The sequence below is a fragment of the Salinicola socius genome, from assembly GCF_001937195.1.
In the GTDB taxonomy this organism is placed as follows: domain Bacteria; phylum Pseudomonadota; class Gammaproteobacteria; order Pseudomonadales; family Halomonadaceae; genus Salinicola; species Salinicola socius.
This window is the reverse complement of the sequence record NZ_MSDO01000004.1, coordinates 1-51,057: the sequence shown is the minus strand read 5'-3', so window position 1 is coordinate 51,057 and position 51,057 is coordinate 1. Positions and strand designations below refer to the sequence as shown.

Annotated in this window: 72 protein-coding genes and 1 tRNA gene (1 of these 73 only partly in view); 25 read left to right on the top strand and 48 right to left on the bottom strand. The window is 61.3% G+C overall.

All coding sequences use genetic code 11. The features are described 5' to 3' along the window. The 23 genes from BTW07_RS04485 to BTW07_RS20255 form a co-directional block, all read right to left on the bottom strand. A protein-coding gene (locus tag BTW07_RS04485; RefSeq protein WP_075568976.1) for a phage tail tip protein J-related protein crosses the window boundary here: on the bottom strand, positions 1-1,064 show its 5' portion. The gene continues 2,224 nt to the left of window position 1, outside the view; only the first 1,064 of its 3,288 coding nucleotides appear in the window; it begins with the start codon at positions 1,062-1,064; the stop codon falls past the left edge of the window. 3 nt (positions 1,065-1,067) lie between these two features. After that, entirely contained in the window at positions 1,068-1,493 is a 426-nt protein-coding gene (locus BTW07_RS04480; RefSeq protein ID WP_075568975.1) for a DUF6950 family protein, read from the bottom strand. A gap of 5 nt (positions 1,494-1,498) precedes the next feature. After that, positions 1,499-2,095 (bottom strand): hypothetical protein, encoded by a 597-nt coding sequence (locus tag BTW07_RS04475; protein WP_075568974.1) that lies wholly within the window; start codon positions 2,093-2,095, stop codon positions 1,499-1,501. Then, on the bottom strand, positions 2,095-2,676 hold the full coding sequence (locus tag BTW07_RS04470) for a hypothetical protein (RefSeq protein ID WP_075568973.1): 582 nt from the start codon (positions 2,674-2,676) through the stop codon (positions 2,095-2,097). Before BTW07_RS04470 ends, BTW07_RS04475 begins: the two co-directional genes overlap by 1 nt. 10 nt (positions 2,677-2,686) lie before the next feature. Then, positions 2,687-6,010 (bottom strand): tape measure protein, encoded by a 3,324-nt coding sequence (locus BTW07_RS04465; protein ID WP_075568972.1) that lies wholly within the window; start codon positions 6,008-6,010, stop codon positions 2,687-2,689. A 59-nt stretch (positions 6,011-6,069) separates the two neighbouring features. After that, positions 6,070-6,525, bottom strand: a complete 456-nt coding sequence (locus tag BTW07_RS04460; protein WP_075568971.1) for a hypothetical protein — start codon at positions 6,523-6,525, stop codon at positions 6,070-6,072. A gap of 180 nt (positions 6,526-6,705) precedes the next feature. Continuing rightward, positions 6,706-7,686, bottom strand: coding sequence for a BRO-N domain-containing protein (locus BTW07_RS04455; protein WP_075568970.1), 981 nt, complete (start codon positions 7,684-7,686; stop codon positions 6,706-6,708). Positions 7,687-8,008: 322 nt separating this feature from the next. Further along, the gene (locus BTW07_RS04450) at positions 8,009-8,590 is read right to left on the bottom strand and encodes a hypothetical protein (protein ID WP_075568969.1); all 582 of its coding nucleotides are present in this window, start codon (positions 8,588-8,590) and stop codon (positions 8,009-8,011) included. A gap of 74 nt (positions 8,591-8,664) precedes the next feature. Continuing rightward, positions 8,665-8,892 carry a phage tail assembly protein T gene (locus BTW07_RS04445; protein WP_425272021.1) on the bottom strand — a complete coding sequence of 76 codons (228 nt, stop codon included), beginning with the start codon at positions 8,890-8,892 and terminating at the stop codon, positions 8,665-8,667. A 77-nt stretch (positions 8,893-8,969) separates the two neighbouring features. Continuing rightward, entirely contained in the window at positions 8,970-9,389 is a 420-nt protein-coding gene (locus BTW07_RS04440) for a phage tail assembly chaperone (protein WP_075568967.1), read from the bottom strand. Between the two features lie 3 nt (positions 9,390-9,392). Continuing rightward, the gene (locus BTW07_RS04435; RefSeq protein ID WP_075568966.1) at positions 9,393-9,875 is read right to left on the bottom strand and encodes a phage tail protein; all 483 of its coding nucleotides are present in this window, start codon (positions 9,873-9,875) and stop codon (positions 9,393-9,395) included. A gap of 46 nt (positions 9,876-9,921) precedes the next feature. Continuing rightward, positions 9,922-10,251 carry a tail completion protein gp17 gene (gene gp17, locus BTW07_RS04430; RefSeq protein ID WP_075568965.1) on the bottom strand — a complete coding sequence of 110 codons (330 nt, stop codon included), beginning with the start codon at positions 10,249-10,251 and terminating at the stop codon, positions 9,922-9,924. Next, positions 10,248-10,667, bottom strand: coding sequence for an HK97-gp10 family putative phage morphogenesis protein (locus tag BTW07_RS04425; RefSeq protein WP_075568964.1), 420 nt, complete (start codon positions 10,665-10,667; stop codon positions 10,248-10,250). The genes gp17 and BTW07_RS04425 overlap by 4 nt, the downstream gene beginning before the upstream one ends. Next, complete coding sequence (locus BTW07_RS04420) at positions 10,664-11,005, bottom strand: phage head closure protein (RefSeq protein WP_075568963.1); 342 nt, start codon at positions 11,003-11,005, stop codon at positions 10,664-10,666. The genes BTW07_RS04425 and BTW07_RS04420 overlap by 4 nt, the downstream gene beginning before the upstream one ends. A gap of 3 nt (positions 11,006-11,008) precedes the next feature. Next, positions 11,009-11,551 (bottom strand): head-tail connector protein, encoded by a 543-nt coding sequence (locus tag BTW07_RS04415; protein ID WP_075568962.1) that lies wholly within the window; start codon positions 11,549-11,551, stop codon positions 11,009-11,011. 54 nt (positions 11,552-11,605) lie between these two features. Continuing rightward, entirely contained in the window at positions 11,606-12,025 is a 420-nt protein-coding gene (locus tag BTW07_RS04410) for a hypothetical protein (RefSeq protein WP_075568961.1), read from the bottom strand. Between the two features lie 71 nt (positions 12,026-12,096). Continuing rightward, positions 12,097-13,401, bottom strand: a complete 1,305-nt coding sequence (locus BTW07_RS04405; protein WP_075568960.1) for a phage major capsid protein — start codon at positions 13,399-13,401, stop codon at positions 12,097-12,099. A gap of 75 nt (positions 13,402-13,476) precedes the next feature. Then, positions 13,477-14,403, bottom strand: coding sequence for a S49 family peptidase (locus tag BTW07_RS04400; protein WP_075568959.1), 927 nt, complete (start codon positions 14,401-14,403; stop codon positions 13,477-13,479). Further along, positions 14,391-15,662 (bottom strand): phage portal protein, encoded by a 1,272-nt coding sequence (locus tag BTW07_RS04395; protein WP_075568958.1) that lies wholly within the window; start codon positions 15,660-15,662, stop codon positions 14,391-14,393. Before BTW07_RS04395 ends, BTW07_RS04400 begins: the two co-directional genes overlap by 13 nt. Continuing rightward, the gene (locus BTW07_RS04390) at positions 15,662-15,847 is read right to left on the bottom strand and encodes a hypothetical protein (RefSeq protein ID WP_075568957.1); all 186 of its coding nucleotides are present in this window, start codon (positions 15,845-15,847) and stop codon (positions 15,662-15,664) included. The genes BTW07_RS04395 and BTW07_RS04390 overlap by 1 nt, the downstream gene beginning before the upstream one ends. Next, positions 15,841-17,556 carry a terminase large subunit gene (locus BTW07_RS04385; RefSeq protein WP_075568956.1) on the bottom strand — a complete coding sequence of 572 codons (1,716 nt, stop codon included), beginning with the start codon at positions 17,554-17,556 and terminating at the stop codon, positions 15,841-15,843. Before BTW07_RS04385 ends, BTW07_RS04390 begins: the two co-directional genes overlap by 7 nt. 6 nt (positions 17,557-17,562) lie before the next feature. After that, positions 17,563-18,036, bottom strand: coding sequence for a phage terminase small subunit P27 family (locus BTW07_RS04380; protein WP_075568955.1), 474 nt, complete (start codon positions 18,034-18,036; stop codon positions 17,563-17,565). A 147-nt stretch (positions 18,037-18,183) separates the two neighbouring features. Further along, complete coding sequence (locus tag BTW07_RS20255; protein WP_075568954.1) at positions 18,184-18,540, bottom strand: HNH endonuclease; 357 nt, start codon at positions 18,538-18,540, stop codon at positions 18,184-18,186. Between the two features lie 637 nt (positions 18,541-19,177). Here BTW07_RS20255 and BTW07_RS04370 point away from each other — a divergent pair. Further along, positions 19,178-19,399, top strand: a complete 222-nt coding sequence (locus BTW07_RS04370; RefSeq protein WP_144076820.1) for a hypothetical protein — start codon at positions 19,178-19,180, stop codon at positions 19,397-19,399. Here the strand turns inward: BTW07_RS04370 and BTW07_RS19790 are convergent, their stop codons facing one another. The 16 genes from BTW07_RS19790 to BTW07_RS04300 form a co-directional block, all read right to left on the bottom strand. Next, positions 19,400-19,561: a hypothetical protein gene (locus BTW07_RS19790; protein WP_158025855.1), complete on the bottom strand. Its 162-nt coding sequence runs from the start codon at positions 19,559-19,561 to the stop codon at positions 19,400-19,402. Positions 19,562-19,568: 7 nt separating this feature from the next. Beyond that, complete coding sequence (locus BTW07_RS04365) at positions 19,569-19,880, bottom strand: hypothetical protein (RefSeq protein WP_075568952.1); 312 nt, start codon at positions 19,878-19,880, stop codon at positions 19,569-19,571. After that, entirely contained in the window at positions 19,877-20,104 is a 228-nt protein-coding gene (locus BTW07_RS04360) for a DUF7940 domain-containing protein (RefSeq protein ID WP_075568951.1), read from the bottom strand. The genes BTW07_RS04365 and BTW07_RS04360 overlap by 4 nt, the downstream gene beginning before the upstream one ends. A gap of 316 nt (positions 20,105-20,420) precedes the next feature. After that, positions 20,421-20,660 carry a hypothetical protein gene (locus BTW07_RS04355; RefSeq protein ID WP_075568950.1) on the bottom strand — a complete coding sequence of 80 codons (240 nt, stop codon included), beginning with the start codon at positions 20,658-20,660 and terminating at the stop codon, positions 20,421-20,423. A 3-nt stretch (positions 20,661-20,663) separates the two neighbouring features. Beyond that, positions 20,664-21,017 (bottom strand): hypothetical protein, encoded by a 354-nt coding sequence (locus tag BTW07_RS04350; RefSeq protein ID WP_075568949.1) that lies wholly within the window; start codon positions 21,015-21,017, stop codon positions 20,664-20,666. Beyond that, complete coding sequence (locus tag BTW07_RS04345) at positions 21,014-21,346, bottom strand: phage holin family protein (RefSeq protein ID WP_075568948.1); 333 nt, start codon at positions 21,344-21,346, stop codon at positions 21,014-21,016. Before BTW07_RS04345 ends, BTW07_RS04350 begins: the two co-directional genes overlap by 4 nt. Positions 21,347-21,371: 25 nt before the next feature. Continuing rightward, the gene (locus tag BTW07_RS04340) at positions 21,372-21,647 is read right to left on the bottom strand and encodes a hypothetical protein (protein WP_075568947.1); all 276 of its coding nucleotides are present in this window, start codon (positions 21,645-21,647) and stop codon (positions 21,372-21,374) included. Further along, complete coding sequence (locus BTW07_RS04335) at positions 21,644-22,231, bottom strand: N-formylglutamate amidohydrolase (protein ID WP_208605366.1); 588 nt, start codon at positions 22,229-22,231, stop codon at positions 21,644-21,646. The genes BTW07_RS04340 and BTW07_RS04335 overlap by 4 nt, the downstream gene beginning before the upstream one ends. A 506-nt stretch (positions 22,232-22,737) precedes the next feature. Further along, on the bottom strand, positions 22,738-23,334 hold the full coding sequence (locus tag BTW07_RS04330) for a hypothetical protein (RefSeq protein WP_075568946.1): 597 nt from the start codon (positions 23,332-23,334) through the stop codon (positions 22,738-22,740). Beyond that, positions 23,334-23,810 carry a VRR-NUC domain-containing protein gene (locus tag BTW07_RS04325; protein ID WP_075568945.1) on the bottom strand — a complete coding sequence of 159 codons (477 nt, stop codon included), beginning with the start codon at positions 23,808-23,810 and terminating at the stop codon, positions 23,334-23,336. Before BTW07_RS04325 ends, BTW07_RS04330 begins: the two co-directional genes overlap by 1 nt. Further along, positions 23,810-24,094: a hypothetical protein gene (locus tag BTW07_RS04320; RefSeq protein ID WP_075568944.1), complete on the bottom strand. Its 285-nt coding sequence runs from the start codon at positions 24,092-24,094 to the stop codon at positions 23,810-23,812. Before BTW07_RS04320 ends, BTW07_RS04325 begins: the two co-directional genes overlap by 1 nt. Before the next feature lie 297 nt (positions 24,095-24,391). Continuing rightward, the gene (locus tag BTW07_RS19565) at positions 24,392-24,748 is read right to left on the bottom strand and encodes a hypothetical protein (RefSeq protein WP_144076818.1); all 357 of its coding nucleotides are present in this window, start codon (positions 24,746-24,748) and stop codon (positions 24,392-24,394) included. Then, complete coding sequence (locus BTW07_RS04315) at positions 24,745-25,527, bottom strand: Rha family transcriptional regulator (protein WP_075568943.1); 783 nt, start codon at positions 25,525-25,527, stop codon at positions 24,745-24,747. Before BTW07_RS04315 ends, BTW07_RS19565 begins: the two co-directional genes overlap by 4 nt. A gap of 2 nt (positions 25,528-25,529) precedes the next feature. Beyond that, positions 25,530-26,192 carry a replication protein P gene (locus BTW07_RS04310; RefSeq protein ID WP_075568942.1) on the bottom strand — a complete coding sequence of 221 codons (663 nt, stop codon included), beginning with the start codon at positions 26,190-26,192 and terminating at the stop codon, positions 25,530-25,532. Continuing rightward, positions 26,173-27,039, bottom strand: coding sequence for a helix-turn-helix domain-containing protein (locus BTW07_RS04305; RefSeq protein ID WP_075568941.1), 867 nt, complete (start codon positions 27,037-27,039; stop codon positions 26,173-26,175). Before BTW07_RS04305 ends, BTW07_RS04310 begins: the two co-directional genes overlap by 20 nt. Then, entirely contained in the window at positions 27,036-27,371 is a 336-nt protein-coding gene (locus BTW07_RS04300; protein ID WP_075568940.1) for a hypothetical protein, read from the bottom strand. Before BTW07_RS04300 ends, BTW07_RS04305 begins: the two co-directional genes overlap by 4 nt. A gap of 119 nt (positions 27,372-27,490) precedes the next feature. Here BTW07_RS04300 and BTW07_RS04295 point away from each other — a divergent pair, with 119 nt between their 5' ends. After that, on the top strand, positions 27,491-27,721 hold the full coding sequence (locus BTW07_RS04295; protein WP_075568939.1) for a hypothetical protein: 231 nt from the start codon (positions 27,491-27,493) through the stop codon (positions 27,719-27,721). Here the strand turns inward: BTW07_RS04295 and BTW07_RS04290 are convergent. Continuing rightward, the gene (locus tag BTW07_RS04290) at positions 27,718-28,011 is read right to left on the bottom strand and encodes a hypothetical protein (RefSeq protein ID WP_075568938.1); all 294 of its coding nucleotides are present in this window, start codon (positions 28,009-28,011) and stop codon (positions 27,718-27,720) included. The two genes, BTW07_RS04295 and BTW07_RS04290, sit on opposite strands and share 4 nt — an antisense overlap. A gap of 118 nt (positions 28,012-28,129) precedes the next feature. Between BTW07_RS04290 and BTW07_RS04285 the strand changes: the two genes are divergently transcribed. Beyond that, positions 28,130-28,360 (top strand): hypothetical protein, encoded by a 231-nt coding sequence (locus BTW07_RS04285; protein ID WP_144076815.1) that lies wholly within the window; start codon positions 28,130-28,132, stop codon positions 28,358-28,360. Positions 28,361-28,418: 58 nt separating this feature from the next. Here BTW07_RS04285 and BTW07_RS04280 read toward each other — a convergent pair whose 3' ends face one another. Further along, a complete protein-coding gene (locus BTW07_RS04280; protein ID WP_075568936.1) occupies positions 28,419-28,664 on the bottom strand; it encodes a transcriptional regulator in 246 nt (81 codons plus the stop codon). A 104-nt stretch (positions 28,665-28,768) separates the two neighbouring features. On the opposite strand from BTW07_RS04280, the gene BTW07_RS04275 reads away from it, so the two are divergent. From BTW07_RS04275 to BTW07_RS04255, 5 genes are all read left to right on the top strand, one after another. Then, entirely contained in the window at positions 28,769-29,539 is a 771-nt protein-coding gene (locus BTW07_RS04275) for an XRE family transcriptional regulator (RefSeq protein WP_158025854.1), read from the top strand. Positions 29,540-29,984: 445 nt separating this feature from the next. Then, positions 29,985-30,485: a hypothetical protein gene (locus BTW07_RS19560; RefSeq protein WP_144076813.1), complete on the top strand. Its 501-nt coding sequence runs from the start codon at positions 29,985-29,987 to the stop codon at positions 30,483-30,485. Between the two features lie 136 nt (positions 30,486-30,621). Continuing rightward, positions 30,622-31,035, top strand: coding sequence for a helix-turn-helix domain-containing protein (locus BTW07_RS04265; protein WP_075568934.1), 414 nt, complete (start codon positions 30,622-30,624; stop codon positions 31,033-31,035). After that, positions 31,032-31,337 (top strand): hypothetical protein, encoded by a 306-nt coding sequence (locus BTW07_RS04260; protein ID WP_075568933.1) that lies wholly within the window; start codon positions 31,032-31,034, stop codon positions 31,335-31,337. The genes BTW07_RS04265 and BTW07_RS04260 overlap by 4 nt, the downstream gene beginning before the upstream one ends. Next, positions 31,325-31,609, top strand: coding sequence for a hypothetical protein (locus BTW07_RS04255; protein ID WP_075568932.1), 285 nt, complete (start codon positions 31,325-31,327; stop codon positions 31,607-31,609). The genes BTW07_RS04260 and BTW07_RS04255 overlap by 13 nt, the downstream gene beginning before the upstream one ends. Before the next feature lie 295 nt (positions 31,610-31,904). Here BTW07_RS04255 and BTW07_RS04250 read toward each other — a convergent pair whose 3' ends face one another. Both BTW07_RS04250 and BTW07_RS04240 read right to left on the bottom strand, forming a co-directional pair. Next, the gene (locus BTW07_RS04250) at positions 31,905-32,399 is read right to left on the bottom strand and encodes a hypothetical protein (RefSeq protein WP_144076812.1); all 495 of its coding nucleotides are present in this window, start codon (positions 32,397-32,399) and stop codon (positions 31,905-31,907) included. Positions 32,400-33,150: 751 nt separating this feature from the next. After that, positions 33,151-33,321, bottom strand: a complete 171-nt coding sequence (locus BTW07_RS04240; protein ID WP_158025853.1) for a hypothetical protein — start codon at positions 33,319-33,321, stop codon at positions 33,151-33,153. A gap of 440 nt (positions 33,322-33,761) precedes the next feature. Between BTW07_RS04240 and BTW07_RS04235 the strand changes: the two genes are divergently transcribed. Genes BTW07_RS04235 through BTW07_RS04225 form a run of 3 tightly spaced genes read left to right on the top strand, consistent with a single transcriptional unit; the run spans position 33,762 to position 35,758 of the window. Next, entirely contained in the window at positions 33,762-34,061 is a 300-nt protein-coding gene (locus BTW07_RS04235; RefSeq protein ID WP_075568928.1) for a hypothetical protein, read from the top strand. Positions 34,062-34,079: 18 nt separating this feature from the next. After that, positions 34,080-34,829: a DUF2786 domain-containing protein gene (locus BTW07_RS04230; RefSeq protein WP_075568927.1), complete on the top strand. Its 750-nt coding sequence runs from the start codon at positions 34,080-34,082 to the stop codon at positions 34,827-34,829. A gap of 2 nt (positions 34,830-34,831) precedes the next feature. Continuing rightward, the gene (locus BTW07_RS04225) at positions 34,832-35,758 is read left to right on the top strand and encodes a recombination-associated protein RdgC (RefSeq protein WP_075568926.1); all 927 of its coding nucleotides are present in this window, start codon (positions 34,832-34,834) and stop codon (positions 35,756-35,758) included. Here BTW07_RS04225 and BTW07_RS04220 read toward each other — a convergent pair. After that, positions 35,739-36,122 (bottom strand): hypothetical protein, encoded by a 384-nt coding sequence (locus BTW07_RS04220; RefSeq protein ID WP_075568925.1) that lies wholly within the window; start codon positions 36,120-36,122, stop codon positions 35,739-35,741. The genes BTW07_RS04225 and BTW07_RS04220 overlap by 20 nt on opposite strands. A 102-nt stretch (positions 36,123-36,224) precedes the next feature. On the opposite strand from BTW07_RS04220, the gene BTW07_RS04215 reads away from it, so the two are divergent. Genes BTW07_RS04215 through BTW07_RS04190 form a run of 6 tightly spaced genes read left to right on the top strand, consistent with a single transcriptional unit; the run spans position 36,225 to position 39,381 of the window. Further along, positions 36,225-36,467, top strand: a complete 243-nt coding sequence (locus BTW07_RS04215; protein WP_075568924.1) for a thioredoxin domain-containing protein — start codon at positions 36,225-36,227, stop codon at positions 36,465-36,467. Next, complete coding sequence (locus BTW07_RS04210; RefSeq protein WP_075568923.1) at positions 36,464-36,760, top strand: hypothetical protein; 297 nt, start codon at positions 36,464-36,466, stop codon at positions 36,758-36,760. The genes BTW07_RS04215 and BTW07_RS04210 overlap by 4 nt, the downstream gene beginning before the upstream one ends. Next, positions 36,757-37,137: a hypothetical protein gene (locus BTW07_RS19785; RefSeq protein WP_075568922.1), complete on the top strand. Its 381-nt coding sequence runs from the start codon at positions 36,757-36,759 to the stop codon at positions 37,135-37,137. Before BTW07_RS04210 ends, BTW07_RS19785 begins: the two co-directional genes overlap by 4 nt. Then, positions 37,134-38,789, top strand: a complete 1,656-nt coding sequence (locus BTW07_RS04200; protein WP_075568921.1) for an SNF2-related protein — start codon at positions 37,134-37,136, stop codon at positions 38,787-38,789. Before BTW07_RS19785 ends, BTW07_RS04200 begins: the two co-directional genes overlap by 4 nt. Positions 38,790-38,798: 9 nt before the next feature. Then, positions 38,799-39,149 (top strand): hypothetical protein, encoded by a 351-nt coding sequence (locus BTW07_RS04195; protein ID WP_075568920.1) that lies wholly within the window; start codon positions 38,799-38,801, stop codon positions 39,147-39,149. Position 39,150: 1 nt separating this feature from the next. Then, positions 39,151-39,381 (top strand): helix-turn-helix transcriptional regulator, encoded by a 231-nt coding sequence (locus BTW07_RS04190; protein ID WP_075568919.1) that lies wholly within the window; start codon positions 39,151-39,153, stop codon positions 39,379-39,381. 4 nt (positions 39,382-39,385) lie between these two features. Here BTW07_RS04190 and BTW07_RS04185 read toward each other — a convergent pair whose 3' ends face one another. The 3 genes from BTW07_RS04185 to BTW07_RS04175 form a co-directional block, all read right to left on the bottom strand. Then, positions 39,386-40,630: a tyrosine-type recombinase/integrase gene (locus BTW07_RS04185; protein WP_075568918.1), complete on the bottom strand. Its 1,245-nt coding sequence runs from the start codon at positions 40,628-40,630 to the stop codon at positions 39,386-39,388. Positions 40,631-40,793: 163 nt separating this feature from the next. Continuing rightward, positions 40,794-40,867, bottom strand: a tRNA-Gly gene (locus BTW07_RS04180). 865 nt (positions 40,868-41,732) lie between these two features. Then, positions 41,733-42,416, bottom strand: a complete 684-nt coding sequence (locus BTW07_RS04175; RefSeq protein ID WP_075568917.1) for a GntR family transcriptional regulator — start codon at positions 42,414-42,416, stop codon at positions 41,733-41,735. Positions 42,417-42,641: 225 nt separating this feature from the next. Between BTW07_RS04175 and BTW07_RS04170 the strand changes: the two genes are divergently transcribed. From BTW07_RS04170 to BTW07_RS04135, 8 genes are all read left to right on the top strand, one after another. Beyond that, positions 42,642-43,685 carry a 4-hydroxythreonine-4-phosphate dehydrogenase PdxA gene (locus BTW07_RS04170; protein ID WP_075568916.1) on the top strand — a complete coding sequence of 348 codons (1,044 nt, stop codon included), beginning with the start codon at positions 42,642-42,644 and terminating at the stop codon, positions 43,683-43,685. A gap of 118 nt (positions 43,686-43,803) precedes the next feature. After that, entirely contained in the window at positions 43,804-44,817 is a 1,014-nt protein-coding gene (locus BTW07_RS04165; RefSeq protein WP_075568915.1) for a Bug family tripartite tricarboxylate transporter substrate binding protein, read from the top strand. A gap of 96 nt (positions 44,818-44,913) precedes the next feature. Continuing rightward, complete coding sequence (locus BTW07_RS04160) at positions 44,914-45,405, top strand: tripartite tricarboxylate transporter TctB family protein (protein WP_075568914.1); 492 nt, start codon at positions 44,914-44,916, stop codon at positions 45,403-45,405. A gap of 25 nt (positions 45,406-45,430) precedes the next feature. Beyond that, positions 45,431-46,984 (top strand): tripartite tricarboxylate transporter permease, encoded by a 1,554-nt coding sequence (locus BTW07_RS04155; protein ID WP_075568913.1) that lies wholly within the window; start codon positions 45,431-45,433, stop codon positions 46,982-46,984. A gap of 34 nt (positions 46,985-47,018) precedes the next feature. After that, positions 47,019-48,500 carry an NAD(P)H-dependent oxidoreductase gene (locus BTW07_RS04150; protein WP_075568912.1) on the top strand — a complete coding sequence of 494 codons (1,482 nt, stop codon included), beginning with the start codon at positions 47,019-47,021 and terminating at the stop codon, positions 48,498-48,500. After that, positions 48,497-49,474, top strand: a complete 978-nt coding sequence (locus tag BTW07_RS04145; protein ID WP_075568911.1) for a sugar phosphate isomerase/epimerase family protein — start codon at positions 48,497-48,499, stop codon at positions 49,472-49,474. The genes BTW07_RS04150 and BTW07_RS04145 overlap by 4 nt, the downstream gene beginning before the upstream one ends. Before the next feature lie 61 nt (positions 49,475-49,535). After that, positions 49,536-49,862, top strand: coding sequence for a hypothetical protein (locus BTW07_RS04140; RefSeq protein WP_075568910.1), 327 nt, complete (start codon positions 49,536-49,538; stop codon positions 49,860-49,862). A 22-nt stretch (positions 49,863-49,884) separates the two neighbouring features. Continuing rightward, a complete protein-coding gene (locus tag BTW07_RS04135; RefSeq protein ID WP_075568909.1) occupies positions 49,885-50,109 on the top strand; it encodes a DUF4236 domain-containing protein in 225 nt (74 codons plus the stop codon). A 110-nt stretch (positions 50,110-50,219) separates the two neighbouring features. Here BTW07_RS04135 and BTW07_RS04130 read toward each other — a convergent pair whose 3' ends face one another. Then, positions 50,220-50,945 (bottom strand): aspartate/glutamate racemase family protein, encoded by a 726-nt coding sequence (locus BTW07_RS04130; RefSeq protein ID WP_075568908.1) that lies wholly within the window; start codon positions 50,943-50,945, stop codon positions 50,220-50,222. Between the last annotated feature and the right edge of the window lie 112 nt (positions 50,946-51,057).

The window sequence follows — 51,057 nt, the reverse complement described above, 5'->3', positions numbered from 1 at the left end:
AGCGAATCCTCGATCGGGCCGCCGTCGGCTTCAATCCACTCCGCCACGCTTACCGCCGGATAATCGGTTTCGCTCCAGCGCTGGTCCGGATCGATGAATTTGCCGGTCATGGTGTTGACCGCGTCGGCCTGGGCGACCTCGGTCTGGCCACTGACGGCGCCGATGACCATGTCTTCGTCGATGGTCAGCTCGTAGGGCCCGTAGTAGGCGCCGGCCATCAGCCCGAACTTGCCGCCGATACGCACCACCTGTCCGCCGCCGGCGGCCTCCATGTCGGCCAGCACACGATCCTTGCGCGCGTCGGCCTTGAACCCGCCGCCGATGGTGTAGCGGCGCTCAGTCCCACCATCCGGCGTGGTGACGGTCTCGTCGCTGACGTTGGCTGCCGAGATGAACATCTCCCAGATGATCTCGTCATCGGGCACTCCGAGCCGCGTGCGCAGATACCAGAGGATCACCAGCGCCCAGTTATCGCTGTAGCCGGTGGTCTCGGTGCGAGGGTCGTAGATTTCCCGATTGCCACGCATCACGAACAGCGGTGTGGGGATGCCCGACGCCCAGTAGTCGCGGTCGTACTTGAGCGACAGGCGCACGTAGCTCAGGCCCTTGCCGATCTGGCTGTCGCGCCAGTCCGGGGAGTTGTCGAGCAGGTACTGGTTGGCCGCGCTGGGGCTACGGATCAGCGCGTAGTCGACGAGATCCTCGGCGTCGGCGGCCGGTTCCTGGTTGAGATAGAGCTCGTCGAGGGATTCGATATCGCCCTCGCTCAGCACGTAGACCAGGTGCAGCCACTCTTTGGTCTGGTCGCCCTCTTCTTCCTGCGCCCATGCCAGCAGGCCGCCGACCGCGCAGCGGCCGAACTGGTAGTGGGCCGGCTCCTTACTCGAGCGGATGACCTGTTTGAGTTCGGTCTGAGTCGATGCGCCGATGTTCGCTTCCGGCGTCAGCGACGACGAGGCGAACATCGCCCCGCCGGCGAGCACGCCGAGATAAGGATTCCCGGTGGCGAACCCGACGGCCACACCAACCGCGACCGCTGCGACTGCCTTGACCGCCTTACCCATCCGTTACTCCTCGCTCGATTCGTCTCGGGCCTCGACCCGCCAGGCGATCAGCGGCTCGGCTTTCGCCCGGGCCGCGCCTTCTTCCGTCACACACCAAATCCCGCCAGACCAGACGACGCCGATGCATCGCCCCAGCGGCGCATCGAACAGCACCACGTCACCCCGCATTGCCTGGGCGACTGGCACGCGCTCGAAGCACGCATCCCACGCCGCCTCGAGGCTGCCGTGGGTATTGGCCAGTACCCGCTTGGCACCGACCGCAGTGTGATAGCGGCCGCGATAATCCGCCGCGGGATCGACGCCGCAGATGGCTTTGCAGCAATCGGCGGCGAACAGGCAGCAGTCGTTTTCGCCCCACAAAAAAGCCGCCTCGCGGGCGGCTTGTAGGGTTTGCTGTAGCTGGCGTGGCCAGTTGGGGTATCGGTTCATATGCGCTACTTGGGATAGGTGAACGACGGTGCATCCTTACGGGCGCCCCAGTAGATTGGCCAATCGGCGAGCTGGGCCACTGCGAAGAAGAACCGGTCGCCAGGGTGACGCTGCCGGTGGTTCTCATCGGTCCAGCGCTCAGTGCCCTTGCGTTGCCAGTCGGCCATCCGGTCGGTGATCGTGACGCTGATGGCGTTGTCGTCTTCACTGCCGGCGTAGCTGAACTGGGGTGCATCCATCTTGCCGCTGAACAGAATATCGGCGGCATAGCTGCCGTCGTCATCGATCGCCACCAAGAGCAGGCGGCCGAATCGGCCACGGCAGCGCTCGACCTGAGTGCCGGCGATCAGCTCGGCATCCAGTCCGGAGAGCGTCAACGTCACGCTGGCCGGCGATCCGCTGTCCAACTTCTCTTTCGTCGACGAGATATCCCCGAACGTGCCGACACCGTCGAACGTCTCGCCCTTGATGATCAGCGGGCCGGTACCGGTATGCGCCCGCACCATGCCGCTCAGGAAATCCAGCTCGCAGGCGTAGGCTAGCTTCACGTTGGGCCGGCTCAGCAGCTCGACCACGGGGTCCGAAAACGGGAATGCCGACATCAGAACGCCTCCCGGCAGTCGAGCGTGCCGCCGGCGATCAGTGGCTCGATGGACATGCCCTGTTCATCGCTGGTCAGCCGCATGACGGCATAGGGTTTGGTGTAGTTGATCTCGGTACCGTCGGACGGCGGCAACCGCAGCCAGGGCGAGACGTTGATCGTCGCGTTGCCCTGGGTGTTGCTGATCACATCCTTCAACACCTCGAGGAGCTGGTCGTTGATCGTGATGTAATCGCCGGCGGCAAGCACCTTGGTGCTGGGCTTCCAACCCCGGCTGGGGACGGTACCAGCGGCGTTGCCGTTGCCATTGACGCGGGCGGTACCGGCGGCTGCTGCACGGGATCGGCGCCAGGGGTAGAGCTTGAACGTGCCGGCCATGCCCTGCAGCTCACCGATGAACGTGGTCAGTCGACGCTCGTCGGCTTCGAACAGGTTGCGAAACTGCAGCGAGCACTGGAAGTAAGCGCCCGGGTAGGTACGAATCTGCTGCGACTTCGTGAACGTGGAGGTGAAGCCGCGGTTATTGAACACCCGGCCCCAGTCCATCTTGTACGGCGTGAGGCCTTCGGGCCATTCGATCATGCGGATCTCCTCATACCCCTAGCTTTCGCCGGATAGGCCCATTTTCTTTGGCATCTTCAAAGACACGCCGATAACCCATCTCGGCTCCTTGCTCGGCGGCGCGACGGATGGCGGCTGGGTCGGTGGCACCACGGGCGTCGACGTTGACGATAGGGGGGGATAAAGAAGAGGATCTGGCGCTGTCCGATGCAGCGGTTACTTTTGGCCCGCTCGCCGGCGTGACGAGACCACCTGAGGCATACCCCCGAGCGTTGAGCTGGTCGAGGTAGTCACGCATGCCTGGCTGATTCACGACCTCCTGCCGCAGCACGTACTCGCCAGCGTGGACAACACCCGCAGGGTCATACTTTCCACCGTCCCCGGTGTAACCACCCTTGGAAAACCCGGCTATAGCCGTTCCAGCTATGACGCCCGCTGAAGCGTAACCGAGGCCGCGAATCACAGCGGATGCCGGTATGCCGAGGATCGGGCCGAGCTCAAGCGCCTTATTCGCGGCCACCTCGGTGCTGATGATCGCTTGCGCGACTGCAGCTGCCTTGCTGGCGAGGAACATCGTCTTGTAGGCCGCCGATGATTCTTCGCCCAACCCTTTCAGGAGATCGGCGGCGGAGCTGGTCATCTCACTGAATACGCCGATCTGAGCGTAGGCTGTGGCTTTGGAAATCTGATCAGACTGCGCGGCGTATTCCGCCTCGATTTTCTGCTTCTTGGTCAGGTAGTCCTCCACCCCACCCAGCTTTGCTTCGTTCAGCGACTCCAGCATTTCGAGTTGTTCGTCATGCCACTCTTGAAGCTGTTTGCGCTGGTCCTCGACTCGATAGAGATCACTGCTGGCCCCGCCGACTTCCGGGCTAAGGCCGGAGAATTTCGGCGCTTCCGTGAATGCCGCGTTGAACGCTCGAGTTGAGGTGCCCCCGAACTCCTGATCACTGATCGCGCCGGAATCACGCCATTTCTGCAGTTGCTCGAATCGCTTCTGGGTCTGGTCGAACTGCTTTTCCTGATCGGTATAAAGCGAGACGACCATGTCCCGATAGCCTTTCTCGGCCTCTCGCTTCTGCTCGATCATGTCGAGCTCGCCAGCCAGATCCACCAAGCGACGTTTTTGTGCATCGCTCAGTTCTTGAAGGCTGCCCTGCTGCGTTTCGTAGAGCATCGCCGCTGCACGGCTGGTATCGCCGTAGAGAGCGATTTCTCGCTCGAGACCTGCCTGCTGCTGGGCATAAGCCTGTGACACGCGCTGTGCGTTGCGGATCGCCTCATCGGCTACGCGCTTGGCCTCGGCAGCCGCTTCCTTGCGAGCATCCTGCTGTTGCCGGAGCGCATCGAGCTGAGAAGCTTGAAAGAGCGTGTATCCACGCAGTACCGAGTCATCGATACCGAGACTGTCGAGTTCTCGCGATGCCCCGCCGATCTCGGACGAGTCACGAAGCGCGGCCATCTGGTCGCGCAGTCGCTCGTTGAACGTGCGCCACTTTCCAAGAACCTTATCGCTCGGGCCTTCGTTGGCGGTATCGTTGAGGCCTGCCAGCGCGCGCGATGCACGAATAGCGGTTTCACTGACCTGCACCAGGGCGCCACTCAGGGCGTCTTGGCGCCGCGCGGCTTTCTTGGCTGCCTCATCGGCATCAGCAATGTTGCCCGCCAGGATCAGCCAGGACTCGGTCTGCTCGTCACTGAGGCCGTAACGCTCCTGAATACGCGATACGACATCCGATAACGACTCTCCGCTAGCTCTCGCCGCGTCAAACTCGCTTGCCACCCGCTGACCAAATTGGCCGCTGAACGTTTCCGCGATCGACTCACGAAGTTCGTCGTAGGCCTGTTGTGCTTTTTCGCTTTCCTCGCGCTGCCTCTGCCCCCACGCGACCAACTCGGCACGCTGCTGGTCATCGTTGAGTGCGCGGAATTTAGTGCGGAGATCATCCAGCGTCGCCGACATATCGACGTTGGCGCCGGCCGCTTCCTGCGTGTTGTCTCGGTACAGCAGCCATCCGGCGGCCACCGAGGCGACGATACCAACGAGGCCGGCGGGGCCACCGAGAATGCCAAGCAGTCCCGATCCAACGCGTCGAGCTACTGAGGTGACAGTGTTAAGCCGGCTTGTCGCAGTTGCCAAAGCAGTCGTATTCGCGGCTTCAAGCCTCAACGCTTCAGACAATACCGAGCTGTTCACAGAGAGTTGTTGGCGAATCCGTACTCGTTGCTGCTCGGTTTGGGCTAATTTCAGCTGAGACAGCAGCGACTGCTGGGCCGCCAGCGCGTTAGCTTTCTCTGCCTGCACATTTTGCAACGTACTGGCTGCGGCCTCGCGCTGCGCGGATGCCATAGCTACTTGCGCTCTGGCCCCCTTGAGGACGTCAACAGTCGCACCGCCAACGGAACGACTGACCTTGGTGAAGTAAGCAGCCAGCCCACCAGCGCCAACGGCTACCGCCGCATTGGCGATCGTATCGAGGTTGTCTGAAAGGCCGAGAATCGCGGTCGACATGACCTGAGTGGCACCGGTGGCCGCATCCTGACGACCGACGTAGGCGGTCCACTGGTTGTTCAGCACCTGAATACTGGATCCGACGGTATCGGGAAGCGTGGACGCTTCTTTGCGCAGCGTGCCCAGCTGACTGGTCATGGCCTGCAGAACGCGGCCCGTCGTCAGCTGTCCGGCTTCCGCCATCGCGCGGAGCTCACCACGGGCTACGCCGAGACCATCCGCGAGTGCTTGCGCAGCGCGTCCGCCAGACTCGTTGATGGCGTTGAACTCTTCACCCCGCAGCACACCGGAGGCTAGCGCCTGCGAGAGCTGAGTGATGACCGAGCTGGATTCCTCTGCTGTCGCACCCGAGAGGCGCAGGCCCAGCGCGATTGATTCGGTCAGGCCGAGCGCGTCTTCCACCGAGCCGCCGTAATCCCGCACCGACTGGGCTGAACGGGCGAACAGGTTGGCGTTGGCCTCAAAAGACGTGCGGGTCTGATTCGATAGCTCGAGCAAACCCGTCTGGGCCTGGGTGAACTCTCGTTGATCCTGCGTCGCCAACTTGATACGGGCGCTGGTGTTCTTCCACGCGTCGGCCTGGCGCACGATGCCGCGAGCACTCTCGATACCGGCATAGGCCGCGAAGAACGCGACCGCCTGTTGCCGCGCAGCGCCCATGGACGCACGCACCGCCTCGAGCTGCTGTTGATTACGACGCATCGCGGCATCGGCACGGCGAGCGCCACCTTCGATGCTCTTGTAATAGTCACTGCCCATGCGAGAGGCACGGCTCATCTCACGCTGGTACTGGCTCGAGTCCGCACTGATGCGGACGATCAGCTCACGAAGTGAAGATGCCATGCAGTTTCTCCGGGCATAAAAAAACCCGCCGAAGCGGGTCGTGAATTATTTTCTACCAACTATTCAAAAGCACCTAAGCGCTCGGCCTTTATGGTTTTGCTATAAGCGAGCATTATCGTTGCCATATCTCCACATATATCACCAAGCTCATCGTCTTGGGCGCAAAACTGCGGAATACCGCCCTCATAGCTTTCATTCGAGAAATCTACTGCAGGCTTCACCGTTGCATAGAATTCGAAGAAAGACTTCATGAATGGCAGACAACGACGCTCGGCCAAATTGAACAGACCGTCATCCAAAGTATCACTGCAGTTCCGGGCCATGTTCGCCAAGATCCCAATATCTTCCTTGTTACTCTTGAAAAGAGCTATTGCTTGGTCGTTGTCAAGATCATCTGCGAGTGCGAAACATGGAAATAAGGCGGCCAATAATAGTGTTTTTAACTTCATCATGAGTTCCCTGATCACGCTTTTTATGGTCAATACGCCTACCAGCGTGATCCAACTCAACCACATCACCGCAGCCTTCGCAAAGCTCCCAAACGGTTTCGCCCGGCTTGCATAAGCGAGCCAGGTCTTGGTGATCGCGCCCGTGAACCTTGATCGAGCACGTTTGGCAGTAGTCGGCCATGTTTTCCCCAGCCAGTGTTTCCTATTCAGGCTATCGGCTGGCTGGGAGTACGCCTTGAGCGAACATTAGGCAGACAAGGAACTGCCTTGCCGTAAGTAGCGCGCCAGCACGCCAATGTGTTCTCGCATGTCGCCGTAGAGTTTTGAGTCCAGCAGCTTGAGCGCTGGCCCAACACGCTGAACGAAGGCGCACTCCAGCGCGTTGGCTTTGCCTGCTAGCAATTGCCGGTTTCTGGGTGACAAGCCCCCTTCGGCGATTTCCAGGAAGTGGCGAAGCGCCAGCATCTCCTCGAGCGGCCCTTCAACATTCTCGACGCGAAGTGTATTGCCGTTCCTGGCGGCGTGGCGAAGTTCGGCCATCAACAGACTCAGATCATTCTTCCAGGCTTCGTTGCCATAGAGCCCGGTAGGTGTGAAATCCAACGCCTGCTGGCGCTTGGGGAAGTTGATCACCATTGTCTCTCCCGGCGGCCGGGCTCGCTCCAGGTATTCGCCTTCGATGGCCCACTGGCCGACGAAGTTGGCAGCAGCGTCGAAGTCATTGGCTGCGATCATCTCGGCCTTGGGCACGTTGAAGCGGGTGTGTAGCAAATTCCAGAGCCGGTGTTGGGCGCTGTTGCGGGCGCTGTGCGGCAACACGCGCACCTTCTTGCCGATCAGTTCCCGCAGGATCTTGAGGCCATCGGTGCCAATGGTCTCGCCGCCGATCGTCTCGGCCTGGTAGCCGCCAGTCTTGCGAATGGTCGGAAGCACCTCGGCGGTCACCCACTTCTTGAAGCGCTTAGCCTCAGCTTTTCGGCTCCGAAGGATCGCGGAGTAAAGGCCTGACTCGTTGATCAGCGTTGCGCCCCGATTCCCGAAACCGACGATTTGTCGGTTTTGAATTTCATCCTCTTCGAGTTTTCGCGTCATCGCCTGTGAATCTGAATACAGCAACACGGCAGCGACATCCATGGCAACAAACCATGGCTGATCGTCAATCAACAGAGTGCGAACTTCGAGGGCTTCGAACTGGAACGGAATTACTGCAGCGGCCTGCGTAGCCATGGTGATTCTCCTTTGTGCTTGGAGTCCACCACCAACTGCTAAATTGGGAGGCGGACCGTACGCGGGTTAGCAGACCGGACACAAAGGAACCCGGCAGGCCGAAGCCTCCCACGCACGACCCGCCATAACTGACGGGCACAAAAAAAGCGCTGACAGCGCTTTGGTGCGCCTTCGTGTGATCGGGCTGCTAATCCCGGCCGCTGATTTTGCAGCGACAAGGAGATAGTGGCTCAGGCAGACGTAGTCGTCAATAGATCAGAACAGGGTCAGGATACCAAAACGGCTGCGCGAGGCAGCCGTCTGGGTGGGGGTGTATGAATGCTCAGTCTTCGGCGAGCTCCTCGTAGGGTTCGCTGTCGATTCGGTCACTCAGCTTCAAACGCTCCATGACGATATCGTGCATGGCATCCGTCAAGATCGTTCGACCCTCATCATCCCATGCAAAGGCAAAGCTCTTCACGGGGCGGTTTTTGTCGAAATTCAGACCACCTTTCCCAGCCTTCCCGTCGTAGATCGACACGAAATGGGTGTCCTGCGACTTCTCAAGCGAGAAAGTCATATCCAGAGACCCGCGATAACTTGGATTGTTGGGCGCTTCAAGCCAAAGACGAATGACAAACGTCAGCGCCTCATCTTCACCTGGGAAGCCAGCGCCGATAGGCACTCTCTCGAATTCGGGATCATAGGCATCACTCCACCGACCGATATCCACATACGGAGTGTGCTCGCCTTCGCTGCGATTGACCCACGCAGCTCGCTTGTCTAGGCCAAGAAACGCTTCGAACTCTGAACGGATCGAAAACGCCATCTTATCGAGATCTCCCCAGTAGGATTCTCGCTTTGATTCTCGAATCTGAAAGCGGCGCTGCAGATCCTGGTAACGTGTTTTGTTCACTTCGGCCATCGTTGCCCCCTACGCAGTTGTGTCGCCTTCATCATGCAACCTATGAATCCGAGATTCCAGAAAGGGGGCGACAATCACCCCGCCAGCCCCGCGAAAAGTGATTCAAAGGCATCGTCATCGTTGCCGGCGTCTTCCTCGCCAGCAGCACCCCACTGCAGCACCAGGTCGCTCAGCTTCACCTCGGCGCCCAGCGCCTGACAGATGGAGGCTGCAGTGTTGGCCTGCTGAATGTCGCCGCGACGATCACCGATGGGCGACTGTTTATCGAAAGCGGTCCAGAGCATGAGCTCCCGGGCCGTCATTTGCTGGCCCAGCTCCTCGAGAGTTCGTCCGAGTCGAAGTGCCAGCGTCATGAGGAAGAATAGCCCGGGGCTCTCGGTCAGTTTTTTTCCTCTTGCTCCAGGGGCGCATCGGTCAGACCGCCAATCTCCATGGAGCGGCGCAACAGCCGGTCATGTACCGGACCATAGATGGCGGCAAGCTGGGCCACGTCCTTGTCTTCGAACACGCGCTGGCCTTTGTCGTCGTAGAGGACGCGGACCAGCAACGTGGCATCGAGCGTGCGATCGGTGCCGTCGACGCTATCGGCGAGCGACTGGACGTTATCCGGCGTGACATCCTCGCCGGTCAGCTCTGCCAACTTGGCCTGCCAGGCCGTCCAGTCGCCGGCAGAGGGTTCGCGAAGAGTGACTGTGGCGCCCTTCCACTCCTCGACCGGCGCCGTGTCATGCCGATAGCCGGCCAATGGAGAAAGCGCCAGCGCTCGCAGGTCGAGTTGGGGGGATTGGGATTTCGCCATTGGTTACTCTCCCGTCCCGGTGCCCGAATCCTGAGCCGGAGCGGGGTCATACTTCGGTTTTCCCTTCACCCGCAGCGTGAAGCCGCCGGTGGCGACACCATTGGCCGACACGCCCCACGTTTCCTGGCGCACCTGCACGAGCATGGTCGCCTTGGCCCCGCTCTTGAAGGTCAACACCAGGCCTCGGATGGAGTTGTCGGCATCGGCAGCTCGCAGTGACGTTTGGCCGGTGTCACTCGGCAGCCAGTTGCCGGAAAGAGAAAGCTCGCCTGGGGCCTCCAGTCCGTTGTCCATCTCCTGCTCTTCGCTCAGCAAGACCGTGACGTCGATGTCCTGCTTTTGGCCGCCGGTGTAGCTGACCTCTTTCTGAGTCGTACCAATCTCGAGCATGGTGGCGCTGGCCACCTCTTCGATGGTCGCAACGGCCGATTCGGTGATCCCGATGCTGGTACCGGCGGTGAGTTGAAACTTCGCTTTTCCTGCCATGTCGTGCCTCCTGGGCATGAAAAACCCGCCGGCGGCGGGATAGGGGTTACAGCCAGATTTGAGTTTCTATCGTCTGCCGATAGAGCCCGGTGTCCTCTTCGTATCCGGGCGTGCGCTCGATGTCGCCCGGCTCGAGTGGCAGTAATGCTTCGACGATCTCGTCACCGGCCTGACTCGCCGATATCAGGGTGTCGGCGTAGGCATCCACCTGAACGGTGACCTGCTGCGCGCCGAAGCCCTGGAGCATCTTCTCGGTGATGTCACTGGGGAGCATGTAGACCAGATAGGGCCGCGCCGTGCCTTGCGGGGCGATCAGCGGGAACACGCGGCCGCCCTGCAGTTCCTTGAGCACGGCATAGATCTTCGACTCGATCATCGCGTCAGCACCTTGTCGATGGCCTGGTTGCACTTCACGAACACGGCGCGCGCTGCCTCTTCCTGCTTGGTCTCGAATGCGGGGCGAATGAACGGCGCCGCGGGGATCGTCGAGGTGCCGTATTCGATGAACTTCCAGTAGAAGGCGTTGCGCGGGTTGCTGGCTTTGCCTTCCTCGCGAACCCTAACGCCGGCCGTCGCTCGCGTGCGGCTGTCGACCTTGGCGGTGTCGCTGATGATGTTCTTAGCCAGCTTGCCGGTGCGCTTCTTCACCCGCCGGCGAGCCTCATCTCGGAACACACCGGCACCGGCCCGGGCGCCCTGTCGGAGCACGCGCTCGCTTTCGGCCTTCTCGAGCAGGCGCAACTCGGCCTCGAGGTCCGGCAACGTCGACCAGTCCAGGTGGGTGGTATTCATGAGCGCCTCACGGACTTGCACATCAGGGTCAACTGCCGACGCCGTGCGTCCGGCAGCGCGGAGATGATCTCGTAGGTCTCGCCGCCACCGGTCGGCGGCGGATGAATAACCTGCATGGTCTCGTCGATGCCAGCCCGGTACCGCATCAGGATCTGCATGGAGACCTCGCTCTGCTCTCCACCGGACGCGATGTACTCACGGCCGGTTAGGCCAGTGACCTCCGCCCAGACAGTGGCCACGTCTTCCCAGCCTTCGACCGGCTGGCCCACCTCGTCCTTACCCTCGCCCTGGCGCTGGCGCTGGATCGTCACGCGGTGTCGTAGGCGTCCGGCTCTCATCTCTCACCCCACAGCATGTCGGCAGTAATCGAACAGCAACATCTCGACGCCCATCGGCACTTCGGCGGTGATGGTGCCGATGACCACGCTCTCCCGGTTCTCGTACCAATGGCCGATGAGGAGCAGGAGCGCGAGTTCGATGTCCTCGGGCGTCTTCTCGTAGCCGACGGTGGCGGTGATGGTGACGCTCTCGGGTTCGGCGATGGTGGCGGGCCACCGATCACCCCAGCGCGGATAGAGCCGATGCGGGTCATCGCGGGTGTCGAGACGCAGTGCGGTTTCGTCCAGCGGATGGCTGTCACCGCTGGGCGTGATGAATTCAAGGGCGTCGATGCTTTGCACCGGGTACCACGGCAGATCGATCGCGCGATCCACCGGTGGGAAGCCATCGATAACCACCGTTTTGGATCGGGGCCGGATGGCGGTTTGCGTGTGCGCCTCGGCGTGCCGATAGGCCGCATCGATAAACCGCTGCAGCAGCGCGTCCTCAGTGGTGTCATCTTCGTCGATCCGGCGCTGCAGTTTGACGTCGGCCAGGGTCAGCATCGGGCAATCTCGAATTCAGGAATGGGGCCGGCGGCGCGAACCGCCGGCGGTCGGTCAGAGGCTCTCGGCAATGCCGCGCTTGACCAGCTCGGCCGCTGTCTTCGGGTCGAAGCCAGCGCGGTCGCCGGGCGCGTAGCGCTGCCATGGGTGCAGGAACTTCACGCGGGTCAACTGATTGCTCTTGAGGTTGTGCAACGCCGACTCGGGGCGCACCGCCTCGTTGGCCTTCTGCGCCTGGGACTGCGCGCCAGGAGACGCCGGCGGCGGTGTCGAGTCGGGCTGAGGATGCGTCTTGGCCTGCCCGGCCTTCTGCATCTCGTTGAGATCCTGCTTTTCGTCGGTGATCTTGTCTGCGGTTGAGCCGGAGACGGCCGTGCTAGTGCTCTCGCCACTCTGGGGCTGGACGTTGTCCTGCGGGCTGGCAGTAGCCGCCGGCGTGGGGGTGCTGGACTGCGTGGAGTTGGAACGGGCCATGGTGGCCTCCCTGATTGACGGGGTTGTCAGTTACCCGGGCCGACTGGCCCGGGTCTCTCGGGTGGACGCGATTACCAGGTGACACCGGTACCGAGCACCAGGCCTTCCGGATGACGGAACCCGATGTCGTGCTCGGTAACGACACGAATCAGCGACTGGTTGCGCGCGAATGCGGAGACCAGTTGGCCGTTGCCGTCCTTGTAGGTGGCCTCGCGGCTGAAATCGACGATCATGCCGCCGGGCTCGCCGATCACGACGTCGTTCCAGTCGGCGAAGTAGATCTCGGACTCGTTGTTGTTCCCGGCGCCGCTGGTGTCGAGGTTGGCCGGGATGTTGGTGGTGTGGCGGATCGGGTAGCCCTTGAGCTGGCCGTTGGCCAGTTCCGGATACACCTTGTTGCCGTTGCCATCGCGCAGGCCGAACAGCTTCATGTAGGTGCGCGGCGAGAGGCCCCAGCCCGGCTCGGCGAGCAGGCTGTTGCTGTTCATCAGCGCCAGCATGAGCGAGTCGAGGTAGGCGTCGATTTCCTGCAGCGTGGCAGTGCCGGTCCAGGCGAGCGTGCGGCTGGCCTGGCGTGCCGTCTCGGCAAAGCCTTTCGGTGTGTCGCCGGCGCCGGTGTCACGCAGGAACGCCTTGTCCTCGCGGCTCGCCATGGAGTTGAGCATGTCGTTCAGGAACAGCTGCTCGGTGGCGAAGCCAGCGCGGCCGATCATCTGGTTGGAGATCGGGACCAGGGTGATCATGGTCTTGGCGTTGAGCTTCACGTCATCCAGCGTGGCATCGGAGGCCAGCACGTCCGTGCCTTCACCCACGTAGCTGGACGAGGCACCGGAGCTCATGCGCGGGATCGACACATTGCCGTTGGGCAGCGGAATCACTCGGGCGCCCAGCGCACGAACGATGGTCTTCGGCCGCAGCAGTTCGATCACCTCGTCGTAAAGGTTCTGCGGGATCAGCGCGCCGCCGGAACCGCTACTGGTCTCGATCGCCATGGCGACGTCGTTATCACCGATTTCGTCGCGGGCGAACTTGGTGGCCATGTTGATATCGCCCTTCGACGCGGCGATCGACATGGCCATGCGTGCAGCCTTAGCGCCGGGGTACTGCTTCAGCTCGGCCTTGGTGTGGACGGCGGCGGATTTCACGCCCTGGCTGATGGGTGAAGGCACGGGCTCGGCCGAGGCGGCGTTCATGCGCTCGGTCGCCTCTAGGCGATTGATCTGGGTGGTGAGCTTGTCGAAGTCGGTGGAGAGCTGGTCAAACTCCTCCAGCTGCTCGGCCGACAGTTCGCCGGCGTCGTTTTCCGCATTCGCGAGCGCCTGCACTTTGGCATTGACGTCGGCGCGTTGGCGGCGGAGTTCTTCGATCTTAGACATGACGTTCCTCTGGGTTTCGTCGGGGCAAAGAAAAGGCGGCCTCTTGGCCGCCTGGGGTACCGCTCCGCCGCGTGGCTAGAGCGTGTTCTGGAGTTCCATGGCGCCGGCTCGCGCGGAGACGCGGGCACGGCGCGGTGCGTTCTGGCCGCTGTAGCGCGAGGCAATACTGTCGAGCGCCTCCTGGGCCGGGGCGATCTCATCGATCAGACCCACGGCCAGCGCATCCTCGCCGTTGTAGATCCGCGCCTCGGTACCGGTGACGACGGAGAGATCGAGGCCGCGATAGCTGGCCACCGATTCGGTGAACGTCGAGTAGGCGCTATCCAGCCGCCGGTCGATCTCCGCGACCGCTTGGTCGGTGATCGCCTCGTGGGGTGAGCAGTCGTTTTTGTGGGCGCCGCGGTAGTAGGTGTTGAATTTGATGCCGAAGGCTTCTTCGGCCTTGCTGACTTCGTAGGTCTCGATGATCACGCCGATCGAGCCGACCATGGCCGTCGGGCTGCAGACGATCCGCGAACACGCGGCCGCAAGGAAGTAGCAAGCCGAGAACGAGGCAAAGTTGACCAGCGCCGTGATGGGCTTGATAGCGGTACTCGCCTGGATGAAGTCCGCCAGCTCCTTGCAGCCCATGGCCGAGCCGCCGCCGGACTGCATGTCGAGGACGATCTCCTCGACCAGCTCGTGACGTAGCGCCGCGTTGATCTGCGTGCGCAGCTTTTCGTAGCTCAGCACTTCCTGGCACAGCGCGTCGATCTGCCCGGCGCGCGCCGTCAGAATGCCGTGAACCGGAATGATCGCCAGCCGGCCAACGACGCGTAGACCCTGCATCTCGCGCGACTCCGGATCACCGCTAGCCTCGAGTCGCTCGGGAAGATCATTGAGGCGGCCGAGCAGGCGCGGCTCGAGTACCGAGCGAACGGATTGCACCAGATCCGGGGTGGCATAGAGCGGCGTGTTGAACGCCAGCGATGCCAGGTGCGGGTAGTTAATCAGGTGCGACATAGGATTCCCTCGATGTCTCGCATTTGGTCGGGCGTGGCGTTCAGCGAACGTTGCGTCTGCTGCGAGTCGTTCATGTTGAGCGGCGTGAGGTAGCGGTTGCCCCCGTCGATGGGCGGCATGTTTTCGAGCCGGCGAATGTCGTTGACCGAGAGCCAGCCCCACTGGCGCCCGATCGCGTAGGCCTCGTAGCGGGACTTTTGGTCGCCACGCAGCAGGCCCGACACGTTGAACTCGATGTAGAGGTCGCGCCGTTCCGATGGCAGCAGCAGGTCGCGGCGCATCGCCGCTTCCCAGCGTTTGAGCCAGGGCAGCAGCGTGTAGATCACGTAGCCGAGCGACATCGATTCGATGCCCGATCCCCACGACGTCGATTTGTCGTTGAGCTGCACCATGTGGAGCGGGATCTTGTAGAGCCGGCAGATCTCCTCGACCGAGAATCGCCGACTCTCCAGGAGCTGGGCTTTCTCGTTGTCCATCGAGAGCTGCTTGTAGCTCATGCCCTCTTGCAGCAGCGCAACGGAGAAGGCATTGCGGAGACCGCCGTGGCGCTCGGCAAACTTGTCGAGCAGCCGATCAACGGCGGCCTGATCCTTGATAGCCGGCGTATCGCTAGGCCGTTCGATCACGCCCGACATCGTGGCCCCACGCTCGAATACCGCAGCGGCGTGCTCCTCAGTGGACATCGCCAGGCCGATGGAGTCGGCGTTGCTGGCGATCGGCGAGACGCCCACAAACCCATCGAGCGAAAACGACTTCACGTGATGCATCTGGCGCATCGAGACGACTTCGTTGATCTCGGTCAGGTGGTAATACGGCAACCCGTCCTGACCTTTCAGCACCTGCACTTTCTTCGGGTTGATTGGAATCAGTTCGATCGGGTAGCCACCGCCGTCGCGCTCGATCAGCGAGTAGTGATTGCCCTCAAGCCCCAGTGCGCCCTGGCCCTGCTCGAAGTACTCGAACGATGAGTCCTTCTGGTTGGGCTGGGAGTGCAGCAGGTCGTAGACCGGGTGGCCGCTGGCCCGCTCACGCCCGCCATCATCCGTGCGACGGTAGAGCTCGCAGGGAAGTTGCGCGACCGATTCGGCCAGCAGCGTGACGCAGGCGCGAAGTGCGCCAACGCGTAACGCGGTGTCACTGGTCACCCCGGCACCGGCTGAAGTGCGGGTATTTCTCATGCCTCCTGCCCAGTTCGTCCAATTGCCGGGTTCTTTCTGGGGCCGCTTGGGCGTGCTCTGAAACATGCCGGGTAGAAACATCAGCCACCCTCCCCGACCGGCTCAGACTGCCGTCGGGCGCTGGTCCGCGCGGCCAGCCACGACCAGGCAAGACAGAGCACGCCGGCAACGATGTACCCGGCCGGCGCCGCGATCAGCCAAGCGCCGAACGACACCAGCCCGGCACCGATGAGGCCGATCAGAAAAATCAGAATGGATGTCAGCATGTCACGTCCGAGGTGTCGTAGATGGATTCGTCGGGCTCGTCGTTTTCGGTGAGCACCGCGCGTCCCAGCGCCATCAGGATGGCGATCGGGCCGTCGATCTTGTTCTCCGGCTTTTCCTTGCGCGGGTAGATGTTGTCCTTGGCGTCCGCCTTGGCGACCACGTTGGAGGCCATCCACGTGAGCACAGGATCGCAGCTATGGCGCCAGCGCCCGCCGGTGATCGCCGCTTCCATTTCGCGCATCGCCGGGCTCATGTTCTGTACGGTGTTGCGGTACTCCACGATGTCGGCTCCGTCGCTCATGAGCTGGTGCGCGAGCTGCGTTGCCCGCCACGGGTCGTAGGCGATCTCGTTGATCTGGAAGCGCCCGGCAAGATCCTTGATGTCTTCGCGGATGACATCGAAGTCCAGCTCCTCGCCATCGGTGATGATGAGGTCGCCGGAGTTCACCCAGCTTTCATAGGCGGCGCGGTTGTTGCTGGCGCGCTCGATGGCACCCTCGGGCAGATAGCTGCGCACGAACACCGTCCAGCGCGTCTTCATGCGGCCGTTCTTGTCCTCGACCTCGTCGCGGAACAGCAGCGCGATCGCGGCGATATCCGTCTTGCTCGCCAGGTCCACGCCCAGCCAGCACTCGCACCCCTCGAAGTCGTCGAGCGTCAGGCTGTCGTCGCCGGCGGCATGCCAATCGGCCATGTTGAGCCAGGCACTCCGTGCGCTGACCCAGATGTCCAGATGCTTCGTCAGGAATGAGTTCTGGCGGCTTGGATAGCGGACGGCATCACGCTGCGCCTTGAGTAGGAATTCCTCGGATACGGAGATGCCGAAGTTGGGATTGGCCTTGCGCAGCACCGTCGGATCCTGCCAGTCATCGCCTTGGTCGACCGTGTAGATGATCCCGAAGAGCTCGTCGTTGGGCAGCGCACCGTCGAGCATCTGCTGCACCTGGCGGCGCTTGTCGTAGCACGGCCCGGCGGTGTTGAACCCCGCGGTGGTGATGATGAACATCAGCGGCTGATCGCGGGCACCCATGCCGGTCGACATGGTGTCGTAGAGGTTCGGCGTCTGGTGCTCGTGGAATTCGTCGACCAGGGCGCAGCTCGGCGACGAGCCGTCACCGGGATCACCGATCAGCGGCTCGAGCCGGCTACCGTCTTCCGGGAGCGAGATATTCTTGGCCATGATCTCGATGCCCGCGGCGCTGATCAGTGCCGGGGACTTCTGCAGCATCAAGCGCGCCGGGCGGAAGACCTCCCAAGCCTGCTTCTCGGTGGTGGCGCCACAGTAGACCTCGGCGCCATATTCACCGTCCGCGCAGAGCATGTAGTTCGCGACACCGGCGGCGATTACCGACTTGCCGTTCTTCCTGCCGACCTCGACATAGGCCTCAGTGAAGCGGCGAAGCCCAGACTTCTTCCGAAGCCAGCCGTAGATCACGCAGAACAGGAACTTCTGCCACGGCTCCAGCTCGACCAGCTTTCGCTCCCGTGCCCAGCGCCCTTTCGTGTGAGGCAGTAGTTGGATGAAAACGCACACCGACTCGGCGGCGTCTTTATCAAACTTGTATCGGAATGCTCGGCCCTTGGAGGCGTTCAGGTCATCGAGATGACGTTGGCACGCCTGACGTACCTCCTTGCACGCCGGGATGCGGCCAGCCACAACGTCCCGAGCGTACTTGTTCGCGGCATTGACGTTGGGATAGCTGGCCATGTGTCGTCATCGCTTCTTGCCCACCAAGGCGGCGAATGGATTGGCGGCGTCCTTGGCACCCGGCACTGCCAGCCGCGCACGGCTTGCAGGGTCCAGACCAAGGGCGCTACCGAATGTGTTCATCTGTTTGAGCGCTTCGTTGGCGACGGTGCATGCGGGGTTTTTCACCACGCCGCCCATCGGGCTATCGACGACGAGACCATGCTGGCCGATGTTCTCCTCAGCCTGGCGCCAGCGGTTGTACGCCGCGCAGTAGGCCTCGAGGTTGGCGAGATCCGAGTCGGTCAGAATTTTGGAGCTCACCAACCAAGGGCCGACGCGCTCCCACATCTCGACGCCAATCTCGGAGAGCCACTCGGGTGGCGGCGGTACCTGGGTTAGCGAGTCGGCGACGGGCTCGTCATGGTTGATCGCCCGCTTGCCAGCGTTGCCTTGAACCGCCTTTAGGTGGCTCGGCTTGGGCTTGCGACCTCTTGTCATTTGGCAACTCCTCTCGCCGAAACTGATTTTTCAATTTCGCGGGTATAAAAATTGAATGGAGGCGGCGGTGTCCGGGAGCGAAAGGCTCTGAAGTTTCGACATCCCCCTCCCCGGGGCACCGTTTTGGTGCATCGCCGAGAATCGATCTCATCCGCGCCCGGCCTGCGCCTCGCGGGCCGTCTTGGCCTTGTGGCAAGGCGAACAGATCGCCTCGAGGTTGCTGTCGTCGTCTGTGCCGCCGGATTCGACGTTCACGATGTGGTCGACCTCGGTCGCCGGCATCACTCGATTCGCTCGCAAGCACGGCTGGCATAGGCCACGGTCACGCTGGAGAATGCGATCACGCTTGCGACGCCATGGTCGGCCGCCACGGCCGCTCTTGCCGCTCCGACGTTGCGTCCAACCGGTTGATTTGTCGGCATGCTCATCGCAGTAGCCGTGCCGCGAGATTGTCTTGTTGCCACAGGCAGGTGATCGACATGGACGAGGGGGCGACGAAGGCATAGTTCCAGCTCGCTGTAATATTGTGTAATCATTCCTGAGAATCATTCACTTATCTTATCGGAGTATATCGATGGCCAGTTACTTGATAAGTTTCACTATCTCGGCAGGTTCTAGAAACTACAACGATGTATATCAGTCACTGGAAGAAGCGGTGAATAAGGTCGCTTCGGATACTGCCTGGGATGAAACAACGTCATTTTTTGCGCTGGACTCAGACCGGTCAACGTCAGACGTAGCAGACAGCATTTACTTTGGCTCCGAACTCTTGGAGGGTCACGACGTTCTACTAGTCATTAACACTTCTAAAGGAGAGTATCGCCAGAGGGGAGCCAAATATCCAAACACACTTAAAGCCAGGCTAGGCCTTACAGAAGTTTAATAACAGGATTCAGATTAAAGCTATGCTCCGCCAGTTAGTGGCGCTTCTTAGCTCATCTCACTGTCGGGCATCGATCTCACTAGCGAGCCGACCAGGTGGCGATGCCACGCGCCCGCTCTTGACCTTGCGCCGCTGCACTCGGTGGTAGTGGGGCGGCAGCCAGGGGCGCGGCATGGCCGCTTAGCTCTGCCGGGCATGGGCTTTACCTTTCCGCGACGAGGACTCATCGTTGTCGTTCGACAACCGAGGGGACATGCAATGCAACGATTCGACAACCTTTCTTCAGCTCGACCTTTGCCGGTGTACCGCAGCGACAACGGCAATCTCTACCGATACGCCATCGCCGCTATCAATCACGGCGGCGAGATCGTTATCGACTTCGACATTAAGCATCTTTACGACGCAGAAGCCGTGGCCGCACTCATCACAAGTCAGGGATACGCCGACGGCTCCGAGCTGGAGAGGGTCTCGCGGAAGTAGTCAGGGCTGCGATGAAGAGCACAACTCCCCGAGCATCCCGCGCATCTCGAACGCCCAGTCGGTCAGCCGCCGCTCGCGGTCCTGCAGCATCCAGTAGTCATCGTCCGCCAGGCACTGCAGGTGGTTCGAATTGATCTCCGGCAGCGCCGGCATTGACGGCACCGTGCATTCAGGTCTGATCGGTATTGGGGCTGTCGTCGTGCAGCCGGGGATCGCCGAACAGCTCAGGGCGAACACCAGCGCGGCGCTGTGCCATCTGTTCACGCTCGACCTCCCGTGCCTGCACTTGATCCGCGCGCTGGCGCTCATCGATTCGTCGTTCGACGTCACGTGCCTGCTCGACGCCCTCCGCTCTAGCCTTGGTCCATTCGAGCTGGTCGCGGGCTGCGTCACGCTGCCCACGGATTCGAAGCCCCCAAGCGGTGAGTAGACCGACGACCAGGGCCACACCGGCGGCTAGCCAACCGTAGAGCCGACTCATTGCAGGCGGCTCCGGATGAATTCGTCGATGGCCTTCTGAGGGACCAAACGTGCTATGGCGCCAGCGATACCCACCACGGACGCCAGCGCCGTGTAAGCCCAGTCGGGTAGCAGCCCTTCCCAATGCGGCAGCACGTCATGCAGCGCAAAGATCAGCGTAGATAGGATCGCCAGCCGCACCGACCACAGCTTGTGGGCCTTAGGGGCTTCTGGCACGAGCTTCATGGGTTATCTCCACATTTAGATGTTTATTTAAATATCTACACTGAAACTTTTTGATAGCTAATTTATCGAATTGAAATAGTGTTACATCATGTGAGGCGTATAACCTGACCCAGCGGATTTTCCGCACTTACTTAAAAAGGATTAGACCAATGGGTAAAGTTGCAGCTTTTCATGCTAAAGACAGTAGTGTTCACCACGACAACAGCTCATGCACTGAAGGTAATAACATCGAGAGCCGTAATCGTCAGTCAGGCACAGGAGGCAAGCCGAAGTGCAGCCACTGCCAGCGCCTAGGCTGAGCAATTCGCGGGCTGTCCTAAACACAGCCCGCGTTCTCATCTTGATAGAAGCGGTCGATAGCAATGCCTGTTGGCACCTGGTTCTTCCACCACCACTCCCCTCTTTCGACATGACTGTCAATTGGCTCAGTCACGAGCACTCGCAACTCAACCGAAAGTCTGTAGTGATCAGAATCATTCAGGTAAAGATCACCTTCATATTCTGGGTGAAGAGCCGCGCATAGAATGCGACCGTCTTTCCGAATGCGCAGGGCCATCGTCTATTCCGTTCTCAACAGCAGCTCGCCGGTGAACCCGCCATCGGTGGCCATATCGGTAGTGGCCTGGCATGCAGCCAGCCGCGTGTCGGCCACGCCCAATTGGTAGCGAAGGTCGGCCAGCTTCTCCCGGGCGATGTTGCGCTCGGCCTCGTACCGCCCAGCCTTTCCTTGCTCTTCGACCAGCGCATACCAGAGGCCATAGCTAACGGCTTGCTGGCTGGCCTGTGCGGCGTCCAAGCGCTTGCCGGCATCGCTCGCCTGCATCTGCGACATCACCGCCCATGCAACCGCCACCGCAGCAACGAGCAGATGCGAGCGGCTATCCCGGCTCAGCTTCCCGATCCAACGAGTCATTTGCGCCTCAATGCCGACGTGACGTCAGCGATGTTGTCCAGCAGACGATCGACACGCTTCTCGAAGCCATGCACGCCGATATAGCCGAGGAACGCGGCAAAGAAGCGGCCGGTGTCGGCCTCATATCCCCAATGCTGAATGAATGGGAGCGAGGTCCAGGCAAAGAAGCCGACCATCAGTGTCTCGATCCAGCGCTTCGGCTTACGCAGCCCGCCAGATGTCAGCACTCGCAGGGAGGACATGAAGACAGCGCAGAGGGCCGCAGACTGGGAAGGCTCCTGGGCGAACGTGGAAACGGTCAGCCAGAGCTCAGTGATTTGGTCCGGCATCTCGATCCCCGGTTAGGTCGCTCGGCTACCCTCGTTTGTGCGAAGCCCGGTGAATCAGTATCCAGGCGGGGATCATCGACAGGTTGAGCAGTAACCGGCCGATGGCCGTTCGGTCGCTCAGCGCGATGTCCACCGCCATATCGGCACCACGAAACGCCAACAGCCCGCCGGCGGTCGCGATCACCAAGTGGATGGCGAAACGTGTCCAGCCGTCGTCGACGCGGTTGAGCGCAATCAGGCACTGGATGATGAGACCGGCAGCGATCAGGAAATTGGCCGCTGCCATCAGGGAACCGATCATGCCGCCTCCTCTGCTTGCCAGACGTCGCGTGAATTCGCCGCCAGCTGCCCCTCGATCAGCATCGCCTGCACCCGTTGAGAGGCCTCGTCCTTCGTGATGCGGCCATCGGTGTTGGCGTCGAGCCCGGCATTCTGCCGATACGCCGTCGTGCCGTCGGTGAACATCACCGCGCCGCCGGGGCCCGAGACATAGGCTGGCATCAGGATGGCCAAGTACATATCGGGCAGTGTCGAGATTCGCGCGTGATAGGGGCGGAAATACGCTTCCACATAATCGAGCTGCTCAACGGGCGTCATCGCCGCCAACGCCTCGGTGGTCGTGCCCAGTCCGCGGGCCGTTAGGGGCATGAACTGGATCAGTCCGGTGGCGCCGGATCCCGCCAGGTTCTTCTGAGCTGGATCGAACGTCCGGCCGGTCTCGAACGCCATGCAGGCCATCAGCCAGTTGACGTGATCCAGCGACCAGCCGAAGCCGGCCGCCAGCGCGAACAGCGCATCGACGAAGGCGTCGGACACATGGGCGCCCCAAGCGAGGCGCACGCGCAGCGGATAGCGTCCGCTGCCGATCATCTCGACATCGCGCATGAATCGCATGGGGAACTCCAGGCAAAGAAAAGCCGCCAGCGAGGGCGGCAAGATCGAACAAGGTGGACGCTCGAATAAGTTGCCACCCATGCCCGGGGAAACGTGGGGGAACACGCGGGAGCGAGGCAAGGGCGGCGAACAGGGTCAGAAACGACAGCGCCCCGAACGGTCGTAACCGATCAGGGCGCAGGAAATACAAGCTTAGCTGAATAGTACTTACAAGCGGTCATGGATACAACATGTAGTGTCCATGTTATTTTACCTATTCATTGACCCCTTAAAATTCAGAGTCGCCGGACAGCGGAGAAGACATGGTACTTGGAGCAATAACAATCATGATTGCCGTCGTGGCCGGGATTATCATGTCTAACAAGTACAGTGATAAGCCTCGTAGCCGTAGTGCTAACAACGCACTGGCAACAGTTCTTTTCGTGATAGGCGTTATCGTGGTTATCGTACTGGTGTTGGGGCATGCAATATTACGACCCATTGGCCAAGTTTAGCGGTCATGCCGCCAGCCTAGCCTGTTCACCCACGACCAATAACAACGACTTCCGAGCATTCTTTGCAGAGTTGCGCAGCGCCTCAGCCGTCTGAAACACCGTTTGCCCTGCCCCCATCGGATAACCCAGCCGCGTCATGATGATCCGCTGGGCCCCGCACACCTCCGCCTGGGTCAGCCCGCGGCTGCCCTGCTTGATCGCCTCGAGCAGTGCCCGATCGCCGCCAGCATTCAGCGCGCAGCGTTGCTCGGGGATTGCATAGCCGGTCAGCAGCAGCGCCATCCGCTGACGCTCGTTGACGTGCCCCAATAACGCTTTAGCCATGTTCCGCCAGCGGCAGGCGTAGCGGAAACGCTCTGCCGCCTCCATCACGTGGTCTACCCTGCCAGTCACTCCACCACCACCCACACCCGGCGCGATCGTGCTCACGTTGTGGTGGCCGAGGTTGAGATGCCTGTAATCGATCCGCCATTCGATCTCCACCTCGATCAGCTCATCGAGGCACCGGCGCAAAGCCCGGGCCCGCAATTCGCTCTCTGCCGGCTCGCGACGAATCACCGCCAGCAGTTGATTGATCCCCATCAGCTCAAGTTGCCGCATCATCCCCTCCAGTTGCTCCCCAGCGTCATCTCGTTGCGTGCGGGCGTTACCGTAAAATCCCACGACGCGTATTCCCTCAGTACCGCTTTCGCTTCCTCCAATCCCCGGCCCAGCACCGCGCAGTATCCCCGGTGGTCGGCTTTCTCCAGCCATTCCCGTTGGCTGGCGGCCGTGGCCGCATGCTTGGGCGGCGTCGCCTTGAACTCCAGATACAGGCCCAGCCAGCCCCCGCGCCCCTCCATCACCACCAGGTCGGAGACGCCAGACTTCACGCCCTGGCGCTTGAGATCTGCCGCAGTCTTCTTGTTGCGCTGCCCACCATTGGGCACGTGATAGATGACCTCATAGAACGCGCCGACCGCCTCACCACGCTGCTCCTCGCCGTAGAGCCAACGGATCAGCGCCATCTGCTCGACGCCCTCGTGATCGATGCGCGGGGCCCGGGGCGTGCGGCTTCGAAGTGCTACCGGTTGCATCACTGCCCCCTCGCTTGTCGTCGTTCCCAAGCCGAGTAGTCCGCCACGATCCGGCGGAGGATGGACTCGGCATGAATGTCTCGATCGATGTCGGCTCGGCTTTCCACGCCACAGGCCTGGCGGATGAAATCGGCCGCGTCTTCTGCGTTGTGCGTGCCGTCCGGCAATTGCTCGAGCGTGAGGCCGTGGCGATGCCGCTTGCGGGCGTCGAGATAGAGCTGGAAGCGGGGATTGGCGCCCAGCATGGCCGCCCGCTGCGCTTGGCTGCTGCCGTGTCGTTTCATCGGCCTGTCTCCCGGCGGCTGACACATAGGCTGCAGACGCTCGAGCCCGGCGCGAAACCGAGGGCATCGCGTGATTGGCCGCACAGCCCGCAATGGCGGCGAGCAGGCCGGCGACGGCGCGGGCGATTGGGTAGTGTCGATCGCGTCATGCGAAGTACCTCCGGCCTCGGTAGTGCCGGCGGTTGCGGCTCAACTGGCAATCGACGCAGGAATGCAAAACCTCGCCCTGGCGCTTCATCTTCCCGGCGGTCTTGAACTCCCGGCACGTCGGGCACTGGATCTTGTGGCGAAGTGGGTTCATGCCGGCACCTCGCTTGGATGTTTTACGACCTTTGGCGTCCAGCCGGTCAGCTCGGTGACGTTCTCCCAGCTGGTTTCCAATTCCGGATCGTCGATACGAAGAAGACAGCCCGACGTTCTGGCATAAACGGTGCTGCCATCAGCATCAATAAGATGAACAGCCCGCTTCCAAATAGTCCTACGTGATCGGTGATGTTCCTTGACGCCCAAGATCACCATCACGCCAGCAATAGAGTTTGGTGATCTCGAATTAGGGCCAGGCACCACGCGGTCACCCACCCGCAGCGGCTTGCCGTTGCAATCCCGACCCAGCACACCCGTCAGACGATCTCCAATTCGCTTCAGAAGGCTCACGCCGCTTCCTCCCCGAGCACCTGCCCGACGCTCTCCGGCCATTTCAGCTGCTGCACCGCCACGCCGTCGCCATGCTTCTTGCCGGTATCCATCATCCGGCCACCAGCAGCGCGCCCGCGCTCGGTCATCACCCAGTAGCCCTTGCCCTTGGCGTCACGCCCCTGGCGCTGGTAGCCCAGGTCACGCAGCGCACGATTGACCGCCACCGCACTCATATCGAACGGCAGGCCCAGCTCGGTGGGCGTCAGGTAGCGCTCGTTGATCGGGCTGAGGAGATGCGTTGCCCCCAGCTCGCCCAGCAGGTTGACGCCGGTTCGCTTCTGGACGGCCTGATTGACCGACAGCAGCCGCATGTTGTCGTCGAGGCCGAGCGCTCGGGCAGCTCCGTCGAGTACGCTGGCAATAGCGGATGCTCGGGACAGCACCGTCGTGTCATCCACCGCCACCGGCGCCGGCTTGGCGTGAATCTGGTCGCGCATCTCGTAGAACGTGCGCACCAACCGTTTCTTGAACGCCCGGACGATGTCGCTATTGCGCATGAACGTCAGCAGCAGCGTCGATTGGGGTTCGTTGAGGCTGGCCACCTCTCGGCGCTGGGTGCCACCGCTGGTCGTGAAGGGTTGGATTTCAAATCGGACCCTTCCGAAGTCCTCGAGATCGGCCTGGTGTTCGCGCACCAGGCGGATCACCGAGGCGTGGTCACGATCGACACCCTCAGCAATCGCGGCGGTGGTGGTCAGCAGCTCGCCGGCATCACCGGCAATCACGATATCCGTCATCCTCACGCCCTCCCCGTGGCGGCTTTCAACATCGCCAGCCCCTGACTGGCATTCATGCGATGCGGCAGGCCGGCGGCCTCCGCTTGCTGCTGCGCGGCTTCACAGCTGGCACGCTCCGCCAGCTCGGCCCGGTTCCGGGTCGCGTCTGATTCGATCAGCCCTTGGGCCTGCAGCGGCTGGCCAGACATCACCCGATTGACCAACGCGCCGTATTCCCGCTCGAACCGCTTTTCCAGCCGAGCGCGGACTGACTGCGCCGTCGTGCCGTGGATCTCCCGCCAGCCCACCGTCTGCCCTGCCATCTGCACGGCTTCATGGCTCCAGCGCCACTCGTCTGGGGCGTGACAGTGGGCGCAGGCCTCACGCCATGCCGCGTCGACCGTAGGCAGCCCGATGTCTTCCGGCCGGGGCTCGCACATGGCGGCGAATGCTGCAGGCTGCGGTGGCCAAGCCGTGTCACCGGAACGTGCGGCGTCTCGGATCTCGCCGCGCAAACGATGGAAACCGCGCTCGAGGTTGCCGATCGCCAGGTGTGCCAGCTCGGCGCCCCATACCCCGTGCTCGTCGAACTCGCCCCACTGCTTTTCGAACTTGGCGCCGTACAGGTTGCGCATGCCATCGAACAGCGCGTCGACAACCTCGGGGCTAGCGGTGCCGTTGCCCATCGAATGAACCTTCTCGTTCTCGGCGTTCCGCTTCGGCGGCTGCCCGTGCTTCGGCAGCTGTGCGACGGCGTTGGGGAGTACGTGGGCGGCCGTTTGCATTTGCGGCACCTCCGGTCGGTTTCGGGTGGGATTGACTCAGGTCGCGGCGGAGCCAGTCGACGAGCTTCTGGGTCCAGGACATCGAGCCATGGCGACGATTCGGAAAATCGGCATGGTGAGCAGTGAAGTTGGCGAGCTGGGCAGCCGGCGGCTGGGTGTCGGATCGCAGCCCGGCACGCAGACAAGCCGCGGCGAACTGCTCGGGATCAGGTTGCCAGTCGAGCGTCATCGGGAACTGGCGAGCACCACCGGTCAGCGGTTGGCCGTCGTCTGCCAGTTGCGAATAATCGAATAGCTCGTCCGGCCCAGCGGCGTGTGTGTTGGGGTTGGTGGTAGATTCAATGGAAGATTCAAGGGGTGACAGCCGTGACACCCCGGGGGTGACACCGCTGACACCCCGGGGTGTCAGATTGTCACCCTCCCCCGAATTGGTGGAGATAGTGGGGGTGTCAGATTGACACCCTACCCCGACCGCCAGCCGGTACCGGTTTGATTGCTGCCGACCGGTCTTGTCCTGGCGGCTCTCGACCACCACCAAACCGCGCTCCTCGAGCAGATCGATGGCACGCTGGACGCTCCGCTTGGAACAGCCCATCTCCTCCGCCATCGTGCTCAGACCCGGCCAGCAGACGTGCTGCTCGTTGGCGTAATCCGCCAGCAGCATCAGCGCCAGACGAGACGGCGTCTTGACGTCAGTGGGCAGCGTCTTGAGCGACTGACGCGCCCAGCTCATGGCGAGAAGGCTCATGCCCTCACCTGCCCCATGGATTCCGCGTCATGTCGTTGCAGGTGCTCCGTACCAAGCGCGATGGCGTAGTAGCGACCTCGCTCACTGCGATGCCAGGCTTTGGCCTTCTCGACCCGGGCGGCGGCATCCTGATCGAATGGCTCGGTCAGCTCGAGTAGCGCCAGCATCGCGGCGTGATGGCGAGCGCCTGCGGTGGTGATCTTCATGCGACGGGCGTGGATGTCATTGCCCTCCTCGCCCGATAACCGCGCCTGGATCGATGCTTGCTTGTGGGTCTCGTCGAGCAGTTCGTCCCGCGTCCAGCTCGAGTAATCCGGAATGTGTACTGTCATGGTGTGCTCCCCCGAGACATGGTTGTGGTCGGCTGCCGGCCGATCCGCGAGCGATAGAGGGCCATGCCGCCAGCGGTTACAGTGGGAGTTCTCACACAACCGACTGAGGGACTGACGAAATGGCCACAACTGATGAATTGCTGAAATCTGTGCTTGTGATGCAGGTCGAAATTCTTGGAAGGCTCGAAGCCATCGAGCGAGAGATCGGCGTTGATCAAGCCAAAGCGAACGACAACCGTGGAGAGGCCATCGCCGCTATCGACTACCTGGCCGATTCCGGTTTTGGGCCCGAGACGTGGAAGAGCCTCCAGCTTTCGCTGCGCAAGATCGCTGCCTTCGAGGACCATTAACGTTCCTCCAGAATTTCGGTCAGGTCGTGAGTGCGCGTCGCCTTGATGTGCTTCTCCACGCGTCGCGCCCATGCCTGGCCGAGCATCTCTTCAGTGAGGAAGCGGTGGTGGTTCATCCGCATGTTCATCTCGATCCACCGGCGACTATCCGCCAGCGCCAGCACAAGGTGGGCCTTGGCGCCAGTGAACGTGGCACCCCGCTCCATGCCTGCGAACACTTTGTCGAGTTCCTCCCCACGACCGGCGCGGCTAGCGCGGATAACGAATCGGATGCGTTTGATCAGGCTCATGTCGCGCTCCCTGAGTTGTGGCCGCCGCCCGCTGGTGGTCGACTTGTGTGCAATAGAGGGCCATGCCGTCAGTGGCTACAGTCAGAGTTTCAACACTCCGCACCGAAGGGCTGACGACATGGCCACAACTGACGAAAAGCTGGATGCGATCTTGCTTATGCAGGCCGAGATTCTCGGGCGCCTTGAGGCAATGGGTGTTTACCGAGCAGTGGTGACGGACAAGGATCCGCGAGTGGCCGCTTTGCAGGCGGTTGGCGGTACCGCAATGGATCGACCGTCGGCCCGCGTCCGCGCCGAGATCGACGGCATCGTTGAGAAGGCGGCTCATTGGGGTCGACCTTCTAGCTGAGTGGGCTTGATCGAATTCATGTCGTGCTCCCCTACACCTGTATGAAAAACCACCCCTGTCATGCGGAAGTGGCGGTCTCATCGTCTGCGGTACGCTTCTGGGTAGATCGAGGAGCGAAGACGCTCGGCAACAACTCGGCAGCGGTTACCTGCCCACAGGTGGCCTCCTCGATCAGGACGGCATAACGGGGCGGCAACGGCCGCTTACCGGTGCTGACCTGGGAAAGGAACTGGGGGGACATGCCGACCGCTTTGCATAACGCAGAACGAGAGTCGCCAAAATAAGCAATGGCCTTGCTGATCATCTCGATTACCTAAAGCATGGCTTTATATCTGTAAAGCATAGCTTGCTTTACCTAGCATGCCTACCCCCTCGAAAATTAAAGCAACGCTTAACGAGGGAAACCGAGTGCAGAACGTAGAGGCCTTCAAGGCGAGAATCAGGGAAGCGCTCAAGGCGGCGAAGGCGAAGGGTGTCACTCAGGCATCTATCGCTGAGAAAGCCGGGGTTTCCGCGCAAGCGGTCGGTCAATGGCCGCGCTCTGGGAAGATATCCAACCAGAATCTAGCGATGCTGGCCCAGCTGAGCGGGAAAACCATCGATTGGTTTTATGAGGAGCAGGAGGATTCAGTGCCTGCAGATCTTATATCCGAGACGTCACCAGCTGATTACGGAAAATCCGCCAGCGATAACGAGCTGACCTTCACCGAGAACATGGATCCGTGGGATCGCTCCCAACCCCTCGCCGATGACGAGGTAGAGCTTCCGCTGTATCGCGAGGTCGCGTTGTCTGGCGGTGGTGGGCGAACCCAGGTAGTCGAGAACAACGGGGCGGCCTTGCGCTTCAAGCGCAGCACGCTTAGGAGTGCGGGTGTGTCGAAAGAGGCAGCAGCGTGTGCCTATGTCGAAGGGGAAAGCATGGAGCCTATCTTGCCGGATGGCGCTTCAGTTGGGGTAGACACAGCCGATAAGCAGATCAAGAACGGCAAGATGTACGCGATCGATCATGACGGGTTGCTGAGGGTGAAGTTCCTCTACCGTTTGCCAGGTGGTGGGCTGCGCATTCGCAGCGCCAACCCCGACAAGTTTGAGCATCCTGACGAAGACCTCGACGAAAACTGGCCAGAGAAGGTGAGCATCATCGGCAAGGTGTTCTGGTACAGCGTGCTTTTGCACTAGCCCAACGCAGTTACTGCATTTAGAATCACCTACTGTTACTGAGCGATACAAAACCCAGCCCCAGAGGGAACTATGACTGACGATTTGCACTCTCTTGGTAGTAAGGGGGACATGGATTCAGACAACTCTAAATTGACAGTATCTGATATCGAGTCGTTCCTAGATGAGCTATGGGTCCCGAGAGCTTGTGACCTCTGTCATGGGAAATTGGAGGTGATGAAAGCTTTCATGCCTCCAAGCGATGGCCAAGGCGTTACCGTAGATGAGAGTCGGCCCGCCCTAGCCCAGCTTATGGGTCATGAGTTTCAGCTTAACGAGAATGAAAATGCTGAATTTCGCTCATTTGCCTATACTTTAGGCTGTAATCGGTGTGGGAATGCTCGTAGGATGATGGTGGGCCCAATACATGCCTGGCTCAAAAAGAATCAGCCGGAGCGATATTCGCATGGCTGAGAGCGGCGGGGCCCGAACAACAAAAGTTGATCACACGACAAGCGTCGAGACCTCGATCAACGGCTCACAGTTTCTGATGAAGCATACTCCTGTGCATTCCGATGGTGACGGATGCACCTATACTATCAGTCAAGCAATACCCTTCCCGCTTGATAACAGTCCTGAATGGAACCGAGACTCTAGCTGGCAGTCTGAAGGAAGAGATTCAGGAGCAAACAAGGTTAACGGTGGTAAAGGAGGGTCTTCGATGGATGACTTGCACGCGCGCGTGACTCAGCTAGAGCGCGACGTTGGCGATATTCGCGTCAAAGCTACAAGCATCGAGGGCAAGATCGATCGTATTTCAGACAAGCTGGACAATGTTGTCACGAAGAACCAGCTTTATGGCTCCGTTATCCTTGCTCTTGTCGCTACCCTCACGTCCATCCTTGGTGGAGGATGGTGGCTTGCCAGGGAGTTTCTCTCTCCTATCATCGCCCAGTTGGGCAGTTGAGACACTTCGTCGAAAATGAACCCGCCCACCGAGGCGGGTTTTTCTTGGCATAAAGAAAAATATAAAGCTGCGCTTGACTCATAAAGAAAGCGTTGCTTTACTTTATCCACGACAACAGAACATCGTGGGTAACGAGATGAACCAGGTCACGCAGGACCACCAAACAATCGAGGCATTCGGCTACCGCTGCCGAGTCGGCCGCCAGGCTGAAGGCTTCCCCACCATCAAGCAGGCGCACGTCATCGCCGGCATAGCTGCCGGGATGACCCAGAAGGAGATCGCCAAGCTGCGCGGCGTGTCACCCGCCACCGTGAAGAGCACCGCCGAGACCCTCTACTTCTGGCTGCATGCCCAGCGCGCCACCGATGCCGTCGCCAAAGCGATGCGACGCGGCTGGATCGCCCCGCTGCTGCTGGCCCTCACCGTCAGCGCCATTTCACCCGACGTCCACATGCAGCGCCTCCGCTCCAGCGGCAGCCGCCAGACGATCAGCATCACCAAGCTGTCGCGCCGCCAGGAGTCGTACGACATCGCGGGGATCGCGGCATGAATCTGGACGCCACCACCTTCTGCTACCCGGCCCATCAGGTCGGTGCCGCCTACGACGAGCACATCTGTGCCGATGGCGTGCCGGACGTCGATACCCAGTACCACGCCCGACCGCGTGAGAACGACATGCCGAGCAGCGGTTACCGACCGGCCTTCTACGTGCCGAGCAAGAACCGCCTGGTCGTGATTATGGACCGCTGCTTTGGCCGCGAGGGAAACGCCTGCGCCTGGATGGCGGACCAGATCCGGATGATCGCCATTACCCGCAAGCGCCAGAAGGAGAACACCCCATGCGCCAACTGATCACCAGCCCTCTGGCAGGCGTTGCCAGCGCGATCGCCACCCTGGCCGTTCTTACGGTTGCCTCCGTTGGCCTGCCTGGCCCGAGCGACTACGAGGTGCAGCTGATGCAGCAAGCGCAGTACTGCGAAAGCGTGGCGACATGGAACGCCGAAGCCGCCCGCGGCGTGGCACCAGCCCGCCGATACGGCCACCCGGACTACGACGGTATCGCGGACACCGCCTGCGCCCCGGTGCTCTCACCGGTCGACGGCAGCGCCTACGCCAGCAACTGAACGACGCAGCCGCCAGCGGATGGCGGCCTGTATCCGAAAGCGTCTGCGGACGCGGGCGCTTCGGGATGCAGTAGCTCTTTAACAACTCGGACCCCACGCAGTGCCAGCGGTGCGTAATCCGCTGGCCATCGATAAGCCGTCTCCGTGCTCGAGCGAGCTGCACCGCACGCGAGAGGAGGGCCCGGAAATCGGCTGGGCCGGTAGATCCGGCCACGGCCAATACCAGAACGGAGCGGCCGGGAAGCAAGCGGACGTAGCGCCCCGGTGGAGACGGCTTATCGATGCGGGACAGAGATCAGGCTTGCCGATCGGTCTTTAACGCTTTTGGACTGGAGCAAGGGTTGGCGCCAATGAACACAGCTAGAAATTTCTCGAGGAGATTCAGATCGGCGCAATGGTCAGCCTGCCCACGCATGTGGCACGCCTTATTGAAGGCGAGGCTTTCGATCGCACTCAGTGGCCTTACATCGCGCTCTTGAGTCCGGATAAAAGCATCAGCGAGCTCCTCATCCTCCATGTGTTGCATGCGGTTCATGAGAGATGAATATCGATGCTTCTGAGAACCAGCTTGGCCAGCTACTTCGCCAAAGCGGTAGACGAGCTGGAGAGCCGGCACGATGACGATAACGACGCCCATCCAATACTGACTGCTGAGACCGCTAAAAACGGCGGATCCCATGAGAATCATGAGGAGAGTGAAGAGCCGATCCAGGCGCGAGTAATAAGTCTCGGTGAGCTTCTCCACGTTGTAGGACACGTAGATGTTGAACTCAGTCCTGTTTCGGCTCATGTGACTACTTCTCTTCTTTAGGAGGTGGAGGTGGCTCACGCCTACTCGTCTCGTGGTTGCGTTGCCAATCTGGCGGCGGTGAAGTAGGCCGCGGTGTGTCCCGCCCGTCTCTGTTATCTGGCATATGTATCCCATTGCTGTTGTGGTGAAACCCCAAGTTACCACAGCAAATGAGCAAACGAATCCCGCTGTTGTGGTGATAGTGGGCTCGCGTCACCTGCGTAGTGGTGAGCAGCCGGGGCTGACCGGCACCTACATACCCTGCGTACCTTTGGCCCGGCCCGGTGCCGGGCTCTTTTTCACCAACGGGATGTCAAAATGGGTATGGCTGCAACTACCAGCATTGTATTAGGACATTTGGCAATTCTGGCTTAAATTGCAAGGGCTCAGGTAAGTAACCACCAACCGGAGCTCTTTGGTTTCAAACCATAGCAAACTCGAGGCAACACGCCTCAAGGACCCCCCGAGTGAAGATCTGCTCACGCGATCAAAGGCTGCTCATAAAGAAGAAAGGCGGGGCTGCAAGAGAAGGAGGCATGGCTGTCAGAGCAGCCAAGCAGGATATGCCGCTCGCCACCTTGAAAACCCGGGTCAAAAAGCTTGTCGACAAGGGTATGGATCGTGAACGGGCGGTGGAAGTCGCGCTTCTCCGTCCTATCGGCCCTCAAGGTCGGCCCCGTCGCACATAGTTTCTCAGTATCTCATCACCCTGCGCCCGCAGGGTGATGTCTCATTCCGCTCTCTTGAGCGATCAAGATAGGCGCGAGTCCTTCTTCTCTTTCTCCTCACGATTGATTGCCGGCGTGGTGGTTACTACCTGGCGCGCTTCCTTCGGAGAGGAATTGAGCCTGTTGTCGACGTAGTTCAAGCCAATGAGCTGAACGACCAGGAAAATAACGCAGAAGATCACGCCTTTAATCATTTGATTCTTATCCAGTAATAGGTTGACGACCGGCGAACTTATCACAAGGGCGCCTCGGGCAACCATTGCCAATTCGTATCCACCAGCACAACAGCGAGCGCCTGACCGACCGGGTGCTGGCTTTTGTGCTGCCCGCTATCCGGAGGCAGCCATGCAGGTCTATCTACCCGTTCGACGGCATTGCCGCTGCCGTATCTGCGGCGCCCGCCAGACGAAGCCCAGGCATCCAGACGAGTACGTGATCGGCCCGCTCTGCACCCGGTGCGGCCGCCGGAACACGCTACGGATCGACAAATGGGCTGACTCGAAGCCCTGGCGGCGCGATACCTGCCGCTGCGACGGCTATCACTTCCCGCATCGGCGCGGCTCGCTCTGGTGCTACCACAACCCAGCTTACCCGGTAGACGAAGACCGGCGGCTGTTTGCCTGAGGAGGCCGCAATGACCAACGACAAGCTCGACACATCGTTCCTTTCCGATGAGAGCGAGGCCGTCTACGGAGATGAAGCCCTCGCCCGGCTGATCCTCAAGGCTCAGGAGCACCACCAGCACGCCGTCGACCAGCTGCAGCTGGTAGTGAGCCAGACAGACAAGGGCATCCGATTGGGCGACGCCGATGACGCCATCGTCTTCGAGAAAGGCAGCGACAAATGCAAAGGCTTTCGTGCCGGCGTGCAGATAGCGCTCCAGATCATCGGAACCTTCCCTATCAAGATCACCGGTCCCGGCGAGGACGCATAACCATCTGAGGAGGTCCGTATGGACGCGAAGACGAAAGAGCGTCTCCGTCGCCTGAAGGCAATGGCGGACGACGCCACCAGCGAGAACGAGGCGATGATCGCCGCTCGCCGACTTCACGCCCTGCTTGCCAAGCACGGTATGGAAGAATCCGACCTCGACGACGGTGATGGAATCTCCACGAGCGAGAAGGGAACGCTGCTGGTTCGCGGGGAATGGTGCCAAGAGGTCATGTTCGCCATCGCTCGGCTCTACTTCTGCAAGGGCCTTACCCACGGCCAGCCGGTCTTTCGGCGTCCGAATGAGGGAGCAGGCAAGCGCTTCTCCCTGATCGGACGAGAGCTACACCGGGAGACAGCGATGCGCGTTGTTCAGTCTGTCGTCCGGTCGGTCTACGCAGAGGCCAAGCGCAGCAGCCGAGAGCTTCGTCCGAGACATGTTCACCCGATGTCGTGGATCACCAGCTTTTGCGAAGGCGCGTCGTACCGCATCCGCGTGCGCGTCAACGAGCTTATCGAGGCGGGCCGCAAGGGCGCTTTGGAAGACGAGGACGGCGACAAGCTGCCGGTGCTGGCCCCCATGTACGACGCCGCGCAGGCGGATATCGATGCCTTCCTCGCCGACTGGAAGATCAACGGTTGGAAACCCAAGGGAGAGATCCGATCAGCCGAGGCTTTCGGCAATGGTAAGGCCTTCGGTGACGGCGTCGCGCTGGGCCATGAGATCGCGCAGCACGCTCCCAACACCCTGACGCACGCCAAGGAGGCCTAGCCATGTGGTTCAAACATGCCCATTTCTACCGAGTCCACGACGCCGAGGCGATCCCACTCGACGTTCTCGAAGCCGCTCTGGCTGAATTCGCCTTCCGCCCCGTGTCGCCGCGTGAGGCTCGCCGCGTTGGCTGGACGACACCGGCAGGCAAGCGCAGCGAAGTCCGCGTCCACGAGATCCAGGGCCACCGCCTGATCGCCATGTTGCGTCAGGAGCGCCTGCTCCCCGCCGCCGTTGTCAATGAGGAAGTCAGCGAGCGCGCCGAGGCCCGCGAGCTTGCCGAAGGCCAGCTGCTTTCCCGCCGAGAACGTCAGCTGCTCAAGGAGCAGGTGCTCGAGGAGCTGCTTCCCCAAGCCTTCACCCGGTCACAGCGTGTCGAACTCTGGTGGGACACCACCCACAACCTGATCGGCATCAACGCCTCCAGCCGCAAGCGTGCCGAGGAGGTGCTCGACCTGCTCCGCCAGACGCTGGGCTCGCTGAAGGTCACACCGCTGGCCACGAAGACGCCGCCGGGGCGCGGCATGACGGCCTGGCTATCCGATCCCGGCCAACGCCCCGCCAGCCTGCTGCTGGGCGACCGGGTCGAGCTGCGCGCCGCGGAGGATGACGGCGTCATCGGCGCCCGCTCGGTCGATTTGGACAGCGAGGAGATGCAGAGCCTGCTGGAAGGTGGCCGCCAGGCCAGCAAGCTGAGCATTGGCAGCGAAGGCCAGCTTCGCGCCGTGCTGCATGACGACCTCGCGCTCAAGTCCCTGCAGTTCGACGACGCCCTACTCGATGAAGCCAGCCAGACCGATAACGGCGATGACCCGGTGGTCAGCCTCGAAACCGACTTCGCACTGATGACCGGCGCCCTCGGCACCTTCGTCGATCAACTGATCGAGTGGCTGGGTGGCGAGGCCGATCCTAGAACTGGGCTTTCGTGAATTCGTCGACGCTCGCTGAGCCATCGCCCCAGTCTTGAGTGATGGTGAGCCTGTCTCCCGAGACCTCGTAGGTAATTACTTCGTCAAGCTTGTGGGTTCTCCAGCGGCCTGTATCGGTCGCCCAGATAATCCGATTGCCATCGAGCCTGCACCGCATAGCCCAATGACTGTTGTCGCTTGGGCGGTTGTACGACAGATGAGTGATGCCACCGGACTGTCGATCCACATGGATGATCGATACATCTCGACCCATCGTGGCTGAAACCATCGCTCTGCATAGATCGGCCTGAGTGAACTCGGCGCTGAAGGAGACTGCCGGAAACGCTAGCAGACCCACCATTAGAGCCATCTTTTTGAATCCCATTCCCTGCTCCTTGTTATCGCCATGAACGCGGCGATTTCAGACTACGGGGAGCCTTCGCTTAAAGCTACTCATCGGTCCACGCGAATTCTTGTAGGAGGTCGCATGAACATCACCGTCTACACCGGCGAGGCCTGCCACGCCTGCGACGCCACCGAGCGCGCCCTTCTGAAAGCCGGACACAACTCCATCGCCACCCCCGCCGCCGATGAACACCGCGAGCGTTTTCGCGCCGCTGGCCACCGCACGCTGCCGGTGTTTGTCGTCACTAACGACGCCGGCGAGACACTCGACGAGTGGTCGGGATTCCGCCCGGACAAGATCAACGCTCTGGAGGTGCCGTCATGAGTGCCTCAACCATCATCGACCACCCGCTCACCGGCGAGCCGACCACATTCCCCGATCTGGCGAGGTTCTCCGGCATCGCCAAAGACACGCTCAAGTATCGCTACCACCAGCTCAACCAGCGCGGCGCCGAGCTGATCGAGCCGCCCACCGGCAATCACAACAAACGCACGAAGACCGCCTCCCGCGCCGACCGCGTCCGCAAGTTTCAGCGAGACCTGAATGCCTGGCTGGCCTCCCCGGCTGGCCGCCTCTCCACCCATCTGTTCCGTGACTTCCGCCGAGGTGCTGCATGACCCCGGTGCCAGCCAATATCGCCGCTTCCCTACTCTGCTCGTTCCTCGCGGGCCAGCGCATCGACGCCATCGTCGAGAAGCGAGCTCAGGCCGATCTAGAGTCGGCCCTCACCGCCACCGGCTGGAGGTTCTCGCGAGAGCACCGCCTTTCCGATCGGGACATTCCCGACTTCCTGGTGAAGGTCGAGGGTGTGTCGGTGGTGGTCGAGCTCAAGATCAGGGCGCAGCGCAAGCGGATCTTCCGGCAGCTCGAGCGCTACGCCCTCCACGAATCAGTCGACGCGGTGGTGCTGCTGACCGGAACCGCGATGCAGCTACCGCCAGAGATCAACGGCAAGCCCGCACGGGTCGCCTCACTCGGAGCCGGATGGTTATGACGAAGATCTACGGAACCCTTCGCCGTACCGGCGACGGGTGGCAAATGTCCGACGTGCCACCGCACGTCGCCATACGCCTCAAGCAGCTTTTCCCACGGGTGCCAAAGCACCAGACCGGTACCTTCAACTTCCCCGCCGACACGCAGCAATGCGCCGACCTGTCTTGGTTCCTGCAGCGCTACCCAATGGCGATGAGCCTGGATGATCAGGTTTCTCTGGATGGTGGCCGCGCTCAGTACGAGCAAAGCCAGGCCGAGATGGAAACGATTCTGCGGCCGGACTATCGACCCAGCGAGCGCCAAGGTTTGCGACCGGGGCAGATCGTCCGCCCGTATCAGGGGCAGGCGGTCGATCTCTGTCTGGCGCGCCGGGCTCTACTGCTGGGCGACGATGTCGGTCTCGGCAAGACCTACACCACGGCGGCGATGCTGCTCGAGCCCGGTGCGCTGCCGGCGGCCGTGGTCATGCAGACCCACCTACAGGACCAATGGCGAGAGAAGATCGAGGCCTTCACCACGCTGCGGGTGCACAAGATCAAGGGCACAAGGCCCTACGATCTGCCGCCAGCGGACGTCTACCTCTACCGCTACAGCCAGTTGCTGGGGTGGATCGACACCTTCGGTGACGGATTCTTCAAGGCGGTGGCGTTCGATGAGATTCAGGAGCTGCGCCGCGGTACCGAAAGCGGCAAAGGTGAAGCGGCCAAGGCGCTGGCCAGCGCCGCGATCTATCGCCTGGGACTCTCCGCCACCCCGATCTACAACTACGGCGCCGAGATCTGGAACGTGATGCAGTTCCTCGACGACATGGTGCTCGGCACCTGGGGCGACTTCTCGCGGGAGTGGCTCAAGGATGACCGCCAGGTGAAGGATCCCGAGGCCCTCGGCTCCTATCTGCGAGAACAGAACATCATGCTCCGCCGCACGAAGCGGGACGTCGGCCAGCAGATGCCGGCGATCAACACGATTGTCGAGCACATCGACAGCGATGACGACGCGCTGGCATCGATCGACGACCTTGCCCGCCAGCTCGCGCTGAAGACGACTACCGGCACGTTCATGGAGCGTGGCCGCGCCGGGCGGGAACTAGACCTGCTGGTGCGACACGCCACCGGCGTAGCCAAGGCCAAGAACGTCGCCCGCTACGCGCGAATCCTGCTCGATGCTGACATGCCAGTCATGCTGATGGGCTGGCACCGGGACGTCTACGACATCTGGCTCGATGAACTCGGCGAGTACGCGCCGGCGATGTACACCGGCAGCGAGAGCGACAAGCAGAAACGGGAGTCGGTGCGCCGGCTGGTCGAAGGAGAGACCAACCTCTTCATCATGTCGCTGCGCAGCGGCGCCGGGCTGGACGGCCTACAGCATCGCTGCTCGACGGTGATCTTCGGCGAGCTGGATTGGTCGCCCAAGGTGCACGAACAGATCATCGGTCGCCTGGATCGAGAAGGCCAAGAGGAACAGGTAACCGCGATCTACCTGAACACCGACGAGGGTTCAGACCCGCCGATGGTCGAGGTACTGGGCGTCAAAGCCAGCCAGTCCACCGGTATCGTCGACCCGGGACGCCAGTTCGCCGCCAGGCACTCCGACAAGACACGCATCCAGGCGCTGGCCGAGCGGTTCCTCGCCAGCCGGAAAGCCGCGTAGGGAGATCGGATGGCGAAGAGCAAACCACTGCACTGGCAAGAGCCGACCACCGAGAACTGCCCGCAGTGCAACGGATCCGGCGAGTTTCGCGGCATGTTCTCGTCCGGGCCGTGCGCTGTATGTGATGGCACCGGTCTGGTCGGCGAGAACGGAGAGCCGCTGCCGGTTGAGGATCTGCTGCCAATGCTACGCCGCCAGCGCGACCGGATCGCTGGCCAGATCGAGGCAGCACGACAGCATTACCGCCAGCTACTGCATACCCCAGGGGTCCGAGAAGCGCTCGCCGCCGAGCACGAACGACAGCAAGAGCGGCAGCGTGAAAAAGACATGGCTTTCAGGAAGAAATTGAGAGGAGTTTGATATGCAGGCAAACATCACAGAACCGGCCCCGCTGCGCTTCCTACGAGCGCGCGACGTATGCAACAAGATCGCGGTTTCACGCTCTCGACTCTACGAGTTGATGAACGACGATCATGCAGGTTTTCCGAAGCCTCTCAAGGACGGCGACAGTCGTCAGGCCCCCAATTACTGGATCGAGCACGAAATCGAGGACTGGATGCGCCAGCGGATGGCGAGGGCCAGAAGGGGTTGATACGTCAGCCTCCAACCTGCCGCTTGACCCTGTCACGAAAGGCCAGCCGATCCTCCTCCGTGATGCCCTGCTCCAGGGCATCCAGGTAGTCGCAGTACCACTGCATCATCTGCTGCCGGTGGCGCAAGTATTCGGCCTGGTTATAGATCCCCTCCAGCCCCTTCTTCGTATGGGCTAACATGGCCTCGGTCCAGTCAGTCGGCCAACCGTGCTCGGATAGCAGCGTCTTCGCCGTGTGTCTTGAGCCGTGGCCGGTCATCCTTCCCTTGTAACCTATCCGCGAAAAGCAGGTGTTGATAGCCATGTCCGAGATGACCGGCGTCTTCTCGCCTTCACCAGGGAACAGGTAGCGCGATCGGCCGGTCAGCGGCCGCAGTGCCTCGATACTTTCAAGCACCTGGCGTGTCAGCGGTACGACGTGATCGCGGCGCATCTTCATCTTCTCGGCCGGCACCCGCCACACATCACCATCCAACTCTGACCACTCAACCCAACGAACCATGCCGGGGCGCGAGGCGGTGCGCACGACCATCCAAGCGGCAGTTTTCACGATCATTTTGCTGGGTGACTCGCTCAGACCCCGAAGGAACTCCGGCAACTCTGGCTCAAGTAGGTGTGGATAACGCTCTTCCTTGGGGGCCTGAGCAGCTACGTCGGCCAAGTTTGAGGCGGGGTTGTTCTCGGTATGCCCAAGGGCGATACCGCGGCCGAAAATTTGGTTCAACCAGGTGCGTGATTTCTCTGCCGTGTTGAACGCGCCCCGCTTCTCAATAGACTCCTGCAGCGCGGCACAATCTCGGCGCGTCACCCGATGAATCGCGATATCGCCAAAGGCGGGCAGCGAGTCATTGTCCAACCAATACCGCATGCCTTTGATCGTTTTCTCCGCCCGACCGCGATCGACCTTATCCTGGTACCAAGCTTCGGCAGCTTCGCGGAACGGGTGCTCGTGTCCGCCCTTCCGGTGCTCTACCGGATCGATGCCATCGGCCAGCAGTTCGGCGGCATGCTGGGCCTGTGCCCGGGCTCGCTTGGCGGAGGTGTCAGGATAACCGCCCAGGCCCATCCACGCCCACCGACCGGTGGATGGCTTCTTATAGCGTGCTTCCCAACGCTTGCGCCCCGATGGCGCCACGACGAAATAGAGCCGGTCGACACCGTAGCTCTCGCGGTATTCTCGGGACTCTGGTTCAAGCTTGGCGAGTACGGTATCCGCGAGTGGACGCCGTTTGATCTGATTGCGCTTCATCTAACCTTTCTTGTATGGCTGAAATCTAGCCATACATTAGGCCATACAGGGCAGTTGTGACTAACGCTAATCATGAATGGACGTATTTAAACAGGAAAACGTAGACGTGGCGTGGACTTGAGGTGATTCAGGAGATGTATTTGAACGTATCTGGGAGGGTAATTGGAGCGGGTGAAGGGAATCGAACCCTCGTCTTAAGCTTGGGAAGCTTCTGCTCTACCATTGAGCTACACCCGCAATGGTTTTGATCGTAAATCCAAAGACTTAGACATGCAAGCGCCATGATCGCCCCCGCATTGGAAATACTTGTGCCATCGCCGGATAAGAGAAAGCCCGGCCGGTCGTCACTGACCGGCCGGGCTTTCAATCAGCACGTGCCTACCCTGCTGAAAGGTGCGGCATTGCTCACCGCTTCCATGGCCCGTATTCCGTCACGGGTACTCCTTTCTGTCGCCATCCTTGACGTACAAGCAATGTGACCGGGCTTTCCATATTAGGATTTTTCGTGTCTGGACTTTCCAGTGTCCGGAATTTCGATAATTGCCGGTTCGATAACGGGGGTTCCGATCTCCGACACCTCTTGTCGAGGGATCATGTTCCCGCCAACCGCCATCGCTGCTATTCATGCCCCGCCTTGAATGTCGATCGGCAGAGGTGATGATTTTAATGTCATGGGGGTTGGGAAACTGACATTAAAGCGTCCGCGTTCTGACCATTCTGCGACAGCAGAATAAATAGATCTACTAACGTGGATTAACTAGGAACCTCTATTTGGTGTGTTTTTGTAACCTCCATGATAACGCTAGCGCCACTTCTTTTCATACATGACCCGGCGACATCCTTATATTGATTATCCGCACTGACTGAATAGCGAAATGACTTTCCCATCAACAATTCATCTAGCCAATCATATTAATAGACACCGTGAGCGTCGATTTTGACGCAAAAAAATCCCCGACCGAAGTCGGGGAACCAAGGATCTACAACGAAAGGAAATCATAACTCTCCATATTAAACGGCAATAGAGTAGATACTCTGATTTTTGTGTAAGAGATTGCCTACAACGCAAGGGCTAGTCATATAGACAATTAACCATTTAGACTCAGGAGACGACGTCCCTGACTCGCTCCCAGGCGTGAGCAAGATGTTCACTCAGTGCGCTCACCAGCGCATGCGCTTCCCGCCGCTCGAGCGCGTCGATCATCGATTCATGTTCGGCGACTGCCGCCGCCCATTTCTCCTGCCCTTCATGCCCGATGAATCGCACGCGCTTGAGTTTCGACTGCAGCGATGCATGCACCTGGATCAGTGATTCGTTGTGGCTTAGCGCGACGATGGCGGAGTGAATGCGCTGATTGGTCTTGTAGTAATCGAGTCGATTTCCCTGCCGATAGTAGTCGAGCATCTGATCGTGCAGCTCTCGAACCCCGGCGATCTCCTCGTCACTCGCTTCGGCGCATGCCAGACGCCCCGCCAGCTCTTCGAGGGTACGAATCAGCACCAGCATGTCCCGAATGTCCTTGGCCGAAAACTGGCGGACCGACGCACCGCGCTGCGGCGTCAGGTCAACGAGTCCTTCACTCGCCAGATAGCGGAGCGCTTCCCGCAACGGCGTACGCGATACGCCCAGGCGTTCGCAGAGCGGACCCTCGTAGATGCGTTTACCCGGTTCGAGGTCGCCTTCGATGATCATGTCCCGAAGGTGGCTGGTAATCGCATCATGAAGCGAATGCCGGGTGATCGCGGAACGAGGCGATGACGTGGCGGACGTGGCTGTCTTCTTCATGAATGTGGGACCGGTGATGGAAAGTGGCGCATCGAATGTATCGATTCAGCTTTGGCACGATCAATGATACGCGCTTCGGAATCAGTCTGAAGCCATCATACTGCGCCTGGAACGACCGCTGCTCAATACCAACGTATAATGTATACATTTTGGATTTGAGCGCAATCTCCTTCTCAAAGCGGGCACTTCACCACGAAGTGCCAACCCAAACGACGAGGAGATACCATGGCTCATTCCCCATCGCGTCACGACGCATCCGAGCTGCCGATCATCGCCCTGGCGATGGGCGACCCCGCGGGCATCAGCGCCGAGCTGGCAGCCAAACTGGCCGCCGATGATGCCGTCAACCGTGCCGCCCGGCTGGTCGTCATCGGCGACCGCCGTATTTTCGACGAAGGCGCCCGCGTCGCCGGTGTCTCACCATCACTTCAATCCATCGACGAGAACCGCTCGCTCACGGATCTCGAATCGACCCCGGTTTTTCTCGACCTTGCCCATCTGGCACTGGAAGACGTCGATCAAGGCAAGGCGACACCGGCCGGCGGCGAGTTCGCCTCGGCCAACTTCCGCAAAGCGCTGGCACTGGCCCATGGCGGCCAGGCGGATGCGGTCTGCTTCACCCCGTTCAACAAGAAAGCCATGCGCTACGCCAACCCGGGCTACGACGATGAAATCCGCTTCGTGGCCGACGCCATCGGCTTCGAGGGCAAGGCGCGGGAGTTCAACATCCTGGACTCGGTGTGGAATGCCCGTGTGACCTCCCATATTCCGCTGAAAGACGTTGCCGCGGCGCTGACGCCGGAATCGATCGTCGACGAGCTGACATTGACGCATCGTTGCCTGCAGCAGGCCGGACACGATCATCCGCGCATCGCCGTTGCCGGTCTCAACCCTCACGCCGGCGACGGCGGCAGTTTCGGCATGGAAGAGATCGATATCATCGAACCCGCGATCCAGCGCGCGCGCGAACAGGGCATGGATGTCGAAGGCCCCTTCCCGGCCGATACCGTTTTTCTTCGCGCCGTGAAAGAAGGCTTTCACGCGGTGCTGACCATGTATCACGACCAGGGTCAGATCGCGATGAAGATGATGGGATTCGATAGCGGCGTGACGATGCTCGGCGGCCTGCCTTTCCCCGTCTGCACTCCCGCTCATGGGACGGCCTACGACATCGCCGGCCGCGGCATTGCCGATCTCGGCGCCTCGCGCCAAGCGTTGCTGCTGGCGGCACGCATGGCCGGCCGAGCCCGCCAGGCGGCAGCGGACTGAGTTTCAGCCTGTCGGCATCGGCCGGCACGCTGGAGAGCTAGTGACTCATACGAGTCGACCATGGATCACGAGCGATTCGCACAACAGCAATAACGCCATAGATGACAGGAGAAACGCCATGTATACGCTCAAACCGCTTTGCACTCATCAACTCAGGCCGCTGGCCCTGTTCTTCGCCGCACTTACCGTCTCCGGTAGCGCGCTGGCCTGGCAACCGGACCGCCCCGTCGAATTCGTGGTGACATCCGGCGCCGGCGGCGGCACGGACACCTTCGCCCGCACGGTACAGTCGATCATCGGCAAGCATCAGCTGATGGACGAGTCGATCATCGTCTCCAACAAAGGCGGCGGTAGCGGTGCCGAAGGCTATGTCTACTCGGCGTCGTCCAAGGATGACCCCTACAAGCTGACGTTCGGCACCAACAACGAATATCTGCTGCCCGAAGTCGGTGACATGCCCTACGCCGCCGACGACCTCCAGCCGGTCGCGGCCATGGCCATGGACGAGTTCCTGATCTGGGTCAACGGAGACGCCGACTACGCCAGCGCCAAGGAGTTCATCGACGCCGCCAAGCAGAACCCGGGCAAGATGCAGTTCGCCGGTAGCCAGTCCAAGGATACCGATCAGACGCTGGTCAGCATGATCGAGGAAGCCACCGGTACCGAATTCCGCTACGTGCCCTTCAACGGCGGCAGCCAGGCGCTGGTGCAGTTGGCCGGCGGCCATGTCGACGCCAACGTCAACAATCCCAACGAGAACCTGGGCCAGTGGCAGGCCGGCATGATCAAACCGTTGTGCGTGTTCAGCCCGGAACAGCTGCCCAAGGGCGAACCCGTCCATGAGGGCAAGGGCTGGGGGGATATTCCCACCTGTCAGTCGCAGGGGATCGATATCGCCGAATACCGCATGCCGAGAACCGTCTGGTTGCCGGCCGGCGCCTCCGAGGAAGCGGTGACCTACTACCAGGATCTGTTGAAGAAGGTCAGCGAAACCCCGGAGTGGAAGGACTACGTCACTCGCACGGTGCAGACCAGCCAGTTCCTGAGCGGCGATGAACTCAAGCAGTACATCGATGACAACGCCAGCACCGTCAAGAAAGTCTTCGAGCAGGAAGGCTGGAGCGCTTCCTGAACCGACGACGAGCTTCCTGAACCGACGACGTTGTCGAGTGGTTGACCTTGCAGGGCAGCTTCGCGCTGCCCTTCTTTTCCAGAGGGAGGGAACAGCATGACCCACAATGGCATTTCCCGTTACACCATGGAGATCGCCACGGCACTTCTGACCGGCGCCATCGGCATGGCGATCTGCTACGGCGCCTGGCAGGTCGGCACCGGTTGGACGCCGAGCGGGCCGGACTCTGGCTACTTCCCGTTCTGGATCGGGATACTGATCGTCGCCGGGAGCCTCGTCAACCTGCTGCGTACGGTGATCGGCCATCGCCACAAGGATGAAACCTTCCTGGATGCCGCCAGACTCCGATCGCTTGCTCGTTTCACGCTGCCGATCATCGGCTTTGCCATCGTCTCCCTGCTGCTGGGGCTCTATGTCGGCACCACGCTTTACGTGTTGTTCGCGATGCGTCTGCAAGGCCATTACGCCTGGTGGAAATCGCTGGCCAGCGGTATCGCCATCAGCATCTGCTTCTATCTGCTGTTCGAACTCGTTTTCCAGGTGCCGCTTTTGAAAGGCCCGCTGGAACACGCGTTCGGCATCTATTAAGCGCCCGTCTTCCGGAGATCGCACCATGAACAATCTCTCGCTGCTGATGGACGGTTTCGCCACCATCCTCACCTGGAATCACCTCATGATCATGGTGATCGGGGTGATGCTGGGCATGCTGGTCGGCGTGCTGCCGGGACTGGGCGCGCCCAACGGCGTCTCTTTGCTGCTGCCGTTGACCTTCACCATGGATCCGGTCTCGGCCATCATCCTGTTGAGCTGCATGTACTGGGGCGCCCTTTTCGGCGGCTCCACCACCTCGATTCTGTTCAACATTCCCGGCGAGCCCTCGTCTGTCGCCACGACGTTCGATGGCTACCCGATGGCCCGCAATGGCGAAGCGACCCGCGCGCTGACGCTGGCATTCATGTCCGCCGGCCTGGGCGCCCTCGCAGGCGTGGTGATGATCACTCTGCTGGCCAACTGGGTGGCCCAGTTCGGGCTCAAGTTTTCGTCGCCGGAGTACTTCGCCGTCTACTTTCTGGCGTTCTGCAGTTTCATCGGCATGAGTTCCAGCGCACCTTCTAAGACGCTCGTCTCGATGATGCTGGGGCTGGCTTTTGCCACCGTGGGCATGGATAGCGTTTCCGGCGGCCTGCGACTGACCTTCGGGATTCCCGACCTGGTCAAGGGCATCAGCTTCCTGGTCGCGGTCATGGGCCTTTTCGGTATCGCCGAGCTGATGGTGACGACCGAGGAGGGCTTGAGCTTCAATGGGATCAAGAGCCGGATCCGGATCAAGGATATCCTGCGCACCATGGCTGAACTGCCGCGCTACTGGGTCTCGCTGGTGCGCAGCATTCTGATCGGGATCTGGATGGGTATTACCCCCGCCGGGCCGACCGCCGCCTCGTTCATGAGCCATGGCCTTGCCAAGCGCTTTTCCCGACATCCCGAGCGGTTCGGCAAGGGCGAGCCCAACGGTATCGTCTCGCCGGAAGCCGCGGATCATTCTGCCGGCACCTCTGCGCTGCTGCCGATGTTGGCGCTGGGCGTACCCGGCTCCGCCACCGCCGCGGTCATGATGGGTGGACTGATGATCTGGGGCCTCACCCCGGGGCCGATGCTGTTCGTCACCCGCCCTGATTTCGTCTGGGGCCTGATCGCCAGCATGTATCTCGGCAACGTGGTCGCGGTCATTCTGGTGCTCGCGACGGTGCCGCTCTACGCCTCGATCCTGCGGGTGCCCTTCGCCATCATCGGACCGGTCATCGTCGCGGTGATCTTTACCGGGGTCTACCAGGTCGCCAACTCGACCTTCGATTTCTGGCTGCTGCTGTTCTTCGCCCTGCTCGGTTATCTGTTCAAGAAACTCGACTACCCGGTCGCGCCGCTGGTACTGACCATGGTGCTCGGCCACCGCGCCGAGGAAGCCTTCCGGCAGTCGATGGTCATGTCCGACGGCTCGCTGACCGTGTTCTGGTCCAATTCGCTGGTGACCACGATCATGGGGCTCGGCGTACTGATGCTGGTATGGCCGCTGATCTCCAAACTGGTCGGGCTCCGCGGCTGGCGGCAGCGGCTGCACCGCCAGAAGCCGCAGACACACGAGCCCTCCACGCCCGATTCTCGGCACTAAACCCAGGCCCGCGTTCCATTCGAGGACATCGCCCATGCATCTTTCCCACTACCTCGATGGCGGCGACCCCATCCGTTGCTGCGTGATCGGCGCCGGCGGGTTCGGTCGCAGCTTCGTGGTTCACGCCCGCCATCTGACGACCGTCGACACTCGCATCGTGCTCGACCTCGACCCCGATCTGGCGGCCAAGGCGCTGGCCGATGCCGGCATCGAACCCCGTCGGATCCGCCATTGCCGAACGCCGGCAGAGGCCAAGCGCGCCTGGGACGACGGCCACTGGATCGTCGGCGACCGACTGGAAGCCGTTATCGAACTGCCGTTGGACGTCGTGATCGAAGCCACCGGTCACCCCGAGGCCGGCGCTCGCCACGCAGCGCTCGCCATTGAAGCCGGACACCATGTCGCCCTGGTGACCAAGGAAGCCGACAACGTGATCGGCCCCGGCCTGGCGGCCATGGCGCATAAGCAGGGTTGCGTGATCAGCCCGGTGGATGGCGATCAGCCGGCATTGGCAATCGGTCTCATCAGTTGGGCCGAGACGGTGGGGCTGGAAATCCTGGCTGCCGGCAAATCGAGCGAGTACGACTTCGTGTTCGACGCCACCAGGGAGACCATGACCAGCAACGGTCGATCTGTCGCCGTCCCCGGCTTCGGGGAGCGCTGGGAGCTCCCCGCGGGATTGGACAACCAAGGCCATCATCAGTGGCTAGCGGATCGCAGCAGAATTGCCAGGGCGCTACCCCAGCATGCGGTGCCGGATCTGTGCGAGATGGCAATCGTCGCCAACGCCACTGGCCTGCTACCGGACCGCCCGGCGCTGCATTATCCCATCGCGCGTATCAGCGAGATTGCCGAGCTGTTCGTGCCGGCTGCCCAGGGCGGGCTGTTGACGCGAACGCCGGCGCTGGAAGTCTTCCACTGCCTGCGCCGCCCGGACGAATTCAGCCTCGCGGGCGGCGTATTCGTGGTCGTACGCGGTCACGACCGCGCCAGTTGGCAGATGCTGGCCGAGAAAGGTCACCTGGTCAGTCGCCGCGGCGACAGCGCAATGCTGCCGCTGCCCCGCCACCTGCTCGGGCTCGAAGCCGCAACCACCCTGCTGGAAATGGTGCGTCGCGGTGTTCCCAGCGGCGTCAGCCAGCCAAGACCGCACCTCGATCTGATCGCGATGGCCCAATCGGACCTGGCCGAAGGCACGACGCTCACCGCTCATGGCCACCACCACAGCATCGATCAGGTATCATCGGCGCTGGTGCCGGCCAGCGCACTCGGCGACGATGCCCCGCTGCCCTACTATCTCGCCGCCAACCGAGTGCTGATGAGACCGGTCCGCGCGGGCGAGCCCATTCGCGTACGTGATGTCGCGATCGACGAAAGCTCATACCTGTGGAAGCTGCGGCAGGCTCAGGACGCCCTGTTCTTCGCCTCGGCCATGTCCGCCAGCGGCATCCCCTCTAACACCGAGTCCTCTACCCTTAAGCCTTCCACCCCTGACACTAACGAGAATCCGAGATGACTTCCGATCTTTCCGACTGGCCGATTGCGGCTGCCATGCTGCCATTTCCCAATCGTCTGCCGGATGGCACTCCACTGCATGAGGCCAGCGCCGAGCAGTGGCAGCCGCTGTTCCAGGAGATTGCCGAGGCGGGCTTCGATCGCGTCGATCTCTCCGACAACTGTTTTCGCCCCGGCGACATGTCGAATGCCCAGCTCGACGCTCTCGCCAGCGTGATCAAATCGGCGCGGCTCAAGTCCAGCTCCATCTCGGTAGTGCGCGCAAGCGTGATCGACGAACGTCATGGCGACGACCACCTTGCCTACAGCCATCGCTCGCTGGACGCCGCGGCCAGGCTCGGCATCGGCACCGTTTCGATCGGTCTGCACCGCCCCCTGACCGAAGCCCAGCGGCGACAGCTCTGGTTCTGGACGGTCGAAGGCCACCGCGATGATCCCGACGATCGAGCGCAGTGGCACAAGGCAGTGACACGTATCCGCGAACTCGGCCAGCACGCCGCCGAGCTGGGCATCGTGCTGTCGCTGGAGATGTACGAGGACACCTATCTCGGCAGCGCCGACTCGGCCGTCGCCATGGTCGAAGAGATCGCCCTCGATTCGGTCGGCCTGAACCCGGACATCGGCAACCTGATCCGCCTGCACCGGCCGGTGGAACCGTGGCTCGAGGCTTTCCGCAAGGTATTGCCGTGGTCGAACTTCTGGCACGCCAAGAACTACATGCGAGACGAGGACAGCCAGCGTGGCCACTATGTCGCCTTCCCCGCACCGATGGAGAGTGGCCTGATCAATTACCGTCAGGCGATGAAGCTCGCCGTCGAAGCCGGCTTTCGCGGCGTGATCTGTCTCGAGCATTACGGCGGTGACGGCCTCAGCGTCTGCGCCGCCAATCGGCATTATCTGCGCGACAGGGTCCTGCCCGCCTGCCGCCACGTCACGCCGGGTGCCAGCCGGGTCAGGCAGCCGCGCCAGGAATGATCCAACGTCGCTCACCTCGCGAGCAGCTATGCTGACGCCAACCGATTGCCGCGAGGTTTGCATGAATACCAGCCATTTCGAGCACGCCATTATCGCCCTGAGTTTCCAGTGTCTGCTTTGGCCCCTCGTCGGTCGCTGGGTAGGCGGCTCGCTGATCGTCGCGGTATTCCTGGGGCGCGAGATCGCCCAGCACGAGTACGCCGGGGGCGGCCCCAATCACGTCGGATATTTTTACGGGCTGTTCCATCACTGGTCGCTGGACTCCAGCTTCGATGTTCTCTCTCCCGCTGCCGCCTGCGCCGTGCTGGCCCTGATCGTTCCTGGTAGCCCGGTATGGCAAACGCTGAAAGACCGCCGAACGAATGCCGTCAGTCGCAGTCAATCGTAAAGAAACTTCCAGGAGATATCCCATGGGACTTCGCTTTCGCCGCATGCTGCGGCTGGCTCCAGGGCTGCGGATTCGGCTCGACAATCATGGTCCGACGCTCTCGATCGGCCCTCGCGGCGCCCACCTGAACTTCAGCCGACACGGCATTCACAGCCATGCCGGAGTACCCGGTTCAGGGGTCTACCACCGGCAAGCGTTGTGGGAAAGAACATCACGGGCGGGTAAAACCGGCAAGAAGAAGCGCTAACCGGCCGCGCATCAAAAAGCCCCGGCCCGAAGGCCGGGCAAGTACGCAGGGGATTGTCCCCAGCGCCATTATCGATCGGCAGGGTCGGAGCAGGAGACTGAATTATCTGATCAATCCGAGGGAGATTGCAGGATCGTCGCCGCGTCATCCAGAGCGAATTCGAGCCCCATGTCGACATGCAGCGCGGTCGTATCATAGAGCGGCAGATCGCAATCCTGCGGTCGGAGCAGCAAGGCGATCTCGGTACACCCCAGAATCACACCCTTTGCGCCCTGCGCCTGAAGCCTGGTGACGATCTCCTGATAAACCCGTCGCGACGATTCGGTGATCACGCCATGCACCAGTTCTTCGAAGATGATTCGGTGAATGCTATCCCGATCTTCCCGAGACGGCACCAGGCAGGAAATGCCATGCCCGTCGAGTAGCCGGCCTCGATAGAAATCCTGTTCCATCGTGAACCGCGTACCCAGCAGGCCGACCTGATCGATGCCAGCGGCACGCAATCGTGAACCGGTGCCATCGGCAATATGGAGAAACGGAATGCTCAGTGCCGACTCGATCGCACCGGACACCCTGTGCATGGTATTGGTCGCCAGCAACAGACACTCTGCGCCAGCGGCCTCGATCTGACGGGCCGCTGTCGCCAGCGTCTTTCCCGCTTGATCCCAATCACCGCTCTGTTGCAGCGCCTCGATCTCGGCAAAGTCGACGCTGACCATGGCGATCTTCGCCGAGTGATACCCGCCAAGACGGTCACGCACGCCCTCGTTGAGCAACCGATAATAGCTCTGCGTGGATTCCCAGCTCATGCCGCCCAGTATGCCGATGGTCTTCATTGCGATTCCTGCTGACCATTACTCGAATTTTTATAGTACAGGCGTTGGCGTCGTTGCTGGAACCCGTTTGCAACGGCGGATTTTCCTTCCTCCCTTTGAACATCATTCCAGG

What these genes read in the sequence shown, in the direction of transcription:
- BTW07_RS04480 (WP_075568975.1), bottom strand. Translation starts at nt 1,493, where the DNA reads ATGAACCGATACCCCAACTGGCCACGCCAGCTACAGCAAACCCTACAA.
- BTW07_RS04475 (WP_075568974.1), bottom strand. Translation starts at nt 2,095, where the DNA reads ATGTCGGCATTCCCGTTTTCGGACCCCGTGGTCGAGCTGCTGAGCCGG.
- BTW07_RS04470 (WP_075568973.1), bottom strand. Translation starts at nt 2,676, where the DNA reads ATGATCGAATGGCCCGAAGGCCTCACGCCGTACAAGATGGACTGGGGC.
- BTW07_RS04465 (WP_075568972.1), bottom strand. Translation starts at nt 6,010, where the DNA reads ATGGCATCTTCACTTCGTGAGCTGATCGTCCGCATCAGTGCGGACTCG.
- BTW07_RS04460 (WP_075568971.1), bottom strand. Translation starts at nt 6,525, where the DNA reads ATGTGGTTGAGTTGGATCACGCTGGTAGGCGTATTGACCATAAAAAGC.
- BTW07_RS04455 (WP_075568970.1), bottom strand. Translation starts at nt 7,686, where the DNA reads ATGGCTACGCAGGCCGCTGCAGTAATTCCGTTCCAGTTCGAAGCCCTC.
- BTW07_RS04450 (WP_075568969.1), bottom strand. Translation starts at nt 8,590, where the DNA reads ATGGCCGAAGTGAACAAAACACGTTACCAGGATCTGCAGCGCCGCTTT.
- BTW07_RS04445 (WP_425272021.1), bottom strand. Translation starts at nt 8,892, where the DNA reads ATGACGGCCCGGGAGCTCATGCTCTGGACCGCTTTCGATAAACAGTCG.
- BTW07_RS04440 (WP_075568967.1), bottom strand. Translation starts at nt 9,389, where the DNA reads ATGGCGAAATCCCAATCCCCCCAACTCGACCTGCGAGCGCTGGCGCTT.
- BTW07_RS04435 (WP_075568966.1), bottom strand. Translation starts at nt 9,875, where the DNA reads ATGGCAGGAAAAGCGAAGTTTCAACTCACCGCCGGTACCAGCATCGGG.
- gp17 (WP_075568965.1), bottom strand. Translation starts at nt 10,251, where the DNA reads ATGATCGAGTCGAAGATCTATGCCGTGCTCAAGGAACTGCAGGGCGGC.
- BTW07_RS04425 (WP_075568964.1), bottom strand. Translation starts at nt 10,667, where the DNA reads ATGAATACCACCCACCTGGACTGGTCGACGTTGCCGGACCTCGAGGCC.
- BTW07_RS04420 (WP_075568963.1), bottom strand. Translation starts at nt 11,005, where the DNA reads ATGAGAGCCGGACGCCTACGACACCGCGTGACGATCCAGCGCCAGCGC.
- BTW07_RS04415 (WP_075568962.1), bottom strand. Translation starts at nt 11,551, where the DNA reads ATGCTGACCCTGGCCGACGTCAAACTGCAGCGCCGGATCGACGAAGAT.
- BTW07_RS04410 (WP_075568961.1), bottom strand. Translation starts at nt 12,025, where the DNA reads ATGGCCCGTTCCAACTCCACGCAGTCCAGCACCCCCACGCCGGCGGCT.
- BTW07_RS04405 (WP_075568960.1), bottom strand. Translation starts at nt 13,401, where the DNA reads ATGTCTAAGATCGAAGAACTCCGCCGCCAACGCGCCGACGTCAATGCC.
- BTW07_RS04400 (WP_075568959.1), bottom strand. Translation starts at nt 14,403, where the DNA reads ATGTCGCACCTGATTAACTACCCGCACCTGGCATCGCTGGCGTTCAAC.
- BTW07_RS04395 (WP_075568958.1), bottom strand. Translation starts at nt 15,662, where the DNA reads ATGTTTCTACCCGGCATGTTTCAGAGCACGCCCAAGCGGCCCCAGAAA.
- BTW07_RS04390 (WP_075568957.1), bottom strand. Translation starts at nt 15,847, where the DNA reads ATGCTGACATCCATTCTGATTTTTCTGATCGGCCTCATCGGTGCCGGG.
- BTW07_RS04385 (WP_075568956.1), bottom strand. Translation starts at nt 17,556, where the DNA reads ATGGCCAGCTATCCCAACGTCAATGCCGCGAACAAGTACGCTCGGGAC.
- BTW07_RS04380 (WP_075568955.1), bottom strand. Translation starts at nt 18,036, where the DNA reads ATGACAAGAGGTCGCAAGCCCAAGCCGAGCCACCTAAAGGCGGTTCAA.
- BTW07_RS20255 (WP_075568954.1), bottom strand. Translation starts at nt 18,540, where the DNA reads ATGCCTTCGTCGCCCCCTCGTCCATGTCGATCACCTGCCTGTGGCAAC.
- BTW07_RS04370 (WP_144076820.1), top strand. Translation starts at nt 19,178, where the DNA reads ATGCAACGATTCGACAACCTTTCTTCAGCTCGACCTTTGCCGGTGTAC.
- BTW07_RS04365 (WP_075568952.1), bottom strand. Translation starts at nt 19,880, where the DNA reads ATGAGTCGGCTCTACGGTTGGCTAGCCGCCGGTGTGGCCCTGGTCGTC.
- BTW07_RS04360 (WP_075568951.1), bottom strand. Translation starts at nt 20,104, where the DNA reads ATGAAGCTCGTGCCAGAAGCCCCTAAGGCCCACAAGCTGTGGTCGGTG.
- BTW07_RS04355 (WP_075568950.1), bottom strand. Translation starts at nt 20,660, where the DNA reads ATGGCCCTGCGCATTCGGAAAGACGGTCGCATTCTATGCGCGGCTCTT.
- BTW07_RS04350 (WP_075568949.1), bottom strand. Translation starts at nt 21,017, where the DNA reads ATGACTCGTTGGATCGGGAAGCTGAGCCGGGATAGCCGCTCGCATCTG.
- BTW07_RS04345 (WP_075568948.1), bottom strand. Translation starts at nt 21,346, where the DNA reads ATGCCGGACCAAATCACTGAGCTCTGGCTGACCGTTTCCACGTTCGCC.
- BTW07_RS04340 (WP_075568947.1), bottom strand. Translation starts at nt 21,647, where the DNA reads ATGATCGGTTCCCTGATGGCAGCGGCCAATTTCCTGATCGCTGCCGGT.
- BTW07_RS04335 (WP_208605366.1), bottom strand. Translation starts at nt 22,231, where the DNA reads ATGCGCGATGTCGAGATGATCGGCAGCGGACGCTATCCGCTGCGCGTG.
- BTW07_RS04330 (WP_075568946.1), bottom strand. Translation starts at nt 23,334, where the DNA reads ATGCGGCAACTTGAGCTGATGGGGATCAATCAACTGCTGGCGGTGATT.
- BTW07_RS04325 (WP_075568945.1), bottom strand. Translation starts at nt 23,810, where the DNA reads ATGCAACCGGTAGCACTTCGAAGCCGCACGCCCCGGGCCCCGCGCATC.
- BTW07_RS04320 (WP_075568944.1), bottom strand. Translation starts at nt 24,094, where the DNA reads ATGAAACGACACGGCAGCAGCCAAGCGCAGCGGGCGGCCATGCTGGGC.
- BTW07_RS04315 (WP_075568943.1), bottom strand. Translation starts at nt 25,527, where the DNA reads ATGACGGATATCGTGATTGCCGGTGATGCCGGCGAGCTGCTGACCACC.
- BTW07_RS04310 (WP_075568942.1), bottom strand. Translation starts at nt 26,192, where the DNA reads ATGGGCAACGGCACCGCTAGCCCCGAGGTTGTCGACGCGCTGTTCGAT.
- BTW07_RS04305 (WP_075568941.1), bottom strand. Translation starts at nt 27,039, where the DNA reads ATGAGCCTTCTCGCCATGAGCTGGGCGCGTCAGTCGCTCAAGACGCTG.
- BTW07_RS04300 (WP_075568940.1), bottom strand. Translation starts at nt 27,371, where the DNA reads ATGACAGTACACATTCCGGATTACTCGAGCTGGACGCGGGACGAACTG.
- BTW07_RS04295 (WP_075568939.1), top strand. Translation starts at nt 27,491, where the DNA reads ATGGCCACAACTGATGAATTGCTGAAATCTGTGCTTGTGATGCAGGTC.
- BTW07_RS04290 (WP_075568938.1), bottom strand. Translation starts at nt 28,011, where the DNA reads ATGAGCCTGATCAAACGCATCCGATTCGTTATCCGCGCTAGCCGCGCC.
- BTW07_RS04285 (WP_144076815.1), top strand. Translation starts at nt 28,130, where the DNA reads ATGGCCACAACTGACGAAAAGCTGGATGCGATCTTGCTTATGCAGGCC.
- BTW07_RS04280 (WP_075568936.1), bottom strand. Translation starts at nt 28,664, where the DNA reads ATGATCAGCAAGGCCATTGCTTATTTTGGCGACTCTCGTTCTGCGTTA.
- BTW07_RS19560 (WP_144076813.1), top strand. Translation starts at nt 29,985, where the DNA reads ATGGCTGAGAGCGGCGGGGCCCGAACAACAAAAGTTGATCACACGACA.
- BTW07_RS04265 (WP_075568934.1), top strand. Translation starts at nt 30,622, where the DNA reads ATGAACCAGGTCACGCAGGACCACCAAACAATCGAGGCATTCGGCTAC.
- BTW07_RS04260 (WP_075568933.1), top strand. Translation starts at nt 31,032, where the DNA reads ATGAATCTGGACGCCACCACCTTCTGCTACCCGGCCCATCAGGTCGGT.
- BTW07_RS04255 (WP_075568932.1), top strand. Translation starts at nt 31,325, where the DNA reads ATGCGCCAACTGATCACCAGCCCTCTGGCAGGCGTTGCCAGCGCGATC.
- BTW07_RS04250 (WP_144076812.1), bottom strand. Translation starts at nt 32,399, where the DNA reads ATGAGCCGAAACAGGACTGAGTTCAACATCTACGTGTCCTACAACGTG.
- BTW07_RS04240 (WP_158025853.1), bottom strand. Translation starts at nt 33,321, where the DNA reads ATGATTAAAGGCGTGATCTTCTGCGTTATTTTCCTGGTCGTTCAGCTC.
- BTW07_RS04235 (WP_075568928.1), top strand. Translation starts at nt 33,762, where the DNA reads ATGACCAACGACAAGCTCGACACATCGTTCCTTTCCGATGAGAGCGAG.
- BTW07_RS04230 (WP_075568927.1), top strand. Translation starts at nt 34,080, where the DNA reads ATGGACGCGAAGACGAAAGAGCGTCTCCGTCGCCTGAAGGCAATGGCG.
- BTW07_RS04225 (WP_075568926.1), top strand. Translation starts at nt 34,832, where the DNA reads ATGTGGTTCAAACATGCCCATTTCTACCGAGTCCACGACGCCGAGGCG.
- BTW07_RS04220 (WP_075568925.1), bottom strand. Translation starts at nt 36,122, where the DNA reads ATGGGATTCAAAAAGATGGCTCTAATGGTGGGTCTGCTAGCGTTTCCG.
- BTW07_RS04215 (WP_075568924.1), top strand. Translation starts at nt 36,225, where the DNA reads ATGAACATCACCGTCTACACCGGCGAGGCCTGCCACGCCTGCGACGCC.
- BTW07_RS04210 (WP_075568923.1), top strand. Translation starts at nt 36,464, where the DNA reads ATGAGTGCCTCAACCATCATCGACCACCCGCTCACCGGCGAGCCGACC.
- BTW07_RS19785 (WP_075568922.1), top strand. Translation starts at nt 36,757, where the DNA reads ATGACCCCGGTGCCAGCCAATATCGCCGCTTCCCTACTCTGCTCGTTC.
- BTW07_RS04200 (WP_075568921.1), top strand. Translation starts at nt 37,134, where the DNA reads ATGACGAAGATCTACGGAACCCTTCGCCGTACCGGCGACGGGTGGCAA.
- BTW07_RS04195 (WP_075568920.1), top strand. Translation starts at nt 38,799, where the DNA reads ATGGCGAAGAGCAAACCACTGCACTGGCAAGAGCCGACCACCGAGAAC.
- BTW07_RS04190 (WP_075568919.1), top strand. Translation starts at nt 39,151, where the DNA reads ATGCAGGCAAACATCACAGAACCGGCCCCGCTGCGCTTCCTACGAGCG.
- BTW07_RS04185 (WP_075568918.1), bottom strand. Translation starts at nt 40,630, where the DNA reads ATGAAGCGCAATCAGATCAAACGGCGTCCACTCGCGGATACCGTACTC.
- BTW07_RS04175 (WP_075568917.1), bottom strand. Translation starts at nt 42,416, where the DNA reads ATGAAGAAGACAGCCACGTCCGCCACGTCATCGCCTCGTTCCGCGATC.
- BTW07_RS04170 (WP_075568916.1), top strand. Translation starts at nt 42,642, where the DNA reads ATGGCTCATTCCCCATCGCGTCACGACGCATCCGAGCTGCCGATCATC.
- BTW07_RS04165 (WP_075568915.1), top strand. Translation starts at nt 43,804, where the DNA reads ATGTATACGCTCAAACCGCTTTGCACTCATCAACTCAGGCCGCTGGCC.
- BTW07_RS04160 (WP_075568914.1), top strand. Translation starts at nt 44,914, where the DNA reads ATGACCCACAATGGCATTTCCCGTTACACCATGGAGATCGCCACGGCA.
- BTW07_RS04155 (WP_075568913.1), top strand. Translation starts at nt 45,431, where the DNA reads ATGAACAATCTCTCGCTGCTGATGGACGGTTTCGCCACCATCCTCACC.
- BTW07_RS04150 (WP_075568912.1), top strand. Translation starts at nt 47,019, where the DNA reads ATGCATCTTTCCCACTACCTCGATGGCGGCGACCCCATCCGTTGCTGC.
- BTW07_RS04145 (WP_075568911.1), top strand. Translation starts at nt 48,497, where the DNA reads ATGACTTCCGATCTTTCCGACTGGCCGATTGCGGCTGCCATGCTGCCA.
- BTW07_RS04140 (WP_075568910.1), top strand. Translation starts at nt 49,536, where the DNA reads ATGAATACCAGCCATTTCGAGCACGCCATTATCGCCCTGAGTTTCCAG.
- BTW07_RS04135 (WP_075568909.1), top strand. Translation starts at nt 49,885, where the DNA reads ATGGGACTTCGCTTTCGCCGCATGCTGCGGCTGGCTCCAGGGCTGCGG.
- BTW07_RS04130 (WP_075568908.1), bottom strand. Translation starts at nt 50,945, where the DNA reads ATGAAGACCATCGGCATACTGGGCGGCATGAGCTGGGAATCCACGCAG.